This is a genomic window from Pseudomonas sp. B329 (genome assembly GCF_023127835.1).
GTDB classification, from domain to species: Bacteria; Pseudomonadota; Gammaproteobacteria; order Pseudomonadales; family Pseudomonadaceae; genus Aquipseudomonas; species Aquipseudomonas synxantha_A.
This window is the reverse complement of sequence record NZ_SPKP01000068.1, coordinates 1,392-50,087: the sequence shown is the minus strand read 5'-3', so window position 1 is coordinate 50,087 and position 48,696 is coordinate 1,392. Positions and strand designations below refer to the sequence as shown.

Here is a 48,696-nt window from a genome sequence, read left to right as displayed (position 1 = left end):
CAGCGGCATCGCCGAAGCCAACAGCAAGGTCACCGTGACCTTGCCCGATGGCTCGACCCAGCAAGTTACGGCGGGGGCGAATGGTGCCTTTGAAGTGACCAGCAACACCGCGCAGCCGAATGGCACGATCACCGCCGTTGCTACTGATGCGGCGGGTAACCCGAGCACCCCGGCCACAGTGAGTTTTGTTGCGAACAACACCGTTGATATCACGCCGCCGCCTACGCCAACCGGCCTGGTCGCAGTGACGTTGCCCGATGGTAAGGTCAAAATCAGCGGCATCGCAGAAGCCAACAGCCAGGTCACCGTCACCTTGCCCGACGGCACCACTCAACGAGTCACAGCGGGGGGCAACAGCACCTTCGAACTGACCAGCAACACTGCGCAACCCAGTGGCACAATCCTGGCCACGTCCACCGATGCGGCGGGCAATGCCAGCCTGCCAGCCACGGTGAACTTTGTAGTGGACAACACCGTTGATACCACGCCACCACCTGTGCCAACCGGCCTGGCCGCGGTGACCTTGCCCGATGGCAAGGTCAAGATCAGCGGTGTTGCCGAAGCTAACAGCAAAGTCACGGTGACCTTGCCCGATGGCAGCACGCAATTGACCACGACGGGGCCCAATGGCCTCTTCGAGCTGACCAGCAATGGTGTGCAACCTAATGGTACCGTCACCGCCACGGCCACAGACGCAGCAGGCAATCCGAGCGCGCCGGCTACGGTCAGTTTTGTTGCGGACAACACTATTGATGTGACGCCGCCGACCACTCCGACCGGCCTGGTTGCGGTGACCTTGCCCGATGGCAAGGTCAAGATCAGCGGCACTGCCGAAGTCAACAGCAAGGTCACGGTGACCTTGCCCGATGGTACTACCCAACAAGTCACGGCAGGGACCAATGGCGCCTTCGAACTGACCAGCACCACTGCGCAGCCTAATGGCACAGTCTCGGCCATCGCCACTGATGCTGCTGGCAACCCGAGCGCCCCGGCCACAGTGAACTTTGTCGCGAACAACACCATTGATGTTACGGCCCCAACCGCTCCGACCGGCTTGGCTGCGGTGACGTTGCCCGATGGCAAGGTCAAGGTCAGCGGCACTGCGGAGGCCAACAGCAAGGTCACCGTGACCTTGCCCGATGGCACCACGCAACAGGTCTCCGCCAGCCCCAATGGCACCTTCGAGCTGACCAGCAACACAGCGCAACCCAATGGCGCCATCCAGGCCATCGCTACCGATGCGGCAGGCCATGACAGCACGCCAGCGACAATTAACTTTGTAGCCGATGGCACGATTGATAGGACACCGCCGCCTGCTCCAACCTTCTTGGTGCAGGCGCAACCAGACGGCACAGTGAAAGTCAGCGGCACTGCAGAGGCCAACAGCAAAGTCACGATAACTTTGACCGATGGGGTCTCACACGAAGTAACGACTGGTCCAAGCGGCACCTATGAGCTGATCGGTACCACCCCTCAGAACATAACCGGCGATATCATGCTGGTCGTCAAAGATGCGGCAGGCAATCAGAGTCTGCCTATCGCGGCCCCATTCTCGCCGCTGCCAGCACCGGACGCGCCAATTTTCACTAATGTCACGACCGATCCGGGAAATGGCTTGGTAACCATAACGGGTACGGCCGTTGCCAATACCAAGGTGCGACTGACTTTCCCCGACGGCAGCGTCCAAGACATGACATCCAGTTCCACCGGTACGTTCAGCTTCACCAGTACCGGCCGGCAGGAAGCCGCTCATTTCAAGGCAGTGGCAATCGGTAACAACGGTCGCGAAAGTTTGCCAGCTATAGGCGATTATGTGGGCGACCCGGCTGTTACTTATAACGTCAGTGTCGAAGGATACATTGACAATGTCCCAACAGTGCCTGGGGATGCCGATGTGCGACAACCCACCAGCACACCCACCGACGATAATACGCCAACACTGTATGGCACCGCCCTTGGCGCAGGCATGACTGGGCAGGTCGTGGTGTTTGAAGGCACCACACAGGTCGCCGTCGCCAACCTCAATCGTGTCACTGGAGCCTGGACCGCCGTGCTTCCCGTGACGGCCGATGGCACCCACAACTATACGGTTCAGATCATCAATGCCCTGGGCACCAGCAAGACCACAACGCCTACCAGTCTGACGGTCGATACGATTGATCCGCTTGCACCGGTCATTACCCTGATGACGGTGACCGAACAGGGCACCACGGTGCCCCGCTCATTGGCCCTCACCGGCGGTAAAACCAGCGATAACACGCCCACTTTGTCGGGTACGGCAGAAGCTAACTCGACAGTCATCCTCTATCACCTGAATGCCGATGGGCGTGAAGCCGAGGTCGGAAGAGTCCAGGCTTCACCAACAGGAAGCTGGGTGTTTGAAAGTGATTTTCTGACCAACCGTTTACAAAACTTATACGTCAGAGCTCAGGACGCTGCCTCTAACATCAGTGTCAACTCCAACCAGGTAACGGTCGATATCGCTGGCCCTACGGAAGCACCTGCCAATGTCGTGAGCAGAAACATCTGGTCGGTCGATGGTGCGGGCGATGTTGACGGGGATGGTTTTGATGATATTGCCAGCGGCAGCTATGACAGCAACGGCGGTTTTTTGCGTGCCCTTTTACGCGGTAGCGATACGATCGAAACTGATGGCCCTAAGTTCTATAACAATGCCGGGGGTCTCTTCACCTACCACCAAGCGGGTGTGGGCGATATCAACGGCGACGGCTTCAATGACGTGGTCGCCATGTACGGCAATACAAACGGTACTGCCAACGGCACCGCTCGCTTGTACCTGGGAGCAGGTTCACTGGAAGGTGATTGGGCACCGACCAACCTGACCTCCGCACGCTTTGTCGCCTCCGCTGGCGATCTCGATGGCGATGGTCTGGCGGATGTGGTGTTGGGTGGCTCAGGGGCTTACGGCCAGAATTCAACGTCCAGTATCCGCTTTGGTACGACGGGCGCCACAGGTGCAGTGCAAAGTGGCTTCAATTTTGGCGCAGCGCAAAATGAAGTTGGAGGTGCCCCGTCGGCTGCCTTCAGTGGCGCACAGTACGTCACCTCGGCTGGTGATTTTAACGGTGATGGCATTGGCGATATCGTCACCGCACGCGGTATCACCTTCGGCCAGTCGGTCAGAGGTAACATCAGCAAGACAGCAAACGTATCCTGGGCAACCAGCTCCGGCGCGCTGGCCGCTAACCAGGCCCAAGCGGTCAGCGGGATCGGCGATGCCAACGGTGATGGCTATGCGGATGTCGCCGTGCATGACGGTAGAGGCGTATTTGTAGTGTTCGGCGGGCCACAGGCAACTAACTCACAAAGCCTGGTTCAACTGGACGCCGCGTGGTTGCAGTCCAATAACCGCGGATTCGCCCTCGACACCTCTTGGAGAAGCACTCAACCGACGACCTATGGAGACATTCGCGGCGTCGGTGATGTAAACGGTGATGGCCTGGCGGATTTCGCATACACCACCTACGGCAATACGCTGAATAATGGCACCGACTCCATCGGGACAGCGGGCCAGGGAGGCACCGGAAATTACTCTAACTCTTACCTTATTTTTGGCAAAACCGACACTGGGACCATTGATGTAAAAAACATGACCTCCCAACAAGGCACCATGGTCCCCAGAAGTCAGGCCGATGGCGCATCGATAGCGGGACGTATCGACCTCAATGGTGACGGTCTGGCAGATATCTATGTCGGTTCCTATTCCGGCGATGGCAAGTTGTTCATGGGCGGCACATCACTAGGCGCGGAACCTTCAGTGCGAATAGTCTCAACCACGGGCGTTGCCACTGGTGATGCAAACAGCAACTTCATCCAGGGCAGCGCCGGCAGGGACACCCTTTTTGGCAAAGGGGGCACGGACGTCATCTATGCCGGCATGGGTGATGACACCATTGTGTTGAATCAGGACAACCTCGCGCAATTGGCGGCGGGCTTCAATGCCAATGCCGGCACCCACGGGCGATTGGCACGTGTGGATGGCGGTAACGGTATCGATACACTCGCGTTTGAGCACGATGTGACCGCGGTTAACCTGACCACCATTTCCAATGCCAGCTTGGGCATGATCGAGTCTGGCGTCGGTCTGTCGCGTCTATCCAATGTCGAGCGAATCGACCTGCAAGGCTCCAACAAGGCCAAGCTGACCCTGGAACTCAAGGACGTTATGGATATGAACGCCGGTTTGAGCGCAATCAACAATAAAAACTTCAGCAGCGGGCTGGCTGACGGCGATATCAAACGCCATCAGTTGGTAATCGATGGCTCCTCCGACAATACCGTTGAAGTTAAAAACAGTGCGGAGTGGATCACGTCAAAAAGCTCGACCGTTTTCTCCGGTGGGCACGCTTACGATGTTTACAACAGCGTGGGTGAAAACAAAGGTCAGTTACTGATCGAGCAAACGGTAAATGTCACATGGGCATGAGTCGACGCTGAACCTCGTTGGCGGACAGGTCTCGAACGCCCCGCGCGTTTCGAGGCTTTTACGCTTCAGTTGTACAGGAGCCTGGTAATGCCTGCCGATTTAGAAATTAAAACAAACGACGATTTGATTGAAATGACCGAGTGTGCCGAGGAACAGGCAGACTCGTTGCTGTCGGCGATCCGCTCGCTGTGTGAACTGTATCACAAGGAGGTCAGTGAAACGGTGCTGTACGCCGGCCTGCCCCGCGGCAAGCGCCTGTCACCGGCTTTAGCGACGCGGATGCTTGAGCAGGTCGGCATCAAGGCCGGCTGGGTGCAGCGACCGCTGCCCCACCTGTCCGACTATCTGTTTCCGGCCGTTCAGGCACGTAAAGACGGCACCTACTGCGTCCTGCTAAAACGTACCGTGCAATCTGACCAGGTGACCTACGACGTCATTATTCCTGAGCATAACGGCCAGGTGACGATGAGCGAGGCGCAGGTGCAGGCACACTGTTCTGGGTACTTCCTGTTAACCAGCGTGGTGCCGAAATTGGACACCCGCAACGACAACGGCCTGCTGTCGCTGGACCAAGGCAAGTCACATTGGTTGTTTGCCGTGCTCTGGCGTTACCGGTTCTATTTCTACAGCGCGGCACTCGCGGCGCTGCTGGCCAACGTCCTGACCCTGGCCATTACCTTCTTCACCATGAACGTCTATGACCGCGTGGTACCCACACATGCGTATGTATCGTTATGGTCCATGGCCATCGGGGTTTTGATTGCCGTCAGCCTGGAGTTCGCGTCGAGACAGATACGTGCCTACCTGCTGGACGTGGCCGGGAAAAAGGCTGACCTGATCATCGGTGCGCGGCTGTTTCGCCAGGTCATGGCGCTGCGCCTGGAAAGCAAACCGGGTTCGTCCGGGGCCTTCGCCAACCAGTTCCGTGAGTATGAGGCGGTGCGTGACTTCGTCACGTCCGCCACATTGGCGACCTTGTCGGACTTGCCATTTTGCATCTTGTTTCTGGGCATCATTTACTTGATTGGTGGGCCATTGGCGCTGGTCCCCATTCTGGCGGTGCCGGTCATTCTGGTACTCAGTATTGCCTGCCAATGGCCGCTGTCACGTTATATGCAGGAAAACATCCGTGAAATTTCCCTACGCCAGGGCCTGTTGATCGAAACTCTCGAAGGTCTGGAAGCGCTGAAGGCTTCGCGTGGTGAAGGTGTGATGCAACAACGCTGGGACGATTTCAGCGCGCTGGCCACCGCCTCGGCGATGAAGAGCCGTTTCCTGTCGAGCCTGATCACAAACTTTGTGATGTTCGTACAGCAGATTGTCACCGTATTGATCGTGCTCTGGGGGGTCTACCTGATCCATGCGGGTGTACTGACCATGGGCGCGATGATCGGCGTGGTTATCCTTTCTGGCCGCTCGCTGGCACCACTGGGCGCGGTGGTCGGTTTGGCCGTGCGCTACCAGCAAGCCAAGGCCGGCATGAAGTCCTTGAACAGACTGATGAGCCTGCCCCTGGAGCGCGAGCACGGCGCAGCGTTTCTGCAGGCGCCGCGTTTCGACGGCAGCCTCAGCCTGCATAAAGTCAGTTACTCCTACCCTATACCCGGTGCGATTGCGGTGCCCAAAGCGCTGGACAATATCAACCTGAACATCAATGCCGGCGAGCGGATCGTGATCCTCGGCAACATCGGCAGCGGTAAGTCCACCCTGCTCAAAATCATGGCTCGACTCTACCGCCAAAGCGAAGGCCGACTGGCTATCGACGGTGTGGACGCCTCGCAAGTGGACCCCTCGGATTGGCGGGCGGCAGTAGGTTATGTCGGCCAGGACTGCCAGCTGTTCTACGGTTCCTTGCGCGAAAACGTGATGATCGGCAGCCCCGGTGCCAGCACCCAGCATTTCCTGCGGATTGCCCGCATGACCGGGCTTGACCGTATTGCCGCGCGCCATCCACAGGGTTACGAGATGCCAGTGGGCGAGATGGGTCACAACCTGTCTGGTGGGCAGCGCCAACTGATCGCCCTCGCCCGCTGCTTGATGTTGGAGCCGAAGATCTTACTGCTCGATGAGCCCACAAGTGCAATGGACGGCTTGAGCGAGGCCCAGTTCATTCGCCAGTTGAGTGAACTGAGCCAGGTACACACCCTGATCATCGTCACCCATCGCATGTCGATGCTCAGCCTGGCCGACCGCCTGATCGTGCTCGAAGACGGCTGCATTGCCGCCGACGGGCCCAAGGCGCAAGTCATCGCTGCCCTGAATGCAAATGGCCAATCCGGGGCTTCGCCGGCGAGTACGTTGCCGTAAGTACTCGATATTTCACAGTTGGTTTTTTAGGTAAGCGACCCATGTCGTTAAAAAAATTCAAGAGCTTTCTCGGGGCGGATAAAGCAGGGCCTGGGCTAAAACGCAACTTCGCCGTGCGAGCCGAAGATGAATCGTTCATGCGCGATCTACAGGGCGCGCTGATCGAGCAGAAAACACCCGCCAGTGTGCTGGTGCTATGGCTTATGGCAACGACGGTGGTGGCGGGCCTGGTGTGGGCACATTTTGCCAGAGTGGAAGAGGTAACCGTTGGTGAGGGCCGGGTTATTCCAGCCAGCCGCGAGCAAATTATCCAGAGCCTGGAAGGCGGGATCATGAAGGAGCTGTTTGTCAAAGAAGGACAGGTGGTGGAACAGGGCCAGGTCTTGTTGAAAATCGATCCGACCCGAGTCGGTGCCAGCTACGGAGAATCCTTGTCGCGGGTGGAGGGCCTGAAGGGCGCGATCGCCCGTTTGCGCGCCGAAGCTTATGACAAACCCTTGGTTTTTCCTGAGGAGATCGCCCACAGCGCCTCGATTGTCCGCGACGAAACCCAGGCCTACAACGCCCGGCAAAAGACCCTGCAGGACAGTGTCAAGGCCCTGCGTCGCAGCCTGGACCTGGCCGAAGGTGAGGTTCGACTATCAGCCCCCATGGCGAAACAGGGGTTGGTTTCCGAAGTCGAGATCATGCGTCTGCGCCGCCAGGCCAACGAGTTCAACCTGCAGATCACTGATCGCATCAACCGCTTCCGCTCTGAAGCCAACAACGAATTGACGCGCTCGGAAAGCGAGTTGGCGCAGGCGCTGGAAGTGCTCAGAGGGCGTGAAGATGTGATGAACCGTACATCCATCACGGCGCCGGTGCGCGGCACGGTCAACAACATCCGGGTCACCACCCGTGGAGGGGTGATCCAGCAAGGGGCTGAAATCATGACCCTGATTCCGCTGGAGGATCGCCTGATGGTGGAGGTGAAAATCCAACCTGCCGATGTGGCCTTCATCCACCCTGGCCTTGAGGCAACGGTGAAGATCACGGCCTACGACTATTCGATTTATGGCGGTTTGAGCGGCAAGGTCGAGCACATCAGCCCCGATACCCTATTCGATGAAGCCAAGGCCCGCAGCGGGCGGGAAAACCCGACCTATTACAAAGTCTATGTGCGCACCGATCGTGCCGCATTGGAAGCGCGCGGGCATTCATTTCCGATTATCCCCGGGATGATTGCCAGCGTGGATATCAAGACCGGCGAGAAGACGGTTTTGTCGTATTTACTCAAGCCGGTGTTGAAGGCGCGTGAAGCGTTTCGGGAAAGGTAATGTGAACAGCCCACTACTGAGTTTCACCAAAACCACGTTATTTTCGACCCTGCTGATGGGTTTTTATGCCACATGCATTCCGGCAGCGGTGGCTGGCGAGGCAGATGCCTCAGCTAACCGGTTAAATACCGAGCACACAACCGACTTGTCGGCAAGGTTGTCCTCCTCCACCTGGTTACGTGACGGCGGGCACTCGGGCAGCAATGAGTTGCGTGTACTGCTCAGGGACATGGTCCGCAAGGCTCTGCTGCACAGCCCGGAAGTTCGCGTGGCGAACGCCAATGAATCCGCCGCTGGCTACGACATCGACGATGTCAAAGGCCGCCGTTGGCCGCAAGTGCGCCTGGGTATGAACACGGCCTTGACCCGGGATCAGAGCCGTTCTGACCGCAGCGCTTCGGGCGACACCGCCGGCACGGTCAATGTCACCACCAAAGTGTGGGACTGGGGCAAGAATGCCAATGAGCTGCGCACCGCCAAAGCGGCTCTGGGTTCCGCCGAACAAACGGGGTTGGTGGAGCGCGAACAGGTGGCGTTCGATACCAGTTCTGAATTGGTCAACCTGGTGCGTTACCAGATGAGCATGGTCGTCGCCGAAGACTACGTACAGCAGATGAGCAGTCGGGTAGAGATGCTGTTAAAAATCACCCAAAGCGACAAAGGCAGGACCAGCGAACTGGTGCAGGCCCAGGCAAAGTTTCTTTCCGCGGTGGTCAGTCGAAAACAGCTAGAAAACCAACTGGAACTAACCCGGATCAAATTGCACCGCTTACTGGGAGAAGATGCTCCGACCATGCCCGAACGGATGGCACTGATTGGCAGCGTGACAAGTGACCCAGCCAAAGCGCTGGCAGCCCTGAATCATCACCCGCTGTTACTTCGCCTCAAGGCTCAAGCCGAGATGGAAGATGGTCGCGTCGAGTCGATTAAGGCCGATGGGTTGCCGGGATTGAATTTGGTCGCACGCAAGCAACAGAACGCTATAAACGGTTCGAATAATGATGTAGACCGCAATGACGACTGGTATGTCGGGTTTGATGTGGAATGGCAGGCGTTCAGCGGTGGTTCCAACAAAGCGGCTCAGGCGGCGGCCGGTGCCCGCAGAAGCGCGGCACTGGAACAGTACGAAAAAGCTCGCGAGGATCTGAGTCAGGAAATAAACCGGTTGGCCCAAAGCCGCACGACCGCCGTGCAACTGGCGCAGGAATATCAACGCCTGTCGGTGGAGACCGACCGGGTGCGCAAAATGTTCTATGACCAGTGGTATAACCTCGGCAAGCGCACCCTGCTCGATGTGCTGGTGGCTGAGAATGATCATTTCAATAGCCAGCTGCAGACCATCAATAACACCTGTGACAGTGTGATCGCTGACTTGAGTATCTTGTCCAGTTCAGCTTTATTACTGGGGTATCTGGCCCTGTAAAAGCGCCCTGTGACTCATGTGAACGCCGTCATTGACCCTGTAGTTCGTCTCGGTTCCTTCCAAGAAGCAAGCCGAGCACGCACGACAAGAAGCCAGCGCCCCTAGTCAGGCTGCACAATTTGTCTAGCTAATCTTTGTACGTGACATGCGGGTCAGAGACGCCGATCTACGACCCCGTAGGCGTTCATTGCATGCAACCTTCCATGGTATTTTTACAGCAGTTTGACAGGCCACCTGTGGATGACTGAAGGTGAGCAAACTGCACAAATAATCATTTTTAGTCGTGACGGGGAATGCATGAAAGGTACGATTGGGATCGATGCGCATGGTGACGGGATGCGCTTTTACGGAAAGTTCAAGAAGGAACCTGTCGTCGTTGCTGCAGACTGCCGAGTCTATGAGCTTGCTGACTTTTACAAAGGCAAGAACGAAAGTATAGAACTGCGTAGCGGTCGCACCGGTGAGCTGGTCGGTGAATACCAACACATCGCCATTGTTGGAGACTCGCAGCCACAGCATTGCAGCATGGTTGAGGCCTGGATTTTTGATATGGATTTACGCAAGCCGGTTAAGGTAATCAGCTACAGCTGTATGTTCTGGGATTTTGATGCGCAGATATAACCTGTTAATTAACTGATGTCATCGCGCGTGCAGAATGGCTCTGTGTTCAGGGCAGCATGTAAAGCTTTTCAAGCGTGACACGACGGAGAAAGACCGACGACAATTTTAGTCGGTTTTTATTGCTTGCTGATTTCCACTTTGACATTATCGAATCTCCACCCCTGACCCAACTCTCTATTCCTCTCGTTTGAGATTGGGTTGAGGGGGGGCTGGGCACAATAATTACGATGAGGTATGCCAGGAAAGTTGTCAAATTCAAGTTTTATGATGAGGCGAATAGATTAATCATAGACGCCTCTAATAGGGTTCGAGACAGTGAGCCAAGTGACAGCTGAAATTTTTTTGCTAACCCATGCTTTATATCACTGATACCGGTCGCCACGCCTAATAAGGAATGGTTATTCGTAGCCCACTGTCTGCTATAGTCAGCGACTCAATCGTCGCTGCATTTTGGCAGGAGAGTCGCTATGTCTGGCTGTGATAAACACCCGAACCATGATCACGAACACAAGGCTGGTTGTGGACACACCGCGATAAAACATGATGGACATGTGGACTACGTTCATGACGGACATCTGCATCATGTTCATGGTGATCACGTTGACGAGCATGTGTTGGCCGTTAACCAGACTAACCCTGCTCAGTGCACGCCTCAGCACGATTGCGGCGCTCATTCTTCGGACCATCAGCACGGGCCGGATTGCGGCCATGAAGCGGTGCCCCACGGTGATCATATTGATTATCTGGTGGATGGTCATTTGCACCATCCCCATGGCGGTCACTGCGACGACCATGGGTTGGTTGAAGTTGTTAAATAAGCAACAGCTTCTACAGCCCCCCACCGCCCGCGCTGCACATGGCCAGGTGACGAAGCGAGTACTGCCAGGACGCAAGGCAACGCGGAATCAACCCAGCTATCAAGCTGGGTTTTTACTTCCGAATTTTGTGCGTGAAACCATAGCCAGGATTAGCTTTCTGGCAGGGTCTGGACGCGGCCTCACGGTAGTCACGAGTTATGAAAAAATCTCGTAAGCGTCCGGTCTACACCCTCTTGAACCTCAGACCTTAACGCGCTTCAAACACCGATTGACGCGCTCCCCTTTTTAAAGCGTTGGGTCGAACGTAGCGCCTGATGCGGCACCAGGAGTGGGTCCAGGGAACTACTGATTACAAGTCAGTGGCGCACGTTCCTGGCGTTTGCCTGAACATCCAGCCATGTCAATAAATGGGTCTGTTCCATCGGTTTGGCGAACAAATAACCCTGCCCTTTGGCACACCCCAGTTTGAGCAACTGTTGATACTGCTCCGCGGTTTCGATGCCTTCGACCACAACGGATAACTTCAACGCTTCGCCCAGCGCCAGTGTGCTGCTGACGATGATCTGGCTACGCGGATCGTGTTCCAAGTTACGGATAAATCCTCCGTCAAGTTTGATCTCTGTAAACGGCAAATGAGACAACCGCTGCAGTGACGAAAAGCCGGTGCCAAAATCATCAATCGATAAACCACACCCCATTATCCGCAAACGCATCAGGTTTTCCAGGCTGATGACCGTAGCCTGCAACAGGCTGCCTTCGGTTAACTCAAACGTCAAACCTGAAGCAGGCATGCGATGAGCAACCAGACGCTGTTTGACGCTTTGCACCAATTCGACGTTCGATAACTGCGAGGGCTCGAGATTGAGAGCGATGCTGAGTAGATGTCCGCGATCCCATGCCAACTGCTGAAATTCCAGACTTTGGTCCAATTGGGAGAACAGCAGTTCATCGATCAGCCCAGTCTCTTTAAGAACCGGCATAAAGACAGCAGGGGGCAACACGCCTTTGGTAGGGTGATGCCACCGAGTGAGTACCTCCACGCCATAGGTCTCACCGCTCAACAGGTGCACCTTGGGTTGAAAGTAGGCTTTCAATTGCTGGTCGCGAAGCGCTTCGCGAACTTCTTGCTCATCGCATAGATGCGTCGGCGGTAATGCAGCGCCCTCGCCTCCGATGGCTTCGCGCATGTGCTTTTCCAACAGCCCTTCCAGGGCATCCATCTGCAGTGGTTTGTTTAGATCCCCCAGCACGACCAGCCCCAGCATCGTTACCAGCCTGTGGGCCGTCCGGCGTACATCCTCGGTCAACGAACTGTTGATGATCACGGAGCTGACCAGCCCCGCCTTGGCCGCAAGGTGAAGAAACTCAAGGCCGTCCATACCGTCCAGTCGCAGGTCACACAGGGCAATGTCCACGGGACCTACTTTTTGCAGTATTTCCAGCGCATCGGCGCCACCGGAAGCGCTGAAGACTTCCTGGCAACCCAGCTCGTGCAACATATTGATCGCCATCGTGCGTTGAGAACCGTGGGTCTCAAGTACAAGAGCGCGCACTGGGCGCATCGGCATGAATAAACTCCACCAAGAGTATTGATTGTAGATAGTCCCTTACAGGGCTTGGAAAAACACACGTCGAGTGATGCTCAGAGATATCCTCAGCAAGCGTATAAGCCGATTGGATAACTGACCTGGGATCAAACGTCACCTTCGCGCAGATCAAACTCGTGCTGCCTCAGGCTTCGCCATGCTCCGGCATTTCCTTCGCTCAAGAGATACGAAAGCGCCCACTCAACTGTAGGAAATTTCACCAAATCGCCGAGCGACATTGAGAACCCATCTTCGTCTGACGCTTCTTCAATCGCCGGATTGCTGTTGCCGAAGCAATTCTGTCTCAGATGAGCGCGCAAGGGCGCCATCACACCATCAGTAAACGCTTGCGACGTGTCTGATTAAGTTCGCCGGCGTGCTCGCCATCGACAAAGGAAATTTGTTTCACCCGAGCCTACCGTCGTGTCGGAGCAGGTGTTCTTAAATGAGTTCGGGCTGGATACCATCAGAGGCGAACTGCCCAAAATAGTCATCCAGCCCGACGTTACAACTACGGTTAGAAGCGAACCGTCACGCCCGCATTCACCGAATTGAAACGAGTGTCGGACCCGAACTGTCCTTGATAGGACAGATTCAGATCGGTCTGCCGGTTCAATCGCAGTTTCGCCCCCACTTCAGTCAAGGCCGTGTTGCGGGTTTGAGCAACACCCTGTACTTCAAAGTTTGGACCACCGGCAAAGCTCTGAGTGTTGCGCGGATCCAGATCTCCAAAGGCTCGCCGCCAGCCCAGTGAGCCATAGACCTGAGTGTCCAGGTTCGCTACACGGAAGTTTGTCGACGCACGCAGACCGAGTGTCGAAAAGACAGTGTTTTGCTTATCGCTGGATAGATTCAGTGCCGCCGCTCCGCCTTTTTCGTGCAGATCCTTGGCTTCGTAGCGCACGTAAGAAAGGCCGGCGAAGGGTTCCAGAACCACGCTGCCAAATGGTATGCGGTAGGCCGCTTCACCGCTTGCCTGCAGCGATTGAGCGTTACGTTTGCCAGTGAGGTGGTCACTGAAGCCTGCAAAAGCAACATTGCGCTCGCTCTCTATACGGTGCCAGGTGTAACCGACGTCAGCGCTTAGGCGCAGGGCGTCGATCTGAGCACCGGTATAAAGACCCAGATGATAGTTATCGCTGTGGCCCTCGGCATCACGGTTATCAGCATCGAACTTCGAGCGGCTGTAGCCGCCGTAGACGCCGCCGCGCCAATCTGGATTGAAGCTACCGTCAGCACCGAACAGCAGGCCGCCGGTACTTTGGCGCAGGCCGCCTGCGCCGTTATGGCCACCCAACTTGGTCCAGTTACCAAATGGCTGCACCCAGGCACCGTTCTCGGCAGGTGGCGTGCTGGGCATCAGGTTGAGTGCCATGGCTGGCACGCGCAACGTGCCGGTATCAAGCAGATTACGCACACGAGTCCCCAGCACTGCAGATACCACTTGGCTATTGGCGATCAGAGCCGTCGAAGTACTGCTGTGATAGTCACCGGATAGTTGATCTGCAGCGTTACGAGCACTTTCAGCATCCAGAATCAGCAAGTTGTTGTAGAGGCGCAGGGATTCGCCGCTCTGCTGCAATACGCTCAGCGCGCCAGCTGTATTGAACTGGTTTTGGGTCAGCATGACTGTCTGGAAGATGCCCGGAGTTGGTACGGGTTCAGGTGTTGGCTTTGGTGTGGGGGTTGGTTCTGGCGTTGGTGTAGGTTCCGGCGTCGGGGTGGGCGTTGGCTCTGGCGTTGGAGTAGGTGTTGGTTCTGGCGTCGGGGTGGGTTCCGGCGTTGGTGTGGGTGTCGGTTCTGGCGTTGGTGTGGGTTCCGGCGTTGGTGTGGGTGTTGGTTCTGGCGTTGGTGTGGGTTCCGGCGTCGGCGTCGGTGTCGGCTCCACACTTTTTTGCTCGATGGTGAGGTTCAGGTCGTTGGCAGTGCGCTGTAGCCCGACATTCAGGAACGCCGAGTTGGTAAACGCCTGGGCATAGGCAGCGCCGGCGACAGCGCCATCCACCAGACCGCCCTGAGCGGAGAGCAGGGTGTAGGTTCGACCGCTTTGATAGCTTTGCGCGGGGTCCAGCGCAGTCACGTTGACCTGCGTACCACGCAGGGTGGCTGTGCCACTCACATTGACCTTGTCTGCCCGACCGTCGCCGGCGATGTCTGCGGCGTAACGTGAACCGGCGGCCATGTCGAGGTCGCCTTGAATGGCCAGTGTGCCGGCGGCGCTTTCTCCGGGCGATAGCGTACCGCCAGCAGCTACCTGCGTGGCGCCCACTTGACCGACGCCGGCGAGAACGCCGCCATCCAGTACCTGGGCGCTGTTGGTATAAACCCCGAACTCATTGCGTCCCACGATGCCGTTGACCACGAGGGTACCGTTCCCGACGCTCAGCCGTGAAAGACTTTGGGAACTGGCCGTGTTGCCGCGCTGATTGATCTGATCGACGTTCCCCGCCAGCACCAGTCGACCACCGCGTACCACCACGTTACCTGACAGCGCCGTGAGATCGCCGCTCAAGGAGGTATTACCGTTGAACGCATACACTCGGCCCGTTCCGCTCAACGTGTTGGCGAGCTGGAGGTTGGTGTCCGTATGGTTGAACGCCAAGTGCCCGTTCCCGGTGCCGAAGCGAACGGTGGTTTGCGGGTCGAGTCGGCCTGCTGCCTGAGGTGCTCCGGCAGTCACGGAATCGACATCAGTACGGCCAGGGTCCGTCACGACAGGACCGCCAATAGCAAGCGTGCCCCGTGTCGCAGTGTTGATGTTGCTTAGGGTACTGATAAGAATACCGTTAGTGGCACTCAGCTCGGCACCGTCGGCGAGAGTCAGGTAAGTACGAGCATCGCTGGTGCCAAGCGTCAAGGATTGCGCTGCCAAGCGTGTGCCTGGTCCGGAAATGTTCACGTGATTGCTGCGGCTGGTGATGGCCGAACCTAACGAAAGTGTATCGCTTGTCAGCACCGCGCCGTTTTCAAGAGTGAGGTCATTTCTGTTCCTGAAAACACCACTGTTGTCCCACCGGGTACCTGCGCCGGAAAGCTTGACGACGGAGTCGATGTCTACCTGCTGGCTGTTGATTTTTCCGCCATCATTGGCCGTTATGCTCGATTTATAGACAAAAACTCCACCGGCCTTGATGTTGACCGCGTCGACCAGGGCGTCCTGGCCACTCACCAGCAGCTGCGCGTTCGAAAATGCGTTGGAGCGGGAACCATTCACGTCACCCAAATCCAGGTCTCGCACCGATACTTGCCCCCCGTTGCGGACAGTCAGATCGCCTTGGCCGACACCGCCGATCACGATCGTGTTACCGAGCACGAATGAGGTACGTGGCACGATCCAGCGCGAGCCCGCGCCTTCGACGACGACGCTGGCCTGGGCCGGGTTGACACCCGTCAGGCTGGCTTGACCCACGATATCGCCGCCGTTACTGGTTACCGTTGCGCCGCTTTTGATCGTAAGAGTGGCGGTGTTGCCGTCCGTTGGGCTGACATCGATCAAGCCATCGATCACTCGGTCACTGCTAAAGGTTTCCCGGCCATTGGTGAGCACATAGTCCGCTGCCTGAACCTCTTGAAACAGTGCTAAGGTGATCGCGAAAGCGAGAGGGGATATCCTTGATAAGGGGTTCATAGCGACTCCTGATACTCCATAAGACCACGAGGGTGGCTGCCAGCCCTGAGGGCTAAAGCGTTTGCGTTCGGCAAGTTGCCAACAAAGGGAGTATTGGGACACCAAATTGAAATGGATATAGCACACATGTACTAGTGTGCCGCCTTTACGTAAGTTTCTAACTTCGGCGCTGCTTATGCGGCGGGTCAGTGCTTGGCGTGATCGCATTAGCGCTCAGAACACCGTGCTCAATGAGGAGGAGAATTGAACTGAGGCGACGTATAAGATCAGTCAGAACGGTCAGGCCAGCCCCCTATTACCCGTCACAAATAAAAAAGCTGCTTTTTTAAAAAGCAGCTTTTAATTTATGACGTGGCCGTCTACATCCCGACCCGAACGAGGACCTGTCAGTTTATTAAGCGTGAGAGGTCACTCTTACGTAATGTCAAAATTTGCATGGCTGCCCACCAGTTGGACTTCTGGCACCTCGCCGTTGTGAGGTGCGGACGACACCTCAAGTTTTATAAAAATTCCCTTATGATCGGACGGCCATTTGGACATACCCTTGCTCAAGATAACATCATTTGGCGAACCGCCCTTCTCAATAAGTTCCCCACTGACATAAAACCCCTCATTCCCAACAAGGTTGGCGCCGACAGGCCTGATCTCAGTGCCTTGGCCCGACTTTATGAAGGTAAAATCAATCCTATCCCTGTCATCAACAGGTGATCCTTTAAAACTTCCACCGGCCGCTTCACTCGCCCACGTAAAGCCAGGATTTTTTACAGGGTCAGGATACACCGCACGAAAGGTGTCGAGATACGCTGAATCTGTTAATTTTTTTGTGGTATCCCATTGATATATCACCCCATTATGACCGTACAAACCGCTCGTTGCCTCTGTCCAATCTTGATGAGAAGGCTCATTGAAGTCACCAGTTATCACATGCGCCAAATGGGCATAATTTTTGTCATGATGCGCTATGACCTTACTGATTTCTTCCTGGCGACTAGAGGATTTGTTGTGTTCCCTAAGTGTTTCCAGATCGGTAACCGGCGTACCGGCTGTGCCTTCATAGCCTTTTTGCTCCAAACCTCGCGGCAGCCAGGCAGTGTATTTCTCTGCCGGCAAATGCACGCTATCCAAGTGGATGTCGCCGTTTGAAACATCACCCGAGTTATCGAGGTCCAGGATCGTACTGGTTCCTCCCGCCGCATTAGCCTTTGTTTCTAACAATGAATATTTAGAGATTGTGGCGGTTGTTCCATTCATCGCGTACTGATAGAGACCATCCGACGAATGTTTATTCATATACGCGACCAATTCCTTAAGCCGGCTATCATCCCCTGAAATCAAATTTCCAGTTTGAATACCGACTAAATGTATAGGCGCCTTTATGACTGCCTCAAGCGCGCCCTCAGCCATATCTTTCCCTACAATCGCGCCGGTTACCTCCACCACTGCCTTAAGCACTGTTCCCGCCGCCGAAACTTTAACTTCAACTGCTTTTCCAACTGCGGGAGCTACAATAGTAGCTACTACCACACTCACAGCACTGGTTGCAACACCAACAATACCTTTTACCCAATTGCCGAAAACGTTGCCAACATAAGGGACCCCATCTAAAATATCAGCAGCAACATTCGCCACCTTCAACGGCACCTGATTAAGCAAGTCTGCAACATTCGATACCTGTGTAGCAGCCTCTGCGTTGGCCAACGAAGGGAGCTCATCCACCCTTCCTGAGCCAAACAACCCCTGGGAAACTTCAGGCAGCACAGAAACATCAGCATTTTGCGCTAATAAAATATCCCCCAATATTTTAATTTGCTCCTCCGCTGAACCTGGCCCACCTCTGCCCATGTTCAAAGTATTCATCGTATACACACTGAGCACTGTTTTCATATCAGACCCTCTTACTTAATTTATTAACGCACATGATATTATTGATACACGTTTCAAAAATCCTGATACGTAAACAACTACACTCTACTCATGGGGCAAGCCCAAACACCCCATCTACTCGGGCCAAGTCAATATCGCGCAGGTTGCCCGCGTAGTAATGCAACTTCGTCCAGGCCATCAGGTAGTCGTATCGAGCCTGGGCCAGGTCGCGGCGGGTGCTGTAGAGCTGCTGCTCGGCGTTCAGTGCATCAAGGTTGACCCGCTCGCCGCCGAGGATGCTTTGCTTGGTCGACACCACCAGCGCCTCAGCGGAAGCCAGGGCCTTTTGATAAGCCCGCAGCCTACTCACACCCGACAGGCAAGCGTTAAACTGGCGACGCAGTTCGATCAAGGTTTCGCGGGTCTTGCCTTCGAGCTCGTACTCGGCCTGCTCCAAGGCTCGGCTGGCCTGACGCGTAGAGGCCGACACTCCACCACCGGCATAGATCGGCACGCTGACCTCAACACCGATGGTGTTGGTAGCGTAGCGGTCATTAACGGTGTTGCTACTGTCAGACTCTTGTTGGCGGGACGTCGCGTAGGCCATGACCCGCGGCAAGTGCCCGGCACGGTTACGTTCCACTTCATAACGTGCTACGTCCAGTGATTGGCGCTGGGAAGCCAGCACGGGGTTGTTGGTAAGTGCGAGCTCATGCCAAGCGTGGTAGTTGGCAGGGGTCAGGGGGAAGGTTTCAAAATGATGATTGAGGGGCGCGAGGTCGGTAATGCTGACACTGTAGACGCCCATAAGGGCGCTCAGCTCCCTGAGCGACGCGTCTTGTTCATCCAGTGCCTGTATCTCTTCAGCGATGGCCAGTTCATAACGCGACTCGGCTTCCAGAATATCCGTCCGGGTCCCCTCGCCTTGCCGGAACAGATGCTGATTCTGTTGAAACTGTTGCTCGAAGGCCTTCTTCTTGGCGCGTGCGATATCGATCTGGTCCTGAGCAAACAATGCCTGGGTATACAACGTCAATACCCTGACCAGCAATGCTTGACTCTTGTCGCGAAAGTTTTCATCGGCAAACAACGCCTGAGCTACGCCTTTCCGGTAACTGGCATAGGCTTCGTAGTCGAACAACGGTTGCTGCAGAGTGAATGTGGAGCCGAAACTTGTGTAATGACGGTCCTCACGACCGCTGCGCCCGCTTAAGGTGGCCTCGGAGTCATTACGCCCTTTGTTGTAGCTATAGGACAAGCGCGGCAAAAGCCCAGCGCGACCAATCGCACGGTTTTCCAAGCCGGCATCACGCTCTTTGATGGCGCCGAGAAACACCGGGTCGTTACGCAGTGCCTGCTCATACACGTCGAAGGGGCCCATGGCGGCCTGGGCGCAGCCGCACGCAAACAACAGCGCAATGAACACTGGCTTCATGTTCATTGCTCAGTCAACGCGGAGCCGGCACGATCCAGCAGCGGCTTGAATAGATAATTGAGCAACGAGCGCTCGCCGGTACGCACGAACATCTCAGCCGGCATCCCAGGCTTGATCACCAGGCCATGGAGTTTTTCAAGGGCGCTGTCACTCACCGCGGTGCGCAGAACGTAGTACGGCTGCCCGGTTTTTTCGTCAAGCATCTGGTCGGCGGATATCAGGCTGACTTCACCAGGGACGCGCGGCGTGCGGTTCTGATTGAACGCGGTGAACAGAATGTCCACCGGCAAATGAGTACCGACCTTGTCCACCAGATGCACAGGCAAATGCCCTTCCACCTCCAGGCGCGTATCCTGAGGCACGATCTCCAGCAAAGTTTCGCCGGCACGCACCACTGCACCAATAGTGTGCACGCCAAGATTGACTGCAACGCCATCGGCCGGGGCGTCGATTTCACTGTGCTGCAAGTTGAATCCAGCTGACGCCAACTGTTGCTCCAGGGTCAGGTTGCGCAGTTGCGCATCGGCCAGTTGGCTGCGCACGTCCTTTTGATATTCCTCGACGTGCTGCTGCAACTTGAGTGTCGATTCACGGATGCCGTGCTCCACTCGCCCGCTTTCTCCGGTGTTTTGCGCCAGGCTTTGTTGCACTTGGGACAATTGCCGCTGGAATTCCATCAGCCGGTTGCGAGGGATATAGCCATTATCGGCCAAGGGTTGCAGGTTGCTCAGTTGCTCGCGCAGAGATTGCGCCTGGGCCATGAGATCGCTGTGGGCACGGCGCAGGCCGCCCAGCTGCGAAGTTGCCCCCTCGATACTGGCGCGAATACCCGCTTGTTCGCGGGCGAATGCTTCTCGACGGCTGCTGAACAGTTGGCGCTGCCCTTCCAACACCAATGCCAGAGCAGGATCGGGGTTAGCACTCAGCTCAGCCGGAAAGACAACGCTGGTGTGGTTGTCACGCTCACTCTGCCAGCGGGCGGCACTCGCCCACGCCGCGCGATACTGAGATTGCAGCGACTGCACATCAGCTTGACTTTGCGTCTGGTCAAGACGAAACAACGGTTGGCCCTGTTTTACGACCTCCCCCTCACGTACCAGAATTCGGGTGACCACGCCGGGGCCAAGGGTTTGCACGGCCTTGCGTTTGCCCGACACAACGACAGTGCCCTGTACTGAAATACCTTGATCGAGTGGCGCCAGGCTCGCCCAGAGAAAGAAGCCACCAGCACCTACTACCGTCATCAGCCAGCCCATGCGGACGAAGAAACGTGCGTCGCGCTCAGGGTAAGCCCGGTCATGGTTCTGATTCATTTGGCTACTGTTGTCGATGCTCATATCCCTGGTTCCTTTGCTGGCAGGTACACAACCTTCAGGAGCGCGTTTGCTCGCGGAAAAATCGCAACCGCCGCCTCTATCCAATTCGGGCAAACCATCGCTAATGTCCTTCGCGAGCGAGCCCGCTCCTGCCTTGAGATGATGACTGTTGCTCGGACAATGCATGCAGCACCTGTTGGCTGGGGCCGAACGCCTGCAAACGCCCTTCGTTGAGTACCAACAACTTGTCGGCCTGGACCAAGGCCGAAGAACGATGAGTGACCAGCACCACAGTGCTGCCCTGGGTTTTCATCTGCACAATGGCGCTGGCCAAAGCGGCTTCGCCAATCGCATCGAGGTTGGAATTGGGCTCATCGAGAACGATCAACCGGGGGGTGCCATACAGTGCCCGGGCCAGGGCCACCCGTTGCTTCTGCCCACCGGACAGGCCGCTGCCACCATCCCCCAGTAAAGTGTCGTAGCCCTGTGGCAAGCGCAAAATCAGTTCGTGTACACCTGCTTGCTCTGCAGCCAGCACTACCAGCCGAGGGTCGGCTTCGCGAAATCGCGCGATGTTGTCGGTGATACTGCCGCTGAATAGCTCGATATCTTGCGGCAGATAGCCGATATGCGGCCCCAGATCATCGCGAGGCCAACGGTGGATGTCCGCAGCGTCCAGACGCACAGTGCCTGCCAAGGTCGGCCAGACGCCCACCATGACCCGCACCAACGTTGACTTACCGGAGCCGGAAGCACCCAGCACGCCCAATACTTCGCCTGGAGCCAGACTGAAGCTGACTTGACTCAAGGTCGCAACGCGGCGTCCCGGAGGCCCGGCCGTAACCTGCTCGAAACTGACCTGCCCCTTAGGCGCAGGCAAGGCCATTTGTTCATCTTCACCCGCAAACTCCTGCAGCAGGCTATCAAGACGTTGATGAGCCAACTTGGCCGCGCTCCATTGTTTCCATACAGCGATCAATTGATCGATGGGACTCAATACCCGGCCCATCAGGATAGAACCCGCGATCATCATCCCTGCGGTCATATCACCCTTGATCACCAGCAGAGCCCCCAAACCAAGGACCAAAGATTGCAAGCACAGACGTAATGACTTGCTCAGCGAGCTAATGATCGAACCCGTATCGCTGGCTTTGTTCTGCAAGCCGAGGAACCGGGAGTGCACCCCATACCAGCGTTGGCGCAAGACACTGAGCATGCCCATGGCCTGGATGGTTTCAGCATTGTGCAGATGGCTGGTGGCCAATTGCGTAGAGCGCTGGGAATAACCGCTGGCTTCGCCTAATGGCTTTTTGGTCAGGTATTCGTTCAGGCATGCCAGGGCAATCAACAGCACAACGCCCGCCGTAGCCAAAACGCCAAGCCAGACGCTGAACAGAAAAATCACAAACAGGTAAATCGGGAACCACGGCGCATCAAAGAAAGCAAACAGCGCTGGCCCGGTGACGAATTGGCGCAGATGGGTCAAGTCCCCCAGGGATTGTCCGGCGTGTCCCTCACCCCGCTTCAGGTTACGTTCGAACGCGGCCTTATACACCCATAAATTAAAGCGCCGCTCCAACTGACTGCCGATGCGGATCACGATAAAACTGCGGATCACTTCCAGAACGGCAATAAAGATAAAGAACCCCACCACCATCAGCGTCAGCATGACCAGGGTGGTCTCGTTCTGGGAAGACAGAACGCGGTCATACACTTGCAGCATGTAAATCGAAGGCACCAACATCAGCAAGTTGATCAATGCCGTAAAACAACCAACGCCGATCAGACTACTTTTATAATCGCCGAGGGCTTTGAACAATGGTGCACCGGGAGAGGTCTTCGCCATGCTGCTAACATTTCCTTAGCCAATATACGCGCACTCGCATGCCGAGGGCCTGAATAACCAATGGCCCACTATCAAGATACGCCGACGGTTTTTTTTCAAAAAGCTCGTAAACGAGCCGGCGGGACCGACTCGTTTCATTCCCATCGATCAGGCAATGACCACGCCAGCACTGGAAAGGCTATCGAGACCAACGCCCACTAACGTGACCGAGCTATCGCCAAATTGCAGGACCGTATCGTTACCCACCTCTGTTGCAAAAGAACGATAGTTAACATCCTCGTGGACGCCATGAACGCCAATGAACGTCAAGTTATCCGCAGCGCGAAAACCAAAAATCTGGTCATGACCAAAATCGGCATTAAACAAAAATGTATTAACGCCCCCGCCCTGCGAGTTGAGGACGTCATTCCCCTCACCACCGACAAACACAGTGTTCGACTTATGACTGCTGAGCAGGTCGTTTCCGGCCTTGCCAAACAGCCAATCACCATTAGTCGTAGCGGTCAGGTGGTTATTACTCGCATTGCCATTGATTGAATGTTCATAGCTGGTCAGGGTGTTCCCAGTACGCAAACCATCGACTGTGACGTCCCGTTTAATAGTATCTCTCCCCCCCAAAAACCACCAAAAGTTGGGCTCTTGCGTGTTCAACGTGGCAATATCGCTGAGGATACTGATCGCCCCTTTACTGTCACGGACATACAAAGTATTAGGCCCATCATTCAAACCGTCTTTGGCGCTGTCATAAGCCACTTTAAACTGGCTGAGAGAGCCTTGTAGATTCATACTATTATGGCCTTCCCCCCCAAGGATAACGTTGTATCCACCACTGTCCTCAAAAACATCATTACCCTTACCGCCCTCGAGGAAGTCGGTACCACTGCTCCCGCGTAACTTGTCGTTACTGTCGGTACCCAAGGTAAATGTCGGACCACTTTGAGTAGCACCGTAACGCCCCAGGTTTTCTACCCAGGTTGTCTCTCGCACACTTTGCGAGAGCTGGGAAACGATAATGGTTGAATCCTGATGGGTAAAATCGTAGAACTTCGATTCGAGGATTCTCAACATATAACTAGCAATTTCAGCTGGATTGTGTACCAACCATGACAAGGGGTTGGCCACGGACTGAGGTAAAAAATTATGCCAGTAGTCGGCGTAGTGATTATTGAAACTGATGATGTTATCGGTTGTACTGGAACCCGCATTATCATGGGTAAAAAAGCTACCAAGCGTTAGTTTTCCATTCTCCATCATCCGATAGACAGGATCGTTCTCCGCCCCTACATTCATCACTTTTTGCGTAGCGCTTTGAGTGGGTGAAACCACGGCGACATAACTGGAGTCTTTATAAAAGCCACCCCACTTCTGATCACTAAGATCAGCCATGCTATTGACCGCCATCCCACCTAGGCTGGCACCGGTGACGATGATGTCCTTACCCGTCAATCCATGTTTTGTCGCATACTCGGCCACAGAAGAAAGCAGCTTGCCAAACGCCAGAAAAGGATAGTTCGTACCGAACCCCTGAGGATCCAATGCCGCATGAATATTATTGGCGAAGTCTGCGATAAAGTCCCAGCAGCCTAGAGGGCCTCCGGTGCCAAGAAAGGCCACGCCAATTGAGACAAGATTTCCCTGCGCGTCATATTTTCCCGAAATTTCTGCTTCCGCTGTACCGACCAGATCCTGTTCACCGAAAAAGGTGCCCTGTTTGTCGGTTTTACCTTCGTACTGCAATTCCTTTGCCGAAATTTGCGTCCAGTCAGCCCCAGGAGTTTGTACAAGTCTCTGTGCATAAGAGATCAGGTCATAAACATCCCGGAACAAAGCAGTAGAGTTCTCGGTGCCGATTTTTTTATAGTCGAAAATAGCCACAGCGTTACCTCTTTTTTTTGTTATGGAAACACTTTTCGGTAAGCGCTCTGTTTACAGCGCGAACCATTTATCTTCTGACACGCCATCGCCGGGAAGTGAAACAACCGCGGCTCACCCCCGCGGTCAATTGCAAGCAGAATTTATGCTCTACCGATTTTTTTGAAATGTATGTGGGAAATTTCACCAAAGTCGTGTATTTCCCTGCTGATGTTCGAAGTCACCAGACGGTTGCTCAAGGCTTCAGAACAATCTTGCCTTGGAGACCCCCACGCGCCAATAACACATGAGCCTGGGCCACATCCGCAAGGTTGAGTACGCTCGAAACGAGAATCTTGCGCCCCTTGGCCACCAACTCACGGGCGAATCGCTGCAACCGCGGCCCGTCGAACTCGACGATGACAGGAGTAAACCGCTCAATGGCGTCGGCGGGTGGGTTTATGAAAGGCAGGACGGTGGAGGCGAAGTAACCACTCGCAGACAAATGAGCAAACAGTCGCTCAGCAACCCCACCACCGACAGTGTCGGCCACATAGTCGAAAGGCCCGGCTGCCTGGAGCGCCACATCGTCCGAAAGATCAATAACCCCTGCTACCGGAAGGTCGGCAACCGCATCCCTGCTGCCTGGCCGGATACCCGCATAGACAAGCGCACCAAGATCCTTTGCCGCGAAAACCGCCGCGCGCCCTACCGACCCTCCCGCTCCGGCCACGAGAACCTTAGAACCCGCCCGTGGCTTGAGGCCCCGCTCTATCAGTTGAACACCGGTCAGGACGCCGGTAGGCAGTGCCGCCGCATGACACAAATCGATTCCATCCGGCAAGATGACCAACAGGCTCGCCTGGGTAATAGCCCACTGCGAATATGCTCCTGTCGTCAGCATGCCAATGACCTGATCACCTGGCACTAATCCGACAACCCCTTCGCCTACAGCATCGACAATGCCAGACACGTCACTGCCCAGGCAGGCCGGAAACACCAGTGGTACGAACGCCTGTAAAAAACCTTGCCGCAAATTTATGTCGAATGGGTTCACTGCTGCTGCGGCCACTCGAACGCGAACTTCGCCAGGGCCGGGTAATCCTATTTCAATTTTTTCTACGCGTAACTGCTCACTCCCTCCATATTCATAAATCAAGGCGGCTGTGGATAGCTCTGGTTTCGTCTGCGTTGAAGGTTGACGCATGGCTCATTCCTTAATGTGTTCAGATAGATGAATCAGTAAGCCAATCCATTTCAATATTCGATAGGCAAATGCACTATGAACATTCAAAATCAAAAGAGGGATGTTTGCGCAAGTGTGCTGAACACTACCAGAAGACGATGCCATTTATATCTGGACCCAGCGCGCCAAGCTTTCACATGCAGAGTCTTTCCCACCGAACAGCCACGGCGCTATCTGTCGTGTATAAAATAGAGGCACTTCAGCTGACATAATTAGCACACGATTCACTGATCATTTAAAAAGTATGTTGTGCTGATTTTTTTTAGCTGTATATGGGAAATTTCACCAGGATGCTCACGAACCGATCTTGACACATGACGCTTTGTGAACCTTGCTCAGCGCCGTCCGAAATGCATGTGTTGCCCTTTCAAGTCACTCCAGTATCTCGCGCATATCAGAAAGCACGAGGGGTGCAGCGATACGCAGTGCCTCATCTCAGTGAAACTTCCCACAGCCACTGTCAAAAAAAAAGGTCATATCACAAACACCAATGGGCAAAGATCACTTTCCAAAAGTGGCCTGCCTTCGCGAAGAGGCCAGACATCTGAGCGCTAATCCACCGCATCATGGAAAATACCTGATCATGAAAAAGCACAGGCGCCTACTTAAAAAGGTCTATTTAACTGATGTCTGCATCATCATGCTCTTCGCCGTCCCCTGCGTAGCGGCAGGAAATAACGCTTCTGGCCTCTCAAAACAAGTGCCGTCGGTGACCACCTACTACGTAGGGCTCGCGAGCGTTGCGACCAGCGTGACCACCTATGAAAGCAAGCTGTTCAACCAATACAGCTATGCCAAGGAGGACGCCGCCGCGTTTGTCGCATCCGAAGGGAGTATTCATGGCGTCCACTTGGAGCGTGCCTGGCACAGTTATCTGGCGAGCGAGCACTCGCCAAAGCTAGTGCAAACGGCTTTTGCCAGACAGGTGCTGATATGGAATTAGCAACAGCTGTTTTATCAGCTTTTACTTGTACTGATCAGTTTTTGCCGGCGACGGATCATGAGGATCAAAGCCGCACCAAAGACCACTACCCCAATACCACTCAGTGCCAGCGCTTTCACCGGTTTTAATCGCGAACCCAGGCTATCCACAATTTCGGTCAGATAACGCTTGTCCGCTGTGTGAAAATCCGGAACCTCGCAAGCCTCGCCAAAACGCTTGGCCCAAGGCACATAAGCGCCCTCTCTGACATAGCGGTGATAGAACACGCGCTCTTCTTGCGCACCCGTGGTATCCGTCCGGCCAAGTCATCTACTCAGCCCTGCAAGGCCACGACATGGTGTGCACTTAAATTAAGTGGGCACCAGTTCTAGCCTTTTAAGCGGGTATTTCATGCAGCCACAACGCCGTTCCTACTCCAAGTCCTTCAAGTCCCAAGTCATTCAAGAGTGTGCTCAGCCCGGCGCTTCGATTGCCAGCATTGCCCTCAGCCATAGCCTCAACGCTAACCTCGTCCATAAATGGATTCGGGTGCAAGAGCAGAAAAGCACGGCGCTGCAACCTGCATTTATTCCGTTACCTATGCAGCTGGTCGGAGCCAATTCTCAAGCTCCATCGTCGAATATCTGTGTTGAGATCCAGCACCCACGCGGCACCGTCAAAGTGAACTGGCCAATCGAAAATGCTGCTACCTGCGCGACCTTTCTTCGAGACCTGCTGCGATGATCCGCATCGACTTCATCTGGCTCGCCACCGAGCCGATGGACATGCGAGCTGGCACCGAGACTGCGTTGGCGAGGGTGATCGCGGTGTTCGGTGCGGCGAAGCCGCACTGTGCTTATCTATTCGCCAACCGCCGCGCCACTCGGATGAAAGTTCTGGTGCATGACGGCTTCGGGATCTGGCTGGCTGCTCGCCGGTTGAACCAGGGTAAGTTCCACTGGCCAAGCATTCGCCATGGCTCTGAAATGCAGTTAGATACCGAACAACTTCAGGCCCTGGTATTGGGCCTGCCATGGCAACGCGCGGGCTCCGGTGGAGCGATCACACTGCTTTAACGGCTGCCATTAGCCTATCGGTCTATCGCCGCGAATTGTTTGGTCTGGCAAAATCGGCACCATGACTTCGCTCCCCAATCTCGATCACCTTACCCCTGAACAACTGCGCGCTTTGGCGGCGCAGTTGATACAGCGTGTCGAGACACTCGACCAGCAAGTCGAGACCATGGGCAAGAAGATCAACCGCGATCAAACGGTTATCGAGAAGTTGACCCACGAGATCGCACAACTCAAGCGCTTGAAGTTTGCCAAGCGCAGCGAGCAGATGAATCCTGAACAGGCCAGCTTGCTCGATGACCTGATCGATACCGATATCGCGGCGATTGAAGCAGAGCTTCAAGCCTTGCAAACAGCGCCAGCGGCGATCGAGAAAAAACAGAAGCCCAGGCGCACTGCATTGCCGGCTGAGTTTCCACGCACGTTGATCCATCACGAACCTGACAACACTCACTGCCCATGTGGCTGCGCACTCAAGCGTATCGGTGAGGACGTCAGCGAGAAGCTGGACTACACGCCCGGCGTGTTTACCGTTGAACGCCATGTTCGTGGCAAGTGGGTATGCGATGACTGCGAAACGCTGATCCAGGCACCCGTTCCGGCTCAGGTCATCGACAAGGGCATCCCGACTGCCGGGTTGCTGGCCCACATCATGATTGCCAAGTTTGCCGACCATCTGCCTCTTTACCGTCAGGAATCGATTTTTGGTCGGGCAGGCCTAGCGATCCCTCGTTCCACTTTGGCCCAATGGGTTGGTGTGACCGGCGTGCAGTTACAGCCTCTGGTCGATGCGTTGCGCGATGTAGTGCTCGGGCAGCAGGTCATTCATGCCGATGAAACGCCGGTACAGATGCTCGTTCCGGGCTCAAAGAAAACCCACCGTTCCTATGTTTGGGCCTACGCCACCAGTCAGTTCTGCGAAACCGCGGCTGTCGTTTATGACTTCAGCCCCAGCCGCGCCGGTGAGCATGCTCGTAACTTTCTGCAAGATTGGAAAGGCAAGCTGGTGTGTGATGATTTTGGTGGCTACAAGGCCAGCTTCGAACTCGGCGTGACCGAGATCGGTTGCATGGCCCATGCGCGACGTAAGTTCTTCGAGCTGCACGCCACCAACAAAAGCATGCTGGCCGAGCATGCCCTGCGTTATATCCAACTGCTATACGAAATCGAGAGCGAAGTCCGCGACATGGAACCGGATTTACGGCACCGAATACGGCAAGAAAAAGCCGTACCGGTGATGGATATGCTGCATGGCTGGATGATCGCCCAGCGTGATCTCGTGCCCGAAGGTTCGGCTATCAGCAGAGCGCTGGATTACAGCCTGAAACGCTGGGCCGCGCTGTCGCGCTACCTCGATGACGGGGGCGTACCTATTGATAATAATTGGTGCGAGAACCAGATCCGACCATGGGCTCTTGGACGCAAGGACTGGCTCTTCGCAGGGTCGCTACACAGCGGAAAACGGGCGACGGCGATCATGAGTTTGATCCAATCTGCGCGGCTCAATGGCCATGATCCGTACGCATATCTGAAGGATGTTCTTACGCGCTTGCCAACGCAGCGGGCGAGTGAAATCGATCAGTTGCTACCGCATAGTTGGCAGCCGGCCTAATCACGCAAGGCCTGATGCCCGGACGCATACAAAACTATTACGCGTTATCCAAGTCGAGGTGATAAGTGTAGTAGCCAGCATCTCGAACATAGCCATGGGCCTCATAAAGCCGCTGAGCGCCCTCATTGTCCCTGCCGGTTTCCAATAAAACTCCTTTAGCTCCCGTTGAAATCACGAACTCTCTGGCCGCATCCAGTAAAGCTGTACCGACTCCCCGTCCTCTCGCAGCATCGGTCGCGTAGAGATCGTTGAGGAGCCAGGTTCGTCGCGCGGACACTGACGAAAAGGTAGGGTACAACTGCACAAACCCTAGCGCCTCGCCGAGTTCATCCTGAGCATAAAAAATCGTCGACTCATTGTGGATTAATCGCTGGGCAAGAAAGTCACGTGACTCTGGGAGGTTGGAGGGTTGCCCGTAGAACCCTCGATACGCAGCAAAAAGGGGGGCGATTTTCTCTATGCAGCGGTTACCAGCGCGGCTAATTTTCACGGCCATGAAATTTACCTCCCTGTTTCTGATCGTCTTAAGTAGGTCAATAATACCTGTCTCAAGCCCCGGATAGGTTGGTATTCACTGCCTAGCATCATCACGGTCGGGGTTGGAAGGTGTGTCCGCCGGACGCTTACCACCCGTGTCCCAGCCCGCAGCCTGGCACAGCACAGCAGCAAACGCCTGGCTGCTATGAGGTAGGTAATCGGCCGCCCGGCTCGCCAATGATGTAGCGACGAAACGGTAATGAAATCGCTCATAAGGACCGGTCTGATTGGATTTTCGGCGTCGCACTTCTCCTTCAGCAATCAGCGGCCCGTCGTTCAACTCGGTGTAGTCAAGACTGTAATTGCCGGAAAAAACCGCATAATCCGGGGCCACCTCGTAACCCAACAGTTCTATTCCCGAATATCGAGCCAATACCGCAGCCTGATAATAGGCTTGCGCCCGACCGGTTGGCAGCCAGCCCGATTCGGCCTGTTGGCGGTATTGACCATAGGCCAGTGCCTTGGCCTGCAACTCACCGCTGTCGAAGTAGCCGACGGCCTCCTCATAACGCTCCTCACGCAACAAGCGGCGCGCTAATAGCTCGCGAAGGCGGGCCGCAGGTGACAGCGCTACATGGTAGACACGGTCTTGTTGAGTCAGAGGCTTGGGCACTGGAACCTGCTCGTCTATGTAACGCTTGAGTTCATCGGTCGTTAACACGCGCTCGGCCAGAGCGGCCGTATCAAGCCAGTAAATGCCCTGGCTGCGATAAAGTTGGTCGAAGGCCAGCAGGTAATCACCACGCTCCAAAGCCAGAATCGCGCTTTCTGCTTCGACCCGGCACTTGGGCTGGACCGATTCGTAGTCCCAGCTCTGCGTGCGTCGCTCGCCCCATAACTCATCCGTTGGAAAATACTCCGCAGCCTTGGCATAAGCCGTCACCGCAGCCTATTTGTCACCGTCGCGCAGGGCCATTTTTGCTCGTAGCCACCATGCAAGGCCGCCGTCGCCGGCATCCTTCAGAAAACTCCTGGCATTGGCGTAGTCGCCCTGTTGATAGCTCAACGCCGCCAGCCGATCTGCGTTATCCAGCGTGCCAACAGTGTTTTGCTGCAGCAGTGTAATCAACCGTTGCTCACCTTCCGGCCGCTCGCCGAACGACCAACCCAAGCGACTGATCAGCGCAGCGGTCATCAACTTCTGCACCTGTTTAACCTTCATCAGCTCGGCCAGTTCTGCGTAGGACAAAGCCATCAGCTCAGTCCGTAACAAGCGCAACGAGGTATAACCCACCTCCGAGCCGTGCAGGTTTTGGGTGGCGTACAGAACGATGGCGCTGTCCCAGTCACCGGCCGCTCTCACCACACGGGCTTCTTCACCCAGGCTGGCAATGCCCAGAGCCAGGGGATCGCTGAACCCATCGACACTTAACTGGCGCGTCAGGCGAAAAGCCGCCAGCGACGCATCCAGCATTTGGGGACGCATGTGTTCATCGTTGGTCCCGGCCGCATCGCTCATGGCATACCGGGCGCGCCCCAGGGAATAAGCAGCCCAGGTGCTACGTAATGTGCGCTGGTCGGCAGGCAATGCCAGTACCTGGCTGAAGTAATCCACCGCCTGCCCATGCTCACCGGTATTGAAGGCCACTGCCCCTGCCGTATAAAGACTCAACTCGGCCGGTAAATTGGCACTCTGCCGGAGTACTTCTTGAGGGTCCGTCAGGTTGCGTAGCTGGAGCACCAATCTCAGCTGCTCGGATGAAAGACCGACGGCTTCTGCCAACTCTCTGGCCTGGGCTGGCGTCTCGGAGTCACCAGGTAAATAGATCCGGGGATAGTTCGCGTCCGACGCATCCCTGAGGCCAGCAACACGTTCTCCCAGTCGGTTGACTTCAACACTGAAATTACCCTCCGGCAGTTCCGCCAACGTCAACGCGCGGTCATCGAGCAAGCGCATGGGAAAATCCCGCCCGCAGGCCACCGCCATTCCCGCCGGCAAGCAAAGGCTCAAAAACAACAGATGACGCACGCTCTCACGGCCGAACATAGGAAGCTCCTTGATTAATATGACTACAACGGGCCCAGCCCACAGCGCGCGCGTCACCAGCCGCCAGACGGCCTTCGATATGGCGGACGAAAATCATCTGATCCGTAGACTTCTGTACGGAGTAACCGGCCAGCGCATCAGCGGTTTCACACTTGCTCGCCGTCAGGACAAGGTGTGCAGGCCACGCCGCATCGAGGTTCCCAGGATTGCTGACAGCGATATCGTAGAGCCCATCCTGATGCGTCAGCACCAATGTCAGCTGGCCGGCCAGTGCTTCACCGCTGGCCACCGTGCGCAGTGTCGCCATGCTCCAGGCCCGGCGATCGCCTGGGAGTGGCAAGCGGAACCAGACCAACCCGGCCAAGTGTTTCGGCGGGTCGGCGCGCAGCTCACCGACTAACATCGCCAATTGCTGCGGGTCCGCCAGCAGTTCCTGGCGTCGGCCACCTCGGTCGATAGGCACTTCACTCTCCACCACCACGGTGGCACCTGCGGGGGTTGGCAGCAGTGCAACACCATAGGAAGGCAGAGCCAGGTAATAGGGTTTGGAAGTCACGCGGCTCCAGCGCTCGGCCCAGCGCCGGGCCTGCTGCGGATCGAATAGTCCATGACGGGGATCACTCACGGCGTGCACTTGCAACACGCTGCTGTCCACCGTTTGCAACAGTGGCGATAACTCCGGGCTGTCGAGCCAGGCAGGCAGCGCGGTGATGCTCAGTTTTAAGGTCGCGGGTAGGGCGCTACGCAACTGCTGCAGAAACTGTCGATAGTTCGCGAGTCGGGCGCTGCCTGCGTCATGGTCGATCTCCAATCCGGCAAGGTTCACGCCCTGCCCTTGCCAGTGGCTGAGCAGCTGCTGTATTTGCAGGGTGATGTCTGCCTGATTCAGCGCCTTGAGCTGCCCGTCCAGACGAACCACAGCAATCACGGGACGCCCGTCGCCCCTGAGTAATGCAAAGTCGACCCGCGCCCGACTCCAGCCAGCCCCGGGGAACGCCTGCAAGGCCAATACCCTAAGCGTAGAAAAATCCCCACGGGACTGAGCCAGAGCCAACGCGTGGCTTGCGTTCCACTGGCGCTGCCAGACATAAACTTGCTGATCCAGGGGGGCTATTATTTCGCTGCGGTGACTGCTGACAAATATCAGGGCAACCAATACGCCAGCCAGGCGAAGCGATCGAAACTTCATGGGTTTTCATAACGTTCTAGCGGTACAAACAATGAAGCATCCATAACCCCGGTCATGCTGATATCCATGGCGAACAGATAACGCAGATCACGTAATTGCTCAGCAGAAGGCCTAGCACCCCAGACCTGTTCTAGCCAATCGATCATTCGAGTGGCCTCCTCAGGGCTTAACCTTGTAAAGTCAAACATCACGACACTGGCGTCCGGGCTCAGTTTCGCTTGGCAGGAAGCACCTGCAAGCCTAGACGTGGGCTGAATGTCGATGGGTGAACGTGAACCCGTTATCAAGCCGTGCCGCCAGGTAGCCGAGGTGGCGTCGCGGTACAACTCAAAGAGGGGTTTGCCAATCTCTGCCTCGGGATCAACGACTGCTTGAGCCACCTCGAGAACGCCAGGGCCTGAAGGGGCGTGCGCAATTCTGAACTTTCCAAACAATGCATCGCACGTTTTTGCTTGAGCGGCAGCAGGCACCACCCACAAAAAGGCCGCCATGGCAGCCAGGCAGGCACTGACTTTAAACATGGTTTTTCTCTTATTGAAGTGTGTAGGAGCGAGACTGCGCACGAAAAATGTCCGCGTGACGCGTTCATTCAGAATGCCGGCGTCATCGTTAACGTTCTTCGCGAGCAAGCTCGCTCCTACACGTGGAGGGGTGGGCTTAGCCGATGCTGACACCATGAGCTTCAGCCAGGGGCTTCAGGCCCCCGGCAAAACCTTGGCCGATGGCCTTGAACTTGAACTCTTCCCCGCTGCGATAAAGCTCACCGAAGATCATCGCCGTTTCAGTCGAAGCGTCTTCGCTCAGGTCAAAACGCGCCAGTTCCTTACCGTCTGCCTTGTTCAGCACGCGAATGAAACTGTTGGCAACTTGGCCAAAGGTTTGTTTGCGGGTTTCAGCGTCATGGATGGTCACAGCGAACACCAGTTTCTTGACCAGCGGATGCAAAGCAGCCAGCTTGACGACCACCTGCTCATCGTCGCCTTCGCCAGCGCCAGAACGATTGTCCCCCAAGTGCTCGACGGAACCATCTGCAGACTTTTTGTTGTTGTAGAAAATGAAGCTGTTGTCGTCGAGCACTTTGCCGTTTTCGCCCACGACAAACACCGACGCATCCAGATCGAACTCGGTGCCGTCAGTGACGCGAGGATCCCAGCCCAAGCCGACAATGACTTCGCTCAGACCTGGTGCTTCTTTGGACAGGGAGACGTTACCGCCTTTGGAGAGACTTACAGCCATGGTTAATTTCCTTGCTCAATAGATATAGGGGTTAGAAGTTCATGCCATACGAATTGGCCAGCGATATCAGGCCACCGGCAAAGCCGGAGCCCACGGCGCGGAATTTCCATTCGCCATTGTTGCGGTACAGTTCAGCAAAGATCATTGCTGTTTCGATGGAGGCGTCTTCCGCGAGGTCATAACGGACAATTTCTACGCCGCTGGTTTCGTTGACGACGCGAATGAACGAGCCGCCCACCTGACCAAAATTCTGTTTGCGTGCGTCGGCGTCGTGAATGGTGACCGTGAACGCTATCTTGTCGATGTCCACAGAAACTCGACTCAGATCGACTTTCAACACTTCATCGTCGCCATCGCCGGCACCGCTGCGGTTGTCGCCGGTGTGCTCTACGGAACCGTCAGTACTTTTGAGCTGGTTATAGAAAATAAAACCTGCATCACCACGCACCTTGCCATTGGGTCCCAGCAAAAATGCACTGGCGTCCAGGTCAAATTCTGCCCCGTCCGTAGCACGAGGATCCCAACCCAGACCGATCAAAATTTTGGTCAGTGTCGGATCCGTTTTCGAGAGCGACAGGTTGCCGCCTTTTTGCAGGGTCAGGGCCATGAGTACAACTCCTTATGAATAATGGGTTTGAAGTCAGGATCAGGCTTGCGCTTCTTCCTTTTGCGGGAAGAGCACACTCGCGAAAATGCCGATGGCTAACACCACGACAACGATGATCAGGCTGGTATCGGGATCGATGGTGTAACCGTGATGGAAAATGTGGCTTGTTGCATTCAGGCCGAGTTTTATGGCGATGAAAAACAGCAGCGCGATGACGGCCTTTTCCAGATGCACCAGATAACGCTTCAAGGCTTCCAGCACGAAGTACATGGTGCGCAGGCCCAAAATGGCGAAGAGCATGGCCGAGAACACAATCAACGGCTCGCGGCTGACGGCGATGATTGCGGGAACAGAGTCAAACGCAAACAGCACGTCGGACACCTCCATTACCACCAGGCACAGAAATAACGGAGTCGCGAACAAACCTCCTTTGGCGGCCAAGGACAGTCCCTGGTTTTCTGGTTGGGTCAGCTCGGCTTCCAGCGTTTTGCGGCGGACGAAAAAATCATGCCCATGCAGTTTCGGCCACACCGGAAAGAGTTTTTTTGCGAAGCGGTAGGCCATGTGCTGTGAGTAGTCCTCTTGCTCTTCATCGTCCCCACCGCTTCTGAGCATCATCACCGCTGTCCAGGCGACGATCACCGCGAAAACTACTTCCACCCATGGTCCCAAGGCCAGCAGGCCCGTACCAATAGCGACGAAAATCAGGCGGAATACGATAGCGCCGAGAATCCCCCAGTACAGCACACGGTGACGCAAGCCATTGGGCACTTTGAACCAGGCGAAGATCGCCATGAATACGAACAGGTTATCGATGCTCAATACTTTTTCGAGGGCGTAACCGGTGACAAACAGCGTCGCGACATCCGGGCCGTGCTCGACATACAGAAACCCTGCAAAGCCGAATGAGATAAGGACCCAGAACACTGACCAGGCCGAGGCTTGGAACAGGCTGATGGGTTTGTCACCACGATGGGTGAACATATCGATGATCATCGCGCCGATTGCCAGTGCCACGAACACGGCGATGGTCAGCGGCGGAAAACCCAATTGGCTAACGTCCACAGTGTCGCTCCTTAAAGTTCAAAGTCAGCGGGCGCAAGTGCCAGCTCGAGGCAGATCAAGCGGCAGACCGCTTTTTCCTTGTCATCGAAATTGCCGTCCGATGCACCGATCGCGCAGGCGACACGCACGAGCAAACGCCCGGCTCCATCCTTACCTTTGAGCTTGCCGATGTTTTTAAGGGCCTCAGCTTGGCCTATCTGATAGTCGAACTCGAACTTGCTACACGCATCGTTGAAGACCTTGATGACATCGCTCAGGTTGAATACTTTCAGTTCGGGCGAATGATTGATGAAGCCTGTCATCTTCATTTTTTCAGCCGAACTGATTTCACCATCGGCCGCAGCAACCATGGCGCAGCTATTGGCAATCGCCGCCATGAAGGCCTGATTCTTGAACTTGGCCACCTCGGTAGTTAACTTTTCACGGGCAAGCGCCGCATTGGTTTTTAACCATGACAACATGTCGTTCACCTTAACGAAGGACCGCAGCGGCCCACCGTGTTCAATTGCGATTTGAGAGTTGAATTACTTGGATCCTGCCGACCAGCGCATGCCCCAGTCATAAGCGTTGTCCATCGCCGAATGCCCTGCGTGGAAGTCCACGCGCCGGCTCACCTTCACGCTGCCGCCGACATTTTCCAGCACTGCAATTGCACACATGCCCAGGCGACCACCCTCTTCATTCAAGCGAACTTCAATTGAAGGTTGATTGGGGATATGAATCGTCACAACACCATCGGTCGCCCGCCAGTTGGGCGCACCGTCGTAGATAAAGGCAAACACCAGAATTCGGCGGACATCGGCCCAATGCTTACCGTTGATATGCAGCCACTCTCCGTCGCTTACCGCGCCGGTACGGTCATCACCTTTGAGTTGGATATAGGGCGCGTAATGCAATTCACCGAAGCAATTGCCCAATGCCTGAACGACACCCTTGGAACCATCCTGCAATTGGTACAGACATCCGACGTCCAGATCGATGGAAGTATTGCGCGAGAAGAAGCCACCCCCACTCTGGCGCCTATTCCAGTTGAGGTTGACCTTGATTTCGCCAAACCCCTCGGAGGTTTTTTCCAGGCTGATAGACGTGCGCGTTTTATCCAGTGTGATTTTGCTGAGGCTGACCCGAGGTGTGGGCGCCACAACGGGTGCACGCACCGTCGGTACAGGCTCCGCGACCTTTACTCCAAAGTGCTTGGCCAACGGCGACAGGCCGCCGGCAAAACCCTGCGCTACACAGCGAAACTTCCATTCACCCTGGCGACGATAAAATTCCCCAAGGATCAACGCCGTTTCCTTCATGCCTGCGGTGCCTATCCGCGCTTCGATATCGCCGGTGATAGTCAGCGCCAGATGTGACACTCGATCAAAGCTGGCACTGTTCTCGTAGATCGTGGCGGTCAACGCGACCCTCTCGACCACCGCTTCAAGCCGCGACAGATCAAGGGTGAACACCGCACGCCCAGTCGAAGACTTGGTCAGTTGTACCGCGCCGTCCAGTACGCTGGTCTGTCCGTAGAAACACATGTCGTTGTCGCCACGCACTTTTGCACCGGCGCCCAGAACAAACGCCGACATGTCGATATCAGCATCCGGAATCGGTGAGTAGTTGATCTCGACACGCACCTGACCGGTGGCGACCGGTGCATTCCCACCGGGAGCCAGGGTCGTCATGGGCGCACTGCCTGAACGGCGAGGTCGACCAGGTCATCGACGGTACGACCGTTGGTGACCTGGCCGATGGCCTTGAACTCCCAGCCCTCTCGCTCACGCACCATACTCGCCATGACCACCCCGGTATGCCGGCCTTTCTCTGAGAGATTGAAGCGCGCCAATTCGACTCGGTTGCTCGCGTTGACCACACGGCAATAGGCGTTGGCAATCTTCTCGAAGCTCTGCCCGGTGAAGCTGTTGACGGTGAATACCAGGAATTTAACCGAGGCCGGCAGATTGAGCAGGTTGACGGTGATGGTTTCGTCATCGCCATCGCCTTCGCCCGTGCGGTTGTCGCCGGAATGCTGGATAGAACCGTCTTGGGATTGCAGTTGGCGGAACCACACCAGGTCAAGCGCATCGTAGTTTTCATCAAACAGAATGCAGGAAGCATCCAAGTCAACTTCGCCTCCGTTGCCCAGCAATCGGCCCATGAACCCGGCTTTTTCCGGGTCCCAGCCCAGTCCAAGGCGCAGGGTGGTGAGGCCGCTGCCACCCGTTGTTTTTTCCAGGGAAATGCTTTGGTTTTTAGTCAGAGACAGTGCCATCGGTATGCTCCTTGTTGATTGTCATGTTTTCGTCTTTATCGTTATTGGCTTTGCTGGATGAGGGGGCGATGACGCTTTGAGAATCATCGAACCGCCTCAGCAAGACGCATCAAAGAGTCGGCAGAGCCTGTCTCGGCATGCCGGATACCATGCCATTTGGCGCGTTCGAGAATATGGGTGGCCCATTTGAGATGAGTGGCCGGCTCGCACATCGCGTCGTTGTGCTTGAAAACAGCAGGAGAAACGTCGCTAAGCATTAAATTGGCGCAATTGAAGTCTTCCAGGCTGACGCGAAAACTGTCCTGGATTGCACTGATCTGGCTTGGGTGTATGGCGGTTTTCCCGACCATGCCGTGGGCAATATCGAGCTGCAGCTCTTCGAGCAGCAGATGGGGCGTGGCCAATTGCTCAAATACCGGTGCGGTCAAGGCGAACCCTTGAGAGCCCATCACACCGGCAAGCATCGGAATCACGTAGCCCATGGGCGTGCCGTAAAGGGTGACTGCCGGGTTGCGACGTAAGCCCAGACAGCCCAGCAAGTCGTTTCCGCCGATGCGCAGCGCGATGATTCGCGCAAACAACGTTTCGCGGAGGGACTCACCCAACTCGACCATGCTCACCGGATTGAATACTTCCCGGGTCTCCAGGGTCGGCATTAGCACAATCTCCGGATTAGCAATCGCCAACTCCCAGGCACGCAAATTCGACAGGCTCAACTTTGGGACGACGAAACCGTCAACATGAGCCATCAGCGGCCAGTCATTCAGTACCGCCGCCATCTGCGAGTCACGCGGGCGCACAAACAGCATGGGCCCTTCTGGCGTACGACCGCCCCGCTGCTCTATGGCACTGAGCAGGCGACGCAGATTGCGCAAGGCTGTATCCACATCGATGTCGGCAACCGCATCTTCAAGGCACACCACCATGGATCGCAGTTCAAGCAGTTTTTTGCGAAACACCACGTCCAGAATGTCCTCGCGGGTGGCTGGCATGTAGAGCGTGGCGCCGAGGGCGTAAGGCGAGAATTTTTTCATCAACCCACACTCCGGATTACCGTCACTGCACGGTAGGGACCAAGCGCGGTGCCCGCCTCTTCGACGCGAACACCGACTTGTTCAGTCAGGTGCATCAGCAACTGGATGTCGGGATCACTGCGGTCACGTACCAGCACCTGATCCGGTACACGCCGTAGTACGGCACGCGTCGCTTCGGCAATACCGGGCTTTATCCGGTTTCGGTTGGTGATGCCAAACCAGTTGGCAATGCGGTCGATCACGTCGTCTGCTGCCGCCTGCAGTGTCAGTCGCTGCGTCTGCGTCCAGGGGGACGCAGGCTGTACTGCGGGCAGCATGCGGCGTCTCGCCTCGATTCGGTCGATGAAGTCGCGACTTACGTCGTGCTCGTGGAGGTGGTCGTAAACCAGGCAGCCGTGCAGGCCAGCTTCGACGGGCCAGATGGAACGTGAAACCAGGCCAGAAACAGTGGCGCCAAGAATGCCCGATGGAATCACCCAATCCTCAGCTGACGCCGCCATCCAGGCACGACCACATGGGTCGGCCAGTACCACCAGGCGCGGCTGACGGGGGAACCGCATGTCATTACGCAGACTGCGCTGGATCTCGGCAGATATCGCGCCTTTGCCCGTCCAGCCATCCACAAAAACAATGTTCTCAGGGCCATGGGCGGCGATGATCGCCTCCAGGGCGATCTTGTCGATACCACGATCACGCACGATGCTGATGCCGTAATGATGGGCATCACGCCCCTGGTCCAGAAGCCCACGGCGCAGCAACACTCCCAACGGAAGACCCGCGCGAACGAAAGACACAAGCGCAATCGAAGGCCCTTTGCACACTCGGTCAAGCGCCATCGTCAGGGATTGAACGTCAACGGCCATCCTTACCGCATTCTGCTGCATCGCCTGCCAGTACAGCGCTTTATGGGTGTCGGTGGGCGCCGACTCCTGACTGATCATCTCTGAGTAATGCTTTTGCTGCGTCTGAATCAGCCGTTCCTTTTCGCGAACGCCGGTCACTTGCAGCTCAACAGGCTGCAACAGGAGCAGCACATCCTCGGCCAGGTAGCTCCCACTGCCGACGGTGCAAAGGTGCCCGAAGGCATTAAGCATGGAGCATGAACTCCACCACTTTTGCCAACTGGCTATTGGCCGGTGTGGCCCAGAAATGGCATTCGTTCATGAAGCCAAGGTCAGTCACGCTGTCACCCACCCCCAACACGAGGCGTTCGCCGTTGACGATACGGTCTCGACGCAACAGTTCCTCGACGGCATGGCGTTTGGCTAAACCGTTGGGCAAAAAAGCCAGATTGTTACCGTTGAGGTGAACGTGCATATCATCCAGCAACCCCTGCCGCTTAACCTCAATCAGGATCCTCTTCAGCACCGCGTCGTCGGAGCCGTTGTGTTTGGTCACTACATAACTAAGCAGGCCTTGTTCTTCAACCACCCATCCGCGCAGCGACAATCCCAATTCCAGACCAATCGTCAAGGTTGAGGCGCTCAGCGCCGACAAACGCCTTTGATAGGCGGCCAGCACATCAGTCATCTGCGAGTGCCAGTCGCTGTCCAACGTCCCGTCGGGTCGAAGAATCACACCACCGTGAGCACACACAGCTCCCGACCTGAAGGGCAGCTGCACACGGTTGTAAGCTTCGATGCTGCGCGCTGTGACCGGGACCACATCAGCCGATTGCAGCAGCCATTGCACAAAAGCGTTCTGCACCGAGTTCATGTAGCCATTGGGCTCGCCATCGACATCCAACGTCGCGGTGTGTCGTAGCGACCCTTCGGACATTTTGCGCGCGGTCTGAAACAGCGTGTCATCCAGGTCTACGAGGATAAGGGGGCGCTTAGTGCTCATCGACGATCACCTCGGCATTCAATGCAGTGATCAAGGATTGAGAAACCGCTTCAACAGCGGTCTCACTGCAGATCAACACCCGCTCGAACTGGCCAGGCCGCACGTTATAAAGAAAATTGGGAATGCCCAGGCCGTAGTTGTCAACGAACGACAAGGCATGTTCGATCTCATGACCAAGTGCAATCGGCGAACGAGTGGTTGAGCTGAAGTGAACATCCACGCCCATCTTTTCCAGACGCTCAGCCAGCAGAAATGGACGCCACACGAACTCCCCCGTACCCACCACGATGACCCTTTCACCGGGGTTAACCTGAACATCCAGAGCCAACGTGTCCTCCACATGACGCACGCCCAGACGTCCCCAATCCAGGCGCGGATCAATCGGCCACTCACCCACGGCGACCGTAGCGACATCAGGCATATCGGGTAAGCGCGCGTTCACATCATCATGGAAGCGATAGCTGCCTTGCAGCAAAGACACCTGCTCGGTGCAATCGCCAAGCACGTTGCGCACAGCGCCTTGTGACCAATCGGTGAGCGCGCAGGTCACCACCCGCTCGACCTTGGTCAACCCTGCGTCTATCAGTGCCCGATGCAGATTGATAAGTGTCGTGCCTGTCGAGATTTCATCGTCCACCAGCACCAGAGAACGCGCCAGCTGCGTCATCGCCCAAATATCAGGGTCGGTCGGCAGGTGGATCAAGTGAGCGCTGGCGTGACTGTGCTCCTCTGCAAAACGGGCCAATATCTCAAGGCTTATCGGATGGCGCGTACTTACCAGATACACCGCATCCGCGCGGGTGTGGCTATACGCTCGGTGCACCCCTGCCCCCAGCCCGACAGCGGTTTCAGCCATGCCCACTATCAGTACTGGTCCCGGCAAGTCTGCAGGAATCTTTGCCGCCAGACTTTTGTAGCTGGCCTGCATCGCCGATGGCCGCACAGGAATATGCTTACCAAGCACCTTGGAAACAAACAGGAATGCACGTTTTGGGTTGCGGCGTTCGGCAAAGCCGAACAGGGATTGCGGCGCAATGGAGCATTGCTCGACATCCACTTCCAACAGCCCTCGCTTGAGCTGTGAACTCAGGCGATACGGCGCTTGTTTCACTACGATTGATTCCATGCGCGACATTCCTGAAGGCGGCAAATTAACGAACCCGGCATCCTGTTCAGCTTGATCAAATTACCTACCGCTACGGGTTATTAGCCTCGATACTCCACAGAGAGGATTGAGCCTCACGGGCCATTTCCGACGTTGAATACTGGCGGCCGGCGACTGATTTAAAGGGTGATACCTGGCACGCATCCAAAAAGGCCAGGAGCAGGCCAGCCTTCACCGCAAAGTTCATGTTTTGCGCATCCGGCAACGTGGATGTCACCATGGCAATCCCCCCACCGCCGCTATCAAACAAAGGGCTGCCGCTGGAGCCTGGTTGAATGGCCGCGGTGAACTGCAACAGACTGGCGTCGTTGTGCAAGCCGAACAAGCTCGACACGCCGCCCTGGGTCACGTGTACGCCCCCCCCTGCAAGGCCTGCCATGGGAAAGCCCAGAGCAATCACCGACTCACCCAACGCGCATCCCACACCGTCGGTGAAATGCACAGGCGATAACGCAGGACAATCCTGAATACGCAGCAAGGCCATATCGTTGCGCTGATCGACCACCACGACCTCAGCGCGGTAACGCCCGACAAAGGAAGCAATGTGCAACTCCTGCATGCCCTCAATTACGTGAGCACAGGTCATGACCTGGGTAGGCGAAACGGCAAAGCCAGTGCCCGTAGAGGAACCACGATTTCTTGGACGACCATCTGAATACAAACGACGGGATGGATGCGCATCATCAATATCAATGCCCATGCGCCGCCCCATTGCGGCTAATCCGTAGGCTGAGCCTTCAGCAAGCGCGCGGAATTTCCACAGGCCGTTTCGCGTGTAAAACTCACCGATGACCATCGCCGATTCGCCGTTGTCGCGCAGATCAAGGGACAGTTCGGCCTGGCTGTCGATCTGTAGACATAAGTCCTTGAGCTCGCTGATCGGACCCGCCGCCGCGAACGTATAAACAACCAACAACACACGTTCTGTGCCGCCCGGCAATGCAGACAGATCAAGAGCGCAGCAAACCGACGTCTGTGCTCCGCTCCACTCCATCCATTTCTGGGAAATTTGAAACAATGCCGGGTCACCGGTTGGCATGCGTTTTTCGGTGACAGGTAGCAGAGCCACAGCAGCGTGATCGCCGAAGGCGCTGGCATTACTGCTGCTCAGTGTCCATGCAGTCTTTACACCTGCAATAGCTATGTTTGCCCCTGGCGTCAGCGCCTTCATCCTGGTCCTTCCTTACTCGAGATGCGCTAAAGACGTGTAGCTTTCGAACAGTCATGCGTTATCGGTTGAACCCGTCATTTCAGACGGGTGCTGTCACCGCAACCGTAATAGGCTTCACACGCACGCCCTCAACCCACTGGCTCGGGGGTTCCGGCAGCCCCAGTCGACGCGTAGCGAATATTCCGGCCAGGTTCACGCCTGTCGCGCGGGTGTAACCGATACCACCGGAGTAACGCGGGTTGATCTCGAGCAAGTGTGGAATACCCGCTTGATTGTCCCGGGTTTGCACGTTCACTAAACCGTCGCACTTGAAGTACGCACAGGCATTGAGGGCAAGCTCCACGGCGCTGGATTCGCGCTCGAACGTTTGGTGAACGCCACGCTTTCTGCGCCCCACGAAGGCGACAGGCTTACCCGCTTCGCATACGACATCCACCGAACACTCATTGCCCGACAGGTAAGGCATCAGCAACATCGGTACGCGCTGCGGCCCAGACATGTAGAGCTTCAGATAGGTGTTGAAGTCGACTTCCCGTGCGCCCGGATTCTCCAAACAACGGAACGGATCCGCCTTCGACTTGAAACGCCAGAACCCCTGACCATAAATTCCCACCGTCGGCTTGATGCAGACTTCCCCTGCGTGGGACAAGCACTTATACGCCGCAACCAACTCCCGACCGTTGGTAACCGTAATTGCCGGTATACAGGCTAAACCAGCACGCTCGGCCTCGGCCGTAAACAAGCTTTTGTCGTCTACCTTGCTGAAGGTGTCCATAGACAGCCCTCCCGTAACAAGGCCAATACCTGCCGCCTCAAACCGCGTGCGGCTCGCTTCGTAAACACTTCCAGCTCGCCCTGCAACCACCACTGTAATCCGGTGTTCAAGTGCGGTCTCAATCACCCAACCAATACGTTCAGCGCTGTCGTGAATCTCTTGAAAACTGACATCAGCCAGCCCTGTGATCTCAGGCCGATCCTGTCTATGAGACGCAAAAACCTTGACGTGCACAGGCAGCGCCTCCCGTGCACTCATGACCACGTCGCGCTGACTGGATTGACCCTCAAGAAACCAGATCACATCTACACTCCAGTGTGAACACCGACGGGCTATGGCCTGTGGTTTCGCGCTTTGCGCGTGCGGTACAACGAGGCCTGGGGAGCTCAGAATTAAGAAAAATGGTTTCGCTTACGACATGCAAAAAGTAAGGGACGTCTGCCAGCATGTCTGTGGGAAATTTCACTAGAGAATGAGTACAGCCGAAATACTGAAGGGGCCAGGTGTAGCCTTCGACGCGGGGTTATCGATTAATCAGCGTACTGCTAACCTTAGCCCCGTCGACGGGCTCAATTCACGACCTGTGCTTTGCCACACAGGCAAAAGACAGGAACTTTAAGAGCTCCCTGTCTTTTCAACACAGCCCCTGCATTGTGTGATTACAAAGACTTTTTGCTCTGAACCTTGAGCAGATCGCGGATCTCTTCCAGCAACATTTCTTCTTTGGTTGGCGCCGCTGGCAGGCTTGGCTCCATAGGTTCTTCACGCTTGAGGCGATTGATTGCTTTCACCCCTATGAATATCGCAAACGCGATGATCAGGAAGTCAATGATGCTCTGAATGAACTTGCCATACCCAAGCACCACGGCAGGGATATCTCCCTGTGCAGCCTTGAGAGTCACGACCAGATCGCCAAAGTTCACCCCTCCGATCAACACACCAACAGGCGGCATCACCACATCGCCTACAAAAGACGAAACGATCTTTCCGAAAGCGGCACCAATGATAATGCCGACGGCCATGTCGACCACATTACCTTTAACTGCAAAGGCCTTGAACTCACTTAACACGCTCACAGAATGTTCCTTGTAAAAAACCGCGAAAGGGAGCCCTTAGATTGGCAGGGCGTTACACTTACATAAAACTTCTGAATTTTATAGGATGTCAACCGCAGTCACACAGGGAAAAATCCCACGATCCTGGTGGATTTTTCTCCAACAATCCGATTGAGAGCCCCAGTAAACCCGACCGTTACCGCCCTCCTCGATAGCCCGCTGTACGGGAAGCACGTAGCTGTAGTCTTGACTATCGCAAGGCATTTTTGAGTTAAAACAGTACTCGTGCTTCCAGGAACAAATTTTGTTCCTTTAGTTTCCCCTTGAGCTGCTCATCACGCGCATTGATGCGGTTCGCAAAAGTATTGTGGCCGGTTTCGATATCGCCCATCGCGATGTAGCGATAGCCTAAGCCGACAGTGGTTTTTTCGCCGACTTTGGCGTTCAAGCCAATACCCAGGCTATAGGCAACGTTATTCTGGGTATTTTTGGCAAACCTGCGCGCGGCGTTTGACTGATATCCCTCTGCATCTACCCGTGCAAGGCCCACACCTGCCATGCCGTAAAAAGATAACCAATCGGTGATAGGTATATCTTTATATCCATTGATCATCAGTCGCTGTGAGGTAACTTGCATGCGATTTACATTAGGGTTAAATGGCGCCCAACGAGTATCAAAGCTTGCATCACTTTTGGTAGTGTATTCACCTTCCAGACGCCAACCTTCGGTAAACGCATAACCTACGGAAAAGGACCCGGTGAAGGTCTTAGTGCTGTCCGGATTGGCAACCCGCTCGACCACTCGAGGACTTGTCAGTAGTGGACTGGAAAGATTTTGCCGCGCATTGTTAAGTTTCGCCGAACCGTACCACCCATCCGCGCAAGCCGTGCCAAAGAGGAATGCGGTTGAAAACAGCACATACGCAATTTTTTTCATACGTTCAACCTTCCTTTTGAAAGCCGGCAAACCCGGCAGTCAGGCACTCAACAAAATTCCTAAACTGTTAGATCTTTTAGAATTCAGAGATCACAACTTTCCAACGAAGGATATGTTCATGATTAGATATTGTATGCAGGAAAATTCACCTTCAATAAAATTGCACCGCGGATGGCCTGAACGAGCTATCTCTAGCTGTGCAAGCATCACGATGCGCCTCAGTACGTTGTTAAGAGAACACACCGATGGTACTCACAGCGTCAAATTGACTGCTGGCGACCTAATACTTTACTCGTCAACCAATCTGCATCACATCAAACCAGTGACACAAGCAGCACGCGTGTGTTCCTTCTTCTGATTGCAGGGCACAATCCGTAACGACAGACAGCGTAGCCTGCACCATAAATCGGGTGGTAGGGCATGCCAGCCGTGTGCAACTGACAGGCGTCTATCACAGGCTGTTACGGTGCTGAGTCGATAGTTAACGATAAGCGTGTGCCACTGCCTCGACCTTTGGGGTTTCAGCCGTACCTGGGGTGGTTTTCGCCCGAGTGTAAAGACAGGGGGCATAATGAATATTGAAGGGGTGGAAATTGCCTTTGGCATCATGGTGATTATTGCACAGGGGTTATCGCTGTGGTTCATGTACTGGCTATTTAAAAAGCTACGCAAACCCAAACCAACTGCCCCCGCCTATTCACCAGGCACCGGCCTTGATGGTAGTGCATTCCCAGTGCTGTCTACGTTCACTGGACTGCCCAGCATACCATGGATAGCGGTCGCAACCAATAGTTTGAATCCAGTATTTCGCCTCGATGACCAACAGTTGATTTACCGAGTCATACGCCAACGACAACGGCTACTAAGCGATATTTTGCAGGTGGATACTCGCAGTGCGTACGACACCTTTAACCTGGTTTTTGAATTCACCGACTCACCGTTCACCTTCATTGTTAACCTGGGAAATCCGTTACGGGTCACCTATGTCCTTTCAATACTGTCACTCAGCGTACCGTTAACTGAACGAGCGCAAGCGGCCCTGAGAGATCAATAGTTGAGGGACGTGAGATGGCCGCAAACTAAAAATGCAGACATCGTTTGGGGCTCAACACGTAATGGAGCGTCAAGGCTGTTCAGTCACATCACCGTTAGAACCAACGATCTTGATCAGGCAGCCACCTTTTATGACGCGGTGTTAATCCCCCTGAGCCTGTGCCGCCGGGTTGTAACCCCTGATGGACATAGAGTTCACGTTCGTCAGCAGCACCCGCACCCTGTTCGAGTATGACTTTGCCGGGCTGAAGCTGCAGCGTAACGGCACGACCTGGTTTGGCGAGGGCAAGCTGCTGGGCAAGGATTACTTTCTGAAAGTAGCCTACCTGCCCAATGCCGCCAAACAGTTGAACAACACGCCAATGCCCTAGGCGTGGCGTGGGTTGAAGGGTGAGTGGGCCGACGGGAGCATGTAGCGAGTGCGCCCGCCACACAATCAGCGGGCAGGCGTGCGGAAAAAATACCGTGAAGGTGTCGGTCGTGCGGGGTCGATCTGGTCCATAAAACCTTTGATGGCAGCGGTATCCGGAACGCCCGGCAACTTTTTGATCACCCTTGCCGGCGGCTTTCCTTCGGCCTTTGGCTCCGTCAGGGGCAGCCCTTCATAAATCAACGCATGGTGCACACGCGGGCAATCATGGCAGAACGCTTCAAGGTCAAGCATGGCGCCACCGACAAATGCGCTGTTGATGAGCAACAAATCGAAGGGATCAATGGCATGGTCGATCATCGCCAGCAACTCCTCCAACGAAGAGACGGGCGCCACTCGATGGTAGCCGCAGTGATTGAGCATCCGTTCGAGGTTCAAGCGCTGCAAGTGGACGTGATCGGCAATCAAGATGCGTAAAGAACGTGTGGCCATTTATATATCCTTCCAAACCAGTCAGCAGACCGTCAGACGCGCTTTCCAGAGGGGGTGCGCGCTCCCAGCCAAGTCAAAAAATCTTGTTCGGTCATGGGTTTTGCAAAGAAATAGCCCTGCCCTTGCACACACCCAAGCTCCAGCAACTGTTGATATTGATCTTGTTTCTCAATGCCCTCGACGACCACCGACATGCCCAGCGCTCTGCCCAGCTCGAGCGTGCACTTGATCACCGCAACACATCTTGGGTCATGGTCCAGCCCCCGAACGAACTCGCGATCGAGTTTGATCTCGTTGAAGGGCAACTGGCACAAGCGCTGCAAGGAGGAAAACCCCACGCCAAAATCATCGATGGATAACCGGCAACCCATCATGCGCAACCGCACCAGGCTTTCCAGGCAGGTGGCCGAGGCTTCGAGCAAACCGCTTTCAGTCAATTCAAATGTCAGACTCGAAGCCGGTAGCCCGAAGCTGCACAAGATGCTGCGGATGATGGAGACCAGTTCGGGATTGGAGAGCTGCACTGGCTCCAGGTTGAACGCAATATTCAACATGTGCCCGCGACTCGAAGCCTCGCGCGCCAACGCCAGGCCTTGCCTGATCTGGCT

41 protein-coding genes and 1 pseudogene are annotated in these 48,696 nt (G+C 55.5%); 11 read left to right on the top strand and 31 right to left on the bottom strand.

Going from position 1 to position 48,696, the window contains the following annotated elements; translation table 11 throughout:
- The first annotated feature begins 7 nt into the window (after positions 1-7).
- From E4P00_RS28070 to E4P00_RS28050, 5 genes are all read left to right on the top strand, one after another.
- Positions 8-4,447, top strand: coding sequence for an Ig-like domain-containing protein (locus E4P00_RS28070; protein ID WP_348984621.1), 4,440 nt, complete (start codon positions 8-10; stop codon positions 4,445-4,447).
- 87 nt (positions 4,448-4,534) lie between these two features.
- Positions 4,535-6,754, top strand: a complete 2,220-nt coding sequence (locus tag E4P00_RS28065) for a type I secretion system permease/ATPase (protein ID WP_248133457.1) — start codon at positions 4,535-4,537, stop codon at positions 6,752-6,754.
- A 41-nt stretch (positions 6,755-6,795) separates the two neighbouring features.
- Positions 6,796-8,070: an HlyD family type I secretion periplasmic adaptor subunit gene (locus E4P00_RS28060; protein ID WP_248133456.1), complete on the top strand. Its 1,275-nt coding sequence runs from the start codon at positions 6,796-6,798 to the stop codon at positions 8,068-8,070.
- The gene (locus E4P00_RS28055; RefSeq protein WP_248133455.1) at positions 8,048-9,493 is read left to right on the top strand and encodes a TolC family protein; all 1,446 of its coding nucleotides are present in this window, start codon (positions 8,048-8,050) and stop codon (positions 9,491-9,493) included. The genes E4P00_RS28060 and E4P00_RS28055 overlap by 23 nt, the downstream gene beginning before the upstream one ends.
- 240 nt (positions 9,494-9,733) lie before the next feature.
- Positions 9,734-10,114, top strand: coding sequence for a hypothetical protein (locus E4P00_RS28050; protein WP_248133454.1), 381 nt, complete (start codon positions 9,734-9,736; stop codon positions 10,112-10,114).
- Between the two features lie 425 nt (positions 10,115-10,539).
- On the opposite strand, the gene E4P00_RS28045 is transcribed toward E4P00_RS28050, so the two are convergent.
- The 10 genes from E4P00_RS28045 to E4P00_RS28000 form a co-directional block, all read right to left on the bottom strand.
- A complete protein-coding gene (locus tag E4P00_RS28045; RefSeq protein WP_248133453.1) occupies positions 10,540-10,872 on the bottom strand; it encodes a hypothetical protein in 333 nt (110 codons plus the stop codon).
- A gap of 416 nt (positions 10,873-11,288) precedes the next feature.
- The gene (locus E4P00_RS28040) at positions 11,289-12,500 is read right to left on the bottom strand and encodes an EAL domain-containing response regulator (RefSeq protein ID WP_248133452.1); all 1,212 of its coding nucleotides are present in this window, start codon (positions 12,498-12,500) and stop codon (positions 11,289-11,291) included.
- A gap of 125 nt (positions 12,501-12,625) precedes the next feature.
- Complete coding sequence (locus E4P00_RS28035; protein WP_248133451.1) at positions 12,626-12,847, bottom strand: hypothetical protein; 222 nt, start codon at positions 12,845-12,847, stop codon at positions 12,626-12,628.
- A 188-nt stretch (positions 12,848-13,035) separates the two neighbouring features.
- Positions 13,036-16,065, bottom strand: coding sequence for an autotransporter domain-containing protein (locus E4P00_RS28030; RefSeq protein ID WP_248133461.1), 3,030 nt, complete (start codon positions 16,063-16,065; stop codon positions 13,036-13,038).
- A 495-nt stretch (positions 16,066-16,560) separates the two neighbouring features.
- The gene (locus E4P00_RS28025) at positions 16,561-18,030 is read right to left on the bottom strand and encodes a hypothetical protein (RefSeq protein ID WP_248133450.1); all 1,470 of its coding nucleotides are present in this window, start codon (positions 18,028-18,030) and stop codon (positions 16,561-16,563) included.
- Between the two features lie 88 nt (positions 18,031-18,118).
- Complete coding sequence (locus E4P00_RS28020) at positions 18,119-19,444, bottom strand: TolC family outer membrane protein (protein WP_248133449.1); 1,326 nt, start codon at positions 19,442-19,444, stop codon at positions 18,119-18,121.
- Between the two features lie 2 nt (positions 19,445-19,446).
- Positions 19,447-20,781 carry an HlyD family type I secretion periplasmic adaptor subunit gene (locus E4P00_RS28015; protein WP_248133448.1) on the bottom strand — a complete coding sequence of 445 codons (1,335 nt, stop codon included), beginning with the start codon at positions 20,779-20,781 and terminating at the stop codon, positions 19,447-19,449.
- Positions 20,782-20,881: 100 nt separating this feature from the next.
- Positions 20,882-22,606 (bottom strand): type I secretion system permease/ATPase, encoded by a 1,725-nt coding sequence (locus tag E4P00_RS28010; RefSeq protein ID WP_248133447.1) that lies wholly within the window; start codon positions 22,604-22,606, stop codon positions 20,882-20,884.
- Positions 22,607-22,753: 147 nt separating this feature from the next.
- Positions 22,754-24,481, bottom strand: a complete 1,728-nt coding sequence (locus E4P00_RS28005) for a calcium-binding protein (RefSeq protein ID WP_248133446.1) — start codon at positions 24,479-24,481, stop codon at positions 22,754-22,756.
- Positions 24,482-24,713: 232 nt separating this feature from the next.
- Positions 24,714-25,664 carry an NADP-dependent oxidoreductase gene (locus tag E4P00_RS28000; protein ID WP_248133445.1) on the bottom strand — a complete coding sequence of 317 codons (951 nt, stop codon included), beginning with the start codon at positions 25,662-25,664 and terminating at the stop codon, positions 24,714-24,716.
- A 529-nt stretch (positions 25,665-26,193) separates the two neighbouring features.
- Here E4P00_RS28000 and E4P00_RS27995 point away from each other — a divergent pair.
- Positions 26,194-26,646: a DUF2388 domain-containing protein gene (locus E4P00_RS27995; RefSeq protein WP_248133443.1), complete on the top strand. Its 453-nt coding sequence runs from the start codon at positions 26,194-26,196 to the stop codon at positions 26,644-26,646.
- A 14-nt stretch (positions 26,647-26,660) separates the two neighbouring features.
- On the opposite strand, the gene E4P00_RS27990 is transcribed toward E4P00_RS27995, so the two are convergent.
- The gene (locus tag E4P00_RS27990; protein ID WP_248133442.1) at positions 26,661-26,912 is read right to left on the bottom strand and encodes a hypothetical protein; all 252 of its coding nucleotides are present in this window, start codon (positions 26,910-26,912) and stop codon (positions 26,661-26,663) included.
- Between the two features lie 124 nt (positions 26,913-27,036).
- On the opposite strand from E4P00_RS27990, the gene E4P00_RS27985 reads away from it, so the two are divergent.
- From E4P00_RS27985 to E4P00_RS27975, 3 genes are all read left to right on the top strand, one after another.
- Positions 27,037-27,369, top strand: coding sequence for a transposase (locus E4P00_RS27985; protein WP_248133441.1), 333 nt, complete (start codon positions 27,037-27,039; stop codon positions 27,367-27,369).
- Positions 27,366-27,701, top strand: a complete 336-nt coding sequence (gene tnpB / locus E4P00_RS27980; RefSeq protein WP_248133439.1) for an IS66 family insertion sequence element accessory protein TnpB — start codon at positions 27,366-27,368, stop codon at positions 27,699-27,701. Before E4P00_RS27985 ends, tnpB begins: the two co-directional genes overlap by 4 nt.
- Positions 27,702-27,762: 61 nt before the next feature.
- Positions 27,763-29,310 carry an IS66 family transposase gene (locus E4P00_RS27975; protein ID WP_248133437.1) on the top strand — a complete coding sequence of 516 codons (1,548 nt, stop codon included), beginning with the start codon at positions 27,763-27,765 and terminating at the stop codon, positions 29,308-29,310.
- 37 nt (positions 29,311-29,347) lie between these two features.
- Here the strand turns inward: E4P00_RS27975 and E4P00_RS27970 are convergent, their stop codons facing one another.
- The 18 genes and pseudogenes from E4P00_RS27970 to E4P00_RS27885 all read right to left on the bottom strand — a co-directional run bounded on the left by E4P00_RS27970 (position 29,348) and on the right by E4P00_RS27885 (position 46,173).
- Complete coding sequence (locus E4P00_RS27970) at positions 29,348-29,806, bottom strand: GNAT family N-acetyltransferase (RefSeq protein WP_248133436.1); 459 nt, start codon at positions 29,804-29,806, stop codon at positions 29,348-29,350.
- Positions 29,807-29,941: 135 nt separating this feature from the next.
- Positions 29,942-31,834: pseudogene (locus E4P00_RS27965) on the bottom strand (hypothetical protein); the annotation flags it as partial.
- Positions 31,821-33,023, bottom strand: a complete 1,203-nt coding sequence (locus tag E4P00_RS27960) for a DUF3142 domain-containing protein (protein WP_248133435.1) — start codon at positions 33,021-33,023, stop codon at positions 31,821-31,823. The pseudogene E4P00_RS27965 and the gene E4P00_RS27960, both read right to left, overlap by 14 nt.
- The gene (locus E4P00_RS27955) at positions 33,020-33,652 is read right to left on the bottom strand and encodes a hypothetical protein (protein WP_248133434.1); all 633 of its coding nucleotides are present in this window, start codon (positions 33,650-33,652) and stop codon (positions 33,020-33,022) included. Before E4P00_RS27955 ends, E4P00_RS27960 begins: the two co-directional genes overlap by 4 nt.
- A gap of 28 nt (positions 33,653-33,680) precedes the next feature.
- Positions 33,681-34,259 carry a TerD family protein gene (locus E4P00_RS27950; RefSeq protein WP_248133433.1) on the bottom strand — a complete coding sequence of 193 codons (579 nt, stop codon included), beginning with the start codon at positions 34,257-34,259 and terminating at the stop codon, positions 33,681-33,683.
- Positions 34,260-34,290: 31 nt separating this feature from the next.
- Positions 34,291-34,866 (bottom strand): TerD family protein, encoded by a 576-nt coding sequence (locus tag E4P00_RS27945; protein ID WP_248133432.1) that lies wholly within the window; start codon positions 34,864-34,866, stop codon positions 34,291-34,293.
- A gap of 39 nt (positions 34,867-34,905) precedes the next feature.
- On the bottom strand, positions 34,906-35,931 hold the full coding sequence (locus E4P00_RS27940) for a TerC/Alx family metal homeostasis membrane protein (RefSeq protein WP_248133431.1): 1,026 nt from the start codon (positions 35,929-35,931) through the stop codon (positions 34,906-34,908).
- 11 nt (positions 35,932-35,942) lie between these two features.
- A complete protein-coding gene (locus E4P00_RS27935; protein WP_248133430.1) occupies positions 35,943-36,392 on the bottom strand; it encodes a tellurite resistance TerB family protein in 450 nt (149 codons plus the stop codon).
- 63 nt (positions 36,393-36,455) lie between these two features.
- Positions 36,456-37,604: a TerD family protein gene (locus tag E4P00_RS27930; RefSeq protein ID WP_248133429.1), complete on the bottom strand. Its 1,149-nt coding sequence runs from the start codon at positions 37,602-37,604 to the stop codon at positions 36,456-36,458.
- Positions 37,601-38,191, bottom strand: a complete 591-nt coding sequence (locus E4P00_RS27925; protein ID WP_248133428.1) for a TerD family protein — start codon at positions 38,189-38,191, stop codon at positions 37,601-37,603. The genes E4P00_RS27930 and E4P00_RS27925 overlap by 4 nt, the downstream gene beginning before the upstream one ends.
- A gap of 83 nt (positions 38,192-38,274) precedes the next feature.
- Entirely contained in the window at positions 38,275-39,225 is a 951-nt protein-coding gene (locus tag E4P00_RS27920; RefSeq protein WP_248133427.1) for an HpcH/HpaI aldolase/citrate lyase family protein, read from the bottom strand.
- A complete protein-coding gene (locus E4P00_RS27915) occupies positions 39,225-40,319 on the bottom strand; it encodes a cysteine protease StiP family protein (RefSeq protein WP_248133426.1) in 1,095 nt (364 codons plus the stop codon). Before E4P00_RS27915 ends, E4P00_RS27920 begins: the two co-directional genes overlap by 1 nt.
- The gene (locus tag E4P00_RS27910; RefSeq protein WP_248133425.1) at positions 40,312-41,070 is read right to left on the bottom strand and encodes a trehalose phosphatase; all 759 of its coding nucleotides are present in this window, start codon (positions 41,068-41,070) and stop codon (positions 40,312-40,314) included. Before E4P00_RS27910 ends, E4P00_RS27915 begins: the two co-directional genes overlap by 8 nt.
- Positions 41,060-42,196 carry a phosphoribosyltransferase domain-containing protein gene (locus tag E4P00_RS27905; RefSeq protein WP_248133460.1) on the bottom strand — a complete coding sequence of 379 codons (1,137 nt, stop codon included), beginning with the start codon at positions 42,194-42,196 and terminating at the stop codon, positions 41,060-41,062. The genes E4P00_RS27910 and E4P00_RS27905 overlap by 11 nt, the downstream gene beginning before the upstream one ends.
- 70 nt (positions 42,197-42,266) lie before the next feature.
- Positions 42,267-43,406: a trypsin-like peptidase domain-containing protein gene (locus tag E4P00_RS27900; RefSeq protein WP_248133424.1), complete on the bottom strand. Its 1,140-nt coding sequence runs from the start codon at positions 43,404-43,406 to the stop codon at positions 42,267-42,269.
- 79 nt (positions 43,407-43,485) lie between these two features.
- Positions 43,486-44,484 carry an ATP-grasp domain-containing protein gene (locus E4P00_RS27895; RefSeq protein WP_248133423.1) on the bottom strand — a complete coding sequence of 333 codons (999 nt, stop codon included), beginning with the start codon at positions 44,482-44,484 and terminating at the stop codon, positions 43,486-43,488.
- A gap of 356 nt (positions 44,485-44,840) precedes the next feature.
- On the bottom strand, positions 44,841-45,257 hold the full coding sequence (mscL, locus tag E4P00_RS27890; protein ID WP_248133422.1) for a large-conductance mechanosensitive channel protein MscL: 417 nt from the start codon (positions 45,255-45,257) through the stop codon (positions 44,841-44,843).
- Positions 45,258-45,507: 250 nt separating this feature from the next.
- On the bottom strand, positions 45,508-46,173 hold the full coding sequence (locus tag E4P00_RS27885; RefSeq protein WP_248133421.1) for an outer membrane beta-barrel protein: 666 nt from the start codon (positions 46,171-46,173) through the stop codon (positions 45,508-45,510).
- A 571-nt stretch (positions 46,174-46,744) separates the two neighbouring features.
- Between E4P00_RS27885 and E4P00_RS27880 the strand changes: the two genes are divergently transcribed.
- The gene (locus E4P00_RS27880) at positions 46,745-47,227 is read left to right on the top strand and encodes a hypothetical protein (RefSeq protein ID WP_248133420.1); all 483 of its coding nucleotides are present in this window, start codon (positions 46,745-46,747) and stop codon (positions 47,225-47,227) included.
- A 181-nt stretch (positions 47,228-47,408) separates the two neighbouring features.
- A complete protein-coding gene (locus E4P00_RS27875; protein WP_248133419.1) occupies positions 47,409-47,597 on the top strand; it encodes a hypothetical protein in 189 nt (62 codons plus the stop codon).
- A 65-nt stretch (positions 47,598-47,662) separates the two neighbouring features.
- On the opposite strand, the gene E4P00_RS27870 is transcribed toward E4P00_RS27875, so the two are convergent.
- Entirely contained in the window at positions 47,663-48,088 is a 426-nt protein-coding gene (locus E4P00_RS27870) for a cell division control 45 family protein (protein ID WP_248133418.1), read from the bottom strand.
- 32 nt (positions 48,089-48,120) lie between these two features.
- The coding region (locus E4P00_RS27865) for an EAL domain-containing protein (RefSeq protein WP_248133417.1) at positions 48,121-48,696 on the bottom strand (576 nt) is incomplete at its 5' end.

What these genes read in the sequence shown, in the direction of transcription:
- E4P00_RS28065 (WP_248133457.1), top strand. Translation starts at nt 4,535, where the DNA reads ATGCCTGCCGATTTAGAAATTAAAACAAACGACGATTTGATTGAAATG.
- E4P00_RS28060 (WP_248133456.1), top strand. Translation starts at nt 6,796, where the DNA reads ATGTCGTTAAAAAAATTCAAGAGCTTTCTCGGGGCGGATAAAGCAGGG.
- E4P00_RS28050 (WP_248133454.1), top strand. Translation starts at nt 9,734, where the DNA reads ATGACTGAAGGTGAGCAAACTGCACAAATAATCATTTTTAGTCGTGAC.
- E4P00_RS28045 (WP_248133453.1), bottom strand. Translation starts at nt 10,872, where the DNA reads ATGACCATCCACCAGATAATCAATATGATCACCGTGGGGCACCGCTTC.
- E4P00_RS28040 (WP_248133452.1), bottom strand. Translation starts at nt 12,500, where the DNA reads ATGCCGATGCGCCCAGTGCGCGCTCTTGTACTTGAGACCCACGGTTCT.
- E4P00_RS28035 (WP_248133451.1), bottom strand. Translation starts at nt 12,847, where the DNA reads ATGGCGCCCTTGCGCGCTCATCTGAGACAGAATTGCTTCGGCAACAGC.
- E4P00_RS28025 (WP_248133450.1), bottom strand. Translation starts at nt 18,030, where the DNA reads ATGAAAACAGTGCTCAGTGTGTATACGATGAATACTTTGAACATGGGC.
- E4P00_RS28020 (WP_248133449.1), bottom strand. Translation starts at nt 19,444, where the DNA reads ATGAAGCCAGTGTTCATTGCGCTGTTGTTTGCGTGCGGCTGCGCCCAG.
- E4P00_RS28015 (WP_248133448.1), bottom strand. Translation starts at nt 20,781, where the DNA reads ATGAGCATCGACAACAGTAGCCAAATGAATCAGAACCATGACCGGGCT.
- E4P00_RS28010 (WP_248133447.1), bottom strand. Translation starts at nt 22,606, where the DNA reads ATGGCGAAGACCTCTCCCGGTGCACCATTGTTCAAAGCCCTCGGCGAT.
- E4P00_RS28000 (WP_248133445.1), bottom strand. Translation starts at nt 25,664, where the DNA reads ATGCGTCAACCTTCAACGCAGACGAAACCAGAGCTATCCACAGCCGCC.
- E4P00_RS27995 (WP_248133443.1), top strand. Translation starts at nt 26,194, where the DNA reads ATGGGCAAAGATCACTTTCCAAAAGTGGCCTGCCTTCGCGAAGAGGCC.
- E4P00_RS27985 (WP_248133441.1), top strand. Translation starts at nt 27,037, where the DNA reads ATGCAGCCACAACGCCGTTCCTACTCCAAGTCCTTCAAGTCCCAAGTC.
- tnpB (WP_248133439.1), top strand. Translation starts at nt 27,366, where the DNA reads ATGATCCGCATCGACTTCATCTGGCTCGCCACCGAGCCGATGGACATG.
- E4P00_RS27975 (WP_248133437.1), top strand. Translation starts at nt 27,763, where the DNA reads ATGACTTCGCTCCCCAATCTCGATCACCTTACCCCTGAACAACTGCGC.
- E4P00_RS27970 (WP_248133436.1), bottom strand. Translation starts at nt 29,806, where the DNA reads ATGGCCGTGAAAATTAGCCGCGCTGGTAACCGCTGCATAGAGAAAATC.
- E4P00_RS27960 (WP_248133435.1), bottom strand. Translation starts at nt 33,023, where the DNA reads ATGAAGTTTCGATCGCTTCGCCTGGCTGGCGTATTGGTTGCCCTGATA.
- E4P00_RS27950 (WP_248133433.1), bottom strand. Translation starts at nt 34,259, where the DNA reads ATGGCTGTAAGTCTCTCCAAAGGCGGTAACGTCTCCCTGTCCAAAGAA.
- E4P00_RS27945 (WP_248133432.1), bottom strand. Translation starts at nt 34,866, where the DNA reads ATGGCCCTGACCCTGCAAAAAGGCGGCAACCTGTCGCTCTCGAAAACG.
- E4P00_RS27935 (WP_248133430.1), bottom strand. Translation starts at nt 36,392, where the DNA reads ATGTTGTCATGGTTAAAAACCAATGCGGCGCTTGCCCGTGAAAAGTTA.
- E4P00_RS27930 (WP_248133429.1), bottom strand. Translation starts at nt 37,604, where the DNA reads ATGACGACCCTGGCTCCCGGTGGGAATGCACCGGTCGCCACCGGTCAG.
- E4P00_RS27925 (WP_248133428.1), bottom strand. Translation starts at nt 38,191, where the DNA reads ATGGCACTGTCTCTGACTAAAAACCAAAGCATTTCCCTGGAAAAAACA.
- E4P00_RS27920 (WP_248133427.1), bottom strand. Translation starts at nt 39,225, where the DNA reads ATGAAAAAATTCTCGCCTTACGCCCTCGGCGCCACGCTCTACATGCCA.
- E4P00_RS27915 (WP_248133426.1), bottom strand. Translation starts at nt 40,319, where the DNA reads ATGCTTAATGCCTTCGGGCACCTTTGCACCGTCGGCAGTGGGAGCTAC.
- E4P00_RS27910 (WP_248133425.1), bottom strand. Translation starts at nt 41,070, where the DNA reads ATGAGCACTAAGCGCCCCCTTATCCTCGTAGACCTGGATGACACGCTG.
- E4P00_RS27905 (WP_248133460.1), bottom strand. Translation starts at nt 42,196, where the DNA reads ATGGAATCAATCGTAGTGAAACAAGCGCCGTATCGCCTGAGTTCACAG.
- E4P00_RS27900 (WP_248133424.1), bottom strand. Translation starts at nt 43,406, where the DNA reads ATGAAGGCGCTGACGCCAGGGGCAAACATAGCTATTGCAGGTGTAAAG.
- E4P00_RS27885 (WP_248133421.1), bottom strand. Translation starts at nt 46,173, where the DNA reads ATGAAAAAAATTGCGTATGTGCTGTTTTCAACCGCATTCCTCTTTGGC.
- E4P00_RS27880 (WP_248133420.1), top strand. Translation starts at nt 46,745, where the DNA reads ATGAATATTGAAGGGGTGGAAATTGCCTTTGGCATCATGGTGATTATT.
- E4P00_RS27875 (WP_248133419.1), top strand. Translation starts at nt 47,409, where the DNA reads ATGGACATAGAGTTCACGTTCGTCAGCAGCACCCGCACCCTGTTCGAG.
- E4P00_RS27870 (WP_248133418.1), bottom strand. Translation starts at nt 48,088, where the DNA reads ATGGCCACACGTTCTTTACGCATCTTGATTGCCGATCACGTCCACTTG.